This window comes from Serratia sp. TSA_105.2, assembly GCF_052692115.1.
The window spans coordinates 1-55734 of the sequence record NZ_JBQZFT010000004.1; the positions used below are offsets into that span (position 1 = coordinate 1).

A 55734-nucleotide genomic window follows, 5' to 3' on the forward strand; every position below is an offset into this window, starting at 1 on the left:
CTGAGCCTGCTTCCGGCAGTTGCCCCTGGGAAAGTCCCGAAGATAATGAATGATATCCTGGCAATGGCGGGGAGCTTCGTACTTCCTTCTCGACGGCAAAGGCATTACCCGCGAGCAGTAAAAAAGAAGCCGCAACGTTATACGTTGCGGCTTCCTCAAAAGCTTAACTGACAAGCATTACCGGCATTTGCCGGCCCTTTTTTTATCGCGAGAACCGCTTACAGGCCCCCGGCGTCGCGCTTGGTGTTCGGCGCCGGCGTAGACGGCGGCGTACGGCCGTTGTTGGTCAGCCGCGACAGCGTCTCGGTGCGCACCTGGAACGGCGGGTACGGCAGCGTGATGCCGTGCTCGCGGTAGCCCGCCAGGATCAGCTGGTGGATCTCGTGGCGCAGCGGCATGCGGTGGCCCATCTCGGCGGCGTAAATACGCATCTCGAAGATCTGGATACCTTGCTGCAGATCGACCAGGTAAACCTCCGGCGCCGGGTTATCCAGCACCAGCGAGCAGCGTTCGGCGGCGTTCATCAGGATCTTGGTCACCTCTTCGCTGTTGGCTTCGCCCGGTGCCGGCACGGTCAGCACCACACGGGTCAGGTTATCCGACAGCGACCAGTTGACGAACTGTTCGGTGATGAAGGCTTTGTTCGGCACGATGATCTCTTTGCGGTCCCAATCCGAAATGGTGGTGGCGCGGGTGTTGATCTTGGTGACGGTGCCGGTCAGGTTGCGGATCGTCACGGTATCGCCGATGCGGATCGGTTTCTCGAACAGGATGATCAGGCCGGAGATGAAGTTGGAGAAGATCTCCTGCATGCCGAAGCCCAACCCCAGGCTGAGTGCGGTAACCACCCACTGCAGTTTCGACCACTCGATGCCGATCCAGGCGAAGCTGAGCACCGCGCCGAACACCAGCAGCAGGTACTTGGTGATGGTGGTGATGGCGTAGCCGGTGCCCGGCGTCAGATCCAGGTGCTGCAGCACCGCCAGCTCCAGCAGTGCCGGCAGGTTGCGCACCAGCTGCATGGTGATGATCAACACCAGAATGGCAATCAGGACCGCGCCGAGGGTGATCGGATGGGCGGTCTCCACGCCGTTCACCGTCGAGGTCACATCCCACAGCGAGATGTTTTCCAGGAAAGCGAACGCGGAGTGGATCTCCGACCACAGCACGATCACCGACACCAGCGCGATCAGCGTCAGGATCGAACGCACCAGCCGCAGCGACTGGGCGCTGATGGTGTCCAGATCGAAGTCCGAATCGTCCGGATCGATGGATCCTTCGGTGCTGTTCGGGGTGTGCGAAGTTTCGTCTTCGCCGCGGGCGCGCTGGGCCAGGATGTCGGCACGGCGCTGTTTGGCGCGATCGAAGGCGATGCGTCGCCGCTGGATCAGCATCCAACGGCGGATGATGTGGTAGACAACCAGCAGCAGGAACCAGATCGCCACCGAGGTTTCCAGGCGCGCCAACAGCGCCTGCGCGGTGGTGAGGTAACCGACGGTCGAGGCCAGCGCCGCCAGCAGCGGCGCCGACAGCAGCAGCCCCCAGAAGGCGCTGTTGAGCATGTTGTCGCCGGAGCCGTTTTTATCCAGATACAGCGGGATGCCGGCGCGCTTCAGGCTGTGGGTGACCAGCGCCAGCGCCAGACACAGCAGGATGAAGCACAGCCGCCCCAGGGTGTTGGCGAATTCGCGCTCTTTCAGGCTATCGAAGGTGATCAGCGCCATGATCAGCGGCACGATCAGCCAGATCGACATCTTATAGTAACGCATGGCGCGCGAAACCTGCTTCGCCGGCCAGCGGAAGTGCACGATGAACAACCCCTGCGGATGGGCGAAAGCGGCGCAGATCATGCAGATCCACAGGATCGGCAGCGTGGCGGTCACCCCTTTGCCGATCGCTTCCGCCACCGGGTAGTTCCAGGCGCTCTGCAGGCCGTAGCCGAGCGCGGCCCACAGCACCGGCAGCGGCATCGCCACCAGAATCGACCAGAACACGGTGCGCACCGTCAGGAAGAATTCGTCCTGCGTCACCTTGCCGACGCGGCTGCTGGCGCGCTCGAGGAAGGCGTGATAGTGCTTGCGCGAACTGATGCTGAAAATCACCAGCAGCAGGGCGCCGAAGATCGGGATCAGCGTTTCGCGGCTGGTCACCATCATCATGAAAGCGCCGCCGAGCTGTGACAGCGTGTCCAGCGACAGGACGCGCGTCAGATCGTGCGCCACGTTGAGCGGATAAGAGAAGTTGATCGGATTGACGTCCGGCACCCAGAACAGATAGCGGTGGGTGGCGTCGCGAATTTCGTTCAACGCTTCGATCAGTTGGGTGTTGGCCACCTTCAGCTTGGTCAGCTCGAGGATTTGGGTGTCGCAACCGGACAGCAGCGAGTTCAGCAGCTCGCGCTGGGTGCGCAGCTGGGCATCGACGATGCGCTGCTCCTGGTTGGTCAGCGCGCTGCCGTCGTCGCGTTTGAATTCGCGTTGCGACAGTTTTTCCAGCTGGTTTTCAAACTGCAGGCGCTGCACGCGCAGCTGGGCCATGTCGCCGTCCAGCTGTTGCGGCTTGGGCATCTCCGGCAGCGTCGCCACCTGGGCGCGCAGGGTTTCCCCCAGCGCCGACGACGAGCCGAGCCACTGGGCCTGTTCGATGATAGTACTCAGCGCCTGGCGCACCTGCAGCGTCTGCGCCGCCGCCTGCCGCTGCTGCGACGAAATCAGATCCATGCGCTGCGCCTGGCTGTTCAGCGCGGCGGACAGTTCGCGGTTGATCTGCAGCTGTTGGCTGATGCTTTTTGGCAAGTCGCCGTTCTGCTCGGCCAGCTGCTCGGTTTTTTCCAGCGCCAGTTCCGCTTCGCGTTGGCGCTGGGCGTTGAGGTTGTTGCGCAGCGCCTGCAGCTGAACGTCTATTTTCTCGTGGCGCTTTTTATAGACCTCGGCGCGCATGCGCGCCAGCTCCTGACGGTTGTTGGCCGACAGCTGCGCCAGCTCCAGCTCGTCCACTTTGGCTTTGCGCGCCGCGGCTTCGGTCTGCAGCAGGGCCAGGGCGGCCTGCGCGTACGGGGTGGTCGGGTTGGCGGGCTGCGCCTGCAGACGGCGCTGCACTTCGGTCAGCGCGCGGCGGGCGTCGGTCTGCTGCTGCGGCAGCTGGCCGAGGGAATCGCTGATTTCCCGCGTGCGATCCTGCTCTTGTTGCAGCAGGCGCGCCTGTTCCAGCAGCAGGCTGCTGGTTTGCAGGATCTGCTGTTCCAGCTCGGCGGCCGGCAGATCGTCGCCGTTCGGCAGGATCTTGTTGCTTTCCAGCACCAGCTGACGGCGCAGTTCCTGCGTCATCTTCGGGAAATCGTCGATCACCTTCTGATACTGTTCAGAGCGAGTCTGCGACTCTTTACGCTCCGTCAGCCAGTTGAGGGCGCTTTGCAGCGCCTCGGTGGTCTCCGCCTGATTTGGCGCGTTTTTGCTGTTTTCCGCCTGCTTCAGCTCCTGTTTGAGCTGGTTCTCGGTCGGCACGGGGGCGGCCAGCGCCGGTTGCCACAGCAGGCAACCGAGCAAAAGCGTGATGATCAGGCGCACGGCGTCGATTCCTTTAGAGCGGGGTCTGTGGTGTTTCAGCGGCGGCCGGGATTTCGGCGAAGGCCTCACCCATGCGGGTGACGGTGCCGTTATGCAGCTGCGGCGCGAACTGCACGCTGCCTGCGGTAAACAGGTTGATCACCGTGGAGCCGAGTTTGAAGCGGCCCATCTCGGCGCCTTTTTCCAGCGCGATGGCGCCTTCTTCACCGGCGGCCGGGTAGGTCCAGCGTTTGATGATGCCTTCGCGCGGCGGCGTGACGGTGCCGGCCCAGACGGTCTCGATGCTGCCGACGATGGTGGCGCCGACCAGGATTTGCACCATTGGCCCGATGTCGGTGTCGAACACGCAGATCACGCGCTCGTTGCGCGCGAACAGGTTAGGCACGTTGGCGGCGGTGAGCGGGTTGACCGAGAACAGATCGCCCGGCACATAGATCATCTCGCGCAGCACGCCGGCGCACGGCATGTGCACGCGGTGGTAGTCGCGCGGCGCCAGATAGGTGGTGGCGAACAGGCCGTTGCGGAACGGCTCGGCCAGCAGGTAGTTGCCGGCCAGCAGCGCTTCCAGGCTGTAGTGGTGGCCTTTGGCCTGGAAGATTTGATCGTCGCGGATCGGGCCGAGCTGGCTGATGGCGCCATCGGCAGGCAGCGCCAGCCAGTTGGCGTCGGCGACGATCGGGCGCGCGCCGTCGCGCAGCGGGCGCACGAAGAAGTCGTTGAAGGTGGCGTAAGACGCCAGGTCCGGATTTTGCGCTTCCTGCATGTCTACGCGGTAGAAGCGGGCGAAGGCCTTGACCACCAGTTGGGTCAGCCAGCCGGCCCGTTTGTCGGCGCCCCAGCCTGCCAGGCGGGTCAGCGCCAGCTTCGGCAACCAATATTGCAATTTAATCTTGATGCTATCCAGCACGTTAACCTCGTGAATCAGGGTAAAGGGCGCGCATTGTAACGAGGGCTCCGCCGTCGTCAATGCCCGCCCGTCAGTGTCAGTCTGCGGCGTCCGTGAAGTTCTTGCGAACCTTCACCTGCGCCATGCTTTCCAGAATGCGGTGATAGTTGTCGAAACGCTCTTCCGCGATATCGCCTTTCTCCATCGCCGCGCGGATGGCGCAGCCGGGATCGGTATCGTGGCGGCAGTCGCGGAATTTGCAACCGCCTAAATAATCACGGAATTCGACAAATCCGCGGGTGATTTGTTCCGGCTCCAGATGCCACAGGCCAAACTCGCGCACCCCCGGGGAGTCGATCACGTCGCCGCCGTGCTGGAAATGGTACAGCCGCGCGGCGGTGGTGGTATGTTGCCCGAGGCCCGAAACGTCGGAAACCTGATTTACCAGAATTTGCTCTTCGGACGGCGGCAGCAGCGCATTCAGCAGGCTGGACTTGCCGACCCCCGACTGGCCGGCGAAGATGCTGATGCGCCCCGCCAGCGCCTGTTCGAATTCCGCCATGCCTTCCCGCGTCTGGCTGGAAACTTCCAACACCCGGTAGCCAATCTTGCGATAGATATCCATCATGCCGTCGACCAGCTTGCGCGCTTCGGCGTCCAGCAGGTCAATTTTGTTGAGCACGATCAGCGGCTCGACTTCGAGCGTTTCGCAGGCCACCAGATAACGGTCGATGATGTTCAGCGACAGCTCGGGCAGGATCGCCGACACGATGACGATCTGATTGATATTGGCGGCGATCGGCTTCACGCCGTCGTAGAAATCCGGGCGCGTCAGCACCGAGGTGCGCTCGTGCACCGCTTCCACGATGCCTTTTACCCCTTCATGGGTGCCCAGGCCGGGGCGCCACACCACGCGATCGCCGGTGACCAGCGAACGCAGCGTGCGGCGGATGTTGCAGCGGTGCTGAGTGCCATCCGGCGCCTCAACGTCGGCGTGCATGCCGAAACGGCTGATAACGACGCCTTCCTGCGGCTCGCCCAGCTGGGAATCATCCGGTTCCGGTTTGTTATCAGCGCGCTTCAGACGGCGCTGATGGTTCGCCTGCACGCGGCGTTGCTGGCCTTTGGACAGTTTGTTCTTACTCACTGCGCCTCACTTGAATCGGTTTTATACCTTTACGTATACGCACAGCTGCGGCGGGGGACTTGCCCCGAGCGCAGCCTTGAACCCGTCAGGGTATATGTCGCCCAGGGCGACCAAAAAGACTATGATACACGCTATTTTATATTAAATAACCGTTGTTAGCCGCCGGCTGCGGCGCGTCGCCAGCGGCGGCGCCCGTCGTCTCGTCCGCACAGCGTTTTTCTCTCGGCTTTTAGGCAGGAAACATCATGACAGGAAACGAAAATAACCTGATTTGGATCGATTTGGAGATGACCGGGCTGGATCCCGAGCGTGACCGCATTATCGAGATCGCCACGCTGGTCACCGACGCCAACCTGAACATCCTGGCGGAAGGGCCGGTGATCGCCGTGCACCAATCCGACGAGCAGTTGGCCTTGATGGACGAGTGGAACGTGCGCACCCATACCGGCAGCGGGCTGGTGGAACGGGTGAAAGCCAGCCGCCAGGACGATCGCGCCGCCGAGCTGGAAACGATAGCCTTCCTGCAGCAGTGGGTGCCGGCCGGCAAATCGCCAATCTGCGGCAACAGCGTGGGCCAGGACCGCCGTTTCCTGTTCCGCTACATGCCGGAGCTGGAGGCTTACTTCCATTACCGCTACCTGGACGTCAGCACGCTGAAGGAGTTGGCGCGCCGCTGGAAGCCGGAAATTCTCGCCGGTTTTAAGAAGCAGGGCACCCATCAGGCGCTGGACGACATCCGCGAATCGGTGGCCGAACTGGCTTATTACCGCGAACATTTCATTCAGCTTTAAGGCGATGGCGGCCCCTCTGGGGAAAAAACGCCGGTTTTAGCCGCTTAATTCGCCAATCTGGCGCTTTAATCGGCAATCAAACAAAAATCGCGTTTTTTTGCTTTCAGGGGCTTGCGGCAAAAAGGATTTCTCGTATAATGCGCACCCCGTACCGATGAAGAATTTCGTAACGTTCCACCATCGATACGCCGGGCGGGAATAGCTCAGTTGGTAGAGCACGACCTTGCCAAGGTCGGGGTCGCGAGTTCGAGTCTCGTTTCCCGCTCCAAATTCAACAATGTCGCGATGCGGCATGATGAATAAATAAAGCAGTATCAAGCAGTACCTATGCGACGCGGGAATAGCTCAGTTGGTAGAGCGCAACCTTGCCAAGGTTGAGGTCGCGAGTTCGAGCCTCGTTTCCCGCTCCAAAAATTCAAAGGTCACGTCAGTGTTTGGTGACCGGATGCCAAAAGCATCTCAATGCGGGAATAGCTCAGTTGGTAGAGCACGACCTTGCCAAGGTCGGGGTCGCGAGTTCGAGTCTCGTTTCCCGCTCCAATTTTCTCTTCGTTTCAAACTCAAATCCAACGCCTTATCCGGCGCGGGTTTTTGTCCCTTTTACACGCCTCGTAAAAATGTTGTGAACAGAGTTATCCACAGCCTCTGCACATAAACTCGCCTGCCTGAAAAATCAACGTCATACAAATTAAATATTTATCTATCTGATTTATAAGTTTATTTATTTATCCCAAAACGTTATGCCGATCACTTGCTCTTTTTGTTGCAGTTGAAAGACAACGTGTTTTTATTTTTATGCACAAATCCACAGAGTGAGACATCCGGTGAGATGGCCGCGCGGCGCACGCCGTCAGGCGTCCCTCGGCAAACCTTTTTCCACAGCCCGTATCAGCCGTTTTTTCTGCGCCGTCTGCACCTCGACGCCCTGCGCTTCGCGGCGGTCGAGCTGTTGCGCCAGCGCCCAGTGGATATGTTCGTCCAGCATGGCGTCCTGGCCCAGGCGCGTGCGCAGTGCGAGCACGACGCTGTCCTCGTAGGGCGCATTGCCCAGCGCCACGGCGATATTGCGCAGCCAGCGCAGGTGGCCGATGCGGCGTATCGCCGAGCCTTCGGTGATGCGCAGGAACTTTTCTTCCGTCCAGTTGAACAGATCGATCAGCTGCGGCGCATGCAGCGTGGCGCGCGGGCTGAAATCGTCTTCGTCGGTGAGCTGTGAAAAGCGGTTCCACGGGCAAATCAGCTGGCAGTCGTCGCAGCCATAGATGCGGTTGCCGAGCAGCGGGCGGAACTCCTCCGGGATCGCGCCTTCCAGCTCGATGGTCAGGTAGGAGATACAGCGCCGGGCGTCGACGGTATAGGGGGCGACGATGGCGCCGGTCGGGCAGGTGGTGATACAGGCGACGCAGCGGCCACACTGTTCTTCCTGCGGCTGATCGACCGGCAGCGGCAGGTCGATCAGCAGTTCGCCGAGGAAAAACCACGACCCGGCTTCACGGTTGAGAATTAGTGAGTGTTTACCAACCCAACCGATGCCCGCTTTGGCGGCCAGCGCGCGTTCCATCACCGGCGCAGAATCGACAAAGGGGCGAAAATTTAACTCGCCGCAATAGGCCTGGATCTGATCGCCCAGCTTTTTCAGACGCTGGCGCAACAGTTTGTGATAGTCGCGCCCCAGCGCATAGCGGCTGACGTAGCCCAGTTGCGGGTTCTGCAAAGTGCTGGCAAACGCCGCCTTGGCCGGCAGGTAGTTCATGCGTACGCTGATCACTCGCAGCGTGCCCGGCAACAGTTCGTGAGGGCGTGCGCGCAGCATGCCGTGGCGCGCCATCCATGCCATTTCGCCGTGGTACTGTTTGTCGAGCCAGGCCTGCAGCTTCGGCTCTTCAAGGCTCAGATCGGTATCGCAGATGCCAACCTGTTGGAATCCTAGCGATTGCCCCCATTGCTTGATATGTTGGGCGAGTTGATGGAGATCGAGGGGGTGCGTCATGACGGGCCACAGTGAAAAAGCATACGCTGACAGTTTACCACACTCTGTCTGGCCTGCGGATTGGATCCGTCGCTCGGAACCCGCCGCGGCGGCCTCGCTCGGTATTTCTCTTTACGATTTGATGCAGCGCGCCGGTCAGGCGGCCTACGTATTGGCGCGCAACGCGTACCCCTCCCGCGACCACTGGCTGGTGCTGTGCGGCCACGGCAACAACGGCGGCGACGGCTATGTGGTGGCGCGCCTGGCGAAGGCGGCGGGCGTACAGGTGACGCTGATCGCCTGCGAAGGCGTACGGCCTTTGCCGCCGGAAGCCGCGGCGGCCCGTCAGGCCTGGTTGGCCGCCGGCGGTGATATTCTGCCGGCAAACAGCCGCTGGCCGGCGTCCGTCTCTCTCATCATTGACGGCCTGTTAGGCACTGGCCTGGGCAGCGCGCCGCGTGCGCCTTACGACGCGCTGATCGAGGCCGCCAACCGCCATGCGGCGCCGGTGGTGGCGCTCGATATCCCGTCCGGCCTGCTGGCGGAAAGTGGCGCAGCGCCGGGCGCGGTCGTGCGTGCCGCGCACACCGTCACGTTCATCGGCCTCAAACCGGGGTTGCTGACCGGCCAGGCGCGCGACTGGGTCGGGCAACTTCATCAGAATGCGCTAGGCTTATCGGGTTGGTTGGCGAAGCAACCGGAGCAGATTCAGCGGCTTACCGCCGAGATATTGCCGCGCTGGCTGCATCCGCGCCGTCCCTGCGCCCATAAGGGCGAGCATGGCCGCCTGCTGTTGGTGGGCGGCGACCACGGGTTCGGCGGCGCCATTCGCATGGCGGCGGAGGCGGCGCTACGCAGCGGGGCGGGATTGGTGCGAGTGCTTACTCACATGGATCACGTCGCACCGCTGCTGGCGGCCCGGCCGGAGCTGATGGCGCAGGCGCTGGACGAGGCGACGCTGCGGCAGGCGATGCAATGGGCGGATGTGCTGGTGATTGGCCCGGGACTGGGCCAGGCTGAATGGGGCAAAAATGCCTTGAACGTGCTGCAAACCAGCGATAAACCGGCCTTGTGGGACGCCGATGCGCTGAACTTGCTGGCATTAAATCCCGAGAAACGGCAGAATCGCGTGATGACTCCGCATCCTGGAGAGGCGGCGCGGCTGTTGAGCTGCAGCACTGCCGACATCGAGAGTGATCGCTTACTTGCCGTGCGCAAGCTGACGGCGCGCTACGGCGGCGTGGTGGTGCTGAAAGGCGCCGGTACGCTGATCGCCGATGAGCAGGGGCAGATGGCGATTGCCGACGTCGGCAACGCCGGCATGGCCTCCGGCGGCATGGGCGATGTGCTGTCGGGCATCATCGGCGGTTTGCTGGCGCAAAAGCTCTCGCTGTATGATGCCGCCTGTGCGGGCTGCGTCGTACATGGCGCGGCCGGCGATCGCGTAGCGGAAAGACAAGGAACAAGAGGCATGTTGGCGACCGATTTACTGCCGGACATCCTTCATTTCGTTAACCCTGAGTGGGCAAAATAGACTTTATCGAATGAAAGAACTCGTTTTACCTCTACCAGACGAGGCAGCGACTGTCGCTTTGGGCACCACTTTGGCCAAGGCCTGCGATCGCGCCAGCGTCATCTATCTCTACGGCGACCTGGGCGCCGGTAAAACCACCTTCAGCCGTGGTTTCCTGCAGGCGTTAGGGCATCAGGGCAACGTCAAAAGCCCGACCTATACGCTGGTGGAGCCCTATGCCTTGCAGCCGCTGGCGGTGTATCACTTCGATCTGTATCGCCTGGCCGATCCGGAAGAGCTTGAATTCATGGGCATTCGCGATTACTTCGCGCAAGACGCCATCTGCCTGGTCGAATGGCCGCAGCAGGGCACCGGCGTGCTGCCGGAGCCGGATCTGGCGCTGCATCTTTGCTATCAGGGCGAGGGGCGAGAGGCGAAGATCGAGGCGATTTCTGCTTACGGCAGCCAACTGCTAGACCGTATTCATGGATCACAGGGATGATGCTGCAATGACGCACGTGTTGAAAAAATTTGCGGTCATCATGCTGATCGCCGTGCTGGGGCCGCTCGGTGCGCTGAACGCGCTGGCGGCTTCCTCGCTGTCCGATATCAAAGTGTCCAACGCCCAACGCGAAGCGACGGTGTCGGTGAGCTTCAATGGCCCGCCGGACTACGCGTTTTTCCCGTTGCACGGCCCGGAACGCGTGGTGCTGGACGTTAACCAGAAGGGCAAGGTCGGCGGCCTGCCGCTCAATTTCAGCGGGCAAAACCTGGTGAAAAGCATTCGCTCCAGCGCGCCGAAAGACGCTCAGAGCGTGCGCCTGGTGTTTGATCTGACCCAGCGCGCCAAAACCCGCGTCGCCACCCGCCAGAACGGCGGGGTGCATACCGTGGTGTTCACCATTACGGCCGAAGGCAGTGCCAATACGGTGGTGCGCAAGGCGCCGGTGCAAACGCCTGCGCCGGTAGCGGTCAACCCACCGCCGCGTCAGGCGCCGGTCGTGGTGCGTGAAGCGCCGGAGCCGCCGCTGCGCAAAACGCCGACGGGATCGAATCCCTTTACCCATAAACAGACCGTGGTCGCAGGCACCGCCACAGAGGTCACGCCGCGCAGCAGCCGCGTTTCCGCCGGTTCCGGCGATCGGGTGGTGGTGGCGATCGACGCCGGCCACGGCGGCCAGGATCCGGGCGCCATTGGCCCGAGCGGGCTGAAAGAAAAGAATGTCACCATCGCCATCGCGCGTCGCCTGCAGGCGATGTTGGACGCCGATCCGCAGTTCAAACCGGTGCTGACGCGTACCGGTGACTATTTCATCTCGGTGATGGGGCGCTCCGACGTTGCGCGTAAACAGGGTGCCAACGTGCTGGTCTCCATCCATGCCGACGCCGCGCCAAACCGCAGCGCCAGCGGGGCCTCCGTCTGGGTGCTGTCCAATCGCCGTGCCAACAGCGAAATGGCCGGCTGGCTCGAACAGCATGAGAAGCAGTCTGAGCTGCTCGGCGGCGCCGGCGATCTGCTGGCCAACAGCCAGGCCGATCCTTATCTGAGCCAGGCGGTGCTGGATCTGCAGTTCGGCCACTCGCAGCGCGTCGGTTACGATGTGGCGGTGAAAGTGCTGCAGCAGTTGCAGAGCGTCGGATCGTTGCATAAACGCCGGCCGGAACACGCCAGCCTGGGTGTACTGCGTTCGCCGGATATTCCATCGCTGCTGGTGGAAACCGGATTTATCAGTAATAGCACGGAGGAGCGGCTGCTGGGCAGTAGCGCGTATCAGGAGAAGATTGCCAAGGCCATTCACAACGGCCTGCGCAGCTACTTCCTGGCGCATCCGTTGCAAGCCGACCCAAAGGTGGAAAACCGACCGCTGGACGTCGCAGCGGCGGTTAACACCTCAACACCAGACGTGCGCCAGCCTGAGCCTATCGTCAGCTCGGCCGGCGCGAGCCGCAGCGTAAGCGGCAAGACCCAGATCCACGTAGTGAAGCGGGCGGAAACGCTGTCCGGCATCGCCGACAGCTACGGCACGACCATGGCGGCGCTGCGGGATCTGAACAAACTGAAGAAAGACGGCGTGTGGGTCGGGCAACGCCTGAAGGTGCCGGCGGGGAAAACCGCCGCCGTCGCCACCGTCGCCAAGGCGAAAACGCCGGCCAAGAAGCCGTCTAAACATAAAGTGGCCCGCGGGGATACGCTCTCCTCCATCGCTTCTCGCTACGGGGTCAGCGTCGGCGATCTGAAACGGGTCAATAATCTGAAGTCGGACGTCGCGCCGCTGGATCGGACGCTGACCATTCCGCAGGCCTAGCGCCATCGCTACAGGAGCCAGCATGCCTATCCAGGTGTTACCGCCACAGCTTGCCAACCAGATCGCCGCCGGAGAGGTGGTTGAACGCCCTGCGTCGGTCGTCAAGGAACTGGTGGAAAACAGCCTGGACGCCGGGGCGACGCGCATCGATATCGATATTGAACGCGGCGGCGCCAGGCTGATCCGCATTCGCGACAACGGCTGCGGCATCGGCAAGGACGATCTGGCGCTGGCGCTGGCGCGGCACGCTACCAGTAAAATCAGCACGCTCGACGATCTGGAAGCGATCGTCAGCCTCGGTTTTCGCGGCGAAGCGCTGGCCAGTATCAGCTCGGTTTCCCGTTTGACCCTGACGTCGCGCACCGCCGAGCAGAGCGAGGCGTGGCAAGCCTATGCCGAAGGGCGCGAGCAGGCGGTGACGGTCAAACCCGCCGCGCACCCGGTCGGCAGCACGCTGGAAGTGCTGGATCTGTTTTACAACACCCCGGCGCGCCGCAAGTTCATGCGCACCGAGAAAACCGAATTCGGCCATATCGATGAAGTGGTGCGGCGCATCGCGCTGGCGCGTTTCGATGTGGCGATCAACCTCAGCCACAACGGCAAACTGATCCGTCAATACCGGGCAGCGAAAGAAGAGAGCCAGCACGAGCGCCGTTTGGGCAGCATCTGTGGCCCGGCGTTTTTGCAGCATGCGCTGAACATCGACTGGCAACACGGCGATCTGAGCATCCGCGGCTGGGTGGCGGATCCGGCCGGGGCGCGCCAACTGGGTGAAATGCAATACTGCTACGTCAACTGCCGCATGATGCGCGATCGCTTGATCAATCACGCTATTCGTCAGGCCTATCAGGATCAGCTGAAGGACGATCAGCAGCCCGCTTACGTGCTGTATCTAGAGGTCGACCCGCACCAGGTGGACGTCAACGTTCATCCCGCCAAGCACGAGGTGCGTTTCCATCAGGCGCGGCTGGTGCACGATTTTATCTACCAGGCGGTAACCACCGTGCTGCAGCAGGCCGGTCAGACGCCGCCGCTGCCGCTGGCGGAAACGCCTGACGAAGCGCCCGCGCCGGTCTGGCAGCAGGAAAACCGCGTCGCCGCCGGCGGCAACCATTTTTCTCAGCCTGCGCCGCGTCGCGAAACGCCGCCACCGGCCGGCACCGCCCGCGAGCGTGCACCGCAGCCGGGTTGGCAAACGACCGGCGGTTACCAGAAACGCGAAGGCGAGCTGTACGGTAAACTGATGCAGCCCGTCGCCGAGCCGCAGGCCGATGCGGCGTCGGAAGTTTCGAGTAAGCCGCCGCTGTTCCCGCCGGCGAAAGCCGCAGCGGAAACGCCGTTGGCGGGCGGCCCGCACAGTTTTGGCCGGGTGCTGATGATTCATCCGCCGTGCTACGCGTTGATTGAACAGCGCCAGCAGCCGGCGTTGCTCAATCTGACGGTGGCCGAGCGCTGGCTGCGCCAGGCACAGCTCAACCCGCCGACGGAAGGGCTGCGGCCGCAGCCGCTGCTGATCCCAGTCAAGCTGACGTTGGAAAAGAGCGAAGCGGCGGCCATTGCACGGCATCAGGCGCTGCTGACGATGATGGGGCTGGATCTGCAGGCGGATCACGGCCGTGTGACGCTGCGCGCAGTGCCTTTACCATTACGCCAACAAAATTTACAAAAACTGATACCCGAACTGTTAGGCTATCTGGCCGAACATCAGGAGATGTCGCCCGCGGTGCTGGCCACCTGGCTCGCTCGCCGTCTTGGCAGCGAGCATGAACAGTGGAACACCTCGCAAGCGATACAATTGCTGACCGACGTTGAACGACTTTGCCCGCAGCTGGTCAAATCGCCACCGAGCGGACTTTTACAACCCGTTGATTTACAGGTCGCACTGGCGGCCCTCAAGCATGACTAACACTGAAATGACACCACATCCCCCGGCTATTTTCATCATGGGGCCGACCGCCTCGGGCAAGACCGCGCTGGCGATCGCGCTGCGCGAACGCCTGCCGGTGGAACTGATCAGCGTCGATTCCGCGCTGATCTACCGCGGCATGGATATCGGCACCGCCAAGCCGAGCGCCGAAGAATTGGCGCAGGCGCCGCATCGGCTGATCGATATCCGCGATCCCGCCGAAGCTTACTCGGCCGCGGAGTTCCGCGCCGACGCGCTGAAGGAGATGGCCGACATCACCGCCGCCGGGCGCATTCCGCTGCTGGTCGGCGGCACCATGTTGTATTTCAAGGCGTTGCTGGAAGGATTGTCGCCGCTGCCGTCCGCCGATCCCGCGGTGCGCGAGCGCATCGAACGGCAAGCGGCGGAGCAGGGCTGGGAGGCGCTGCACCGTCAGTTACAGGCGATCGATCCGGTCGCGGCAGTGAGAATTCATCCGAATGATCCGCAGAGACTGTCCAGAGCACTGGAAGTTTTTTTTATTTCGGGTAAAACTTTAACGGAACTGACTAAAATTTCGGGTGAATCGTTACCGTATCAAGTTCACCAATTTGCGATAGCGCCGACCAGCCGTGAGTTGATCCATCAACGCATCGAGCTGCGGTACCATCAAATGTTGGCGGCGGGTTTTGAGACGGAAGCGCGTGCACTTTTCGCACGGGGTGATTTGCATACGGACTTGCCCTCCATTCGCTGTGTCGGTTACCGCCAGATGTGGTCATACTTGTCTGGTGAAATTAGTTACGATGAGATGGTTTATCGTGGTATTTGCGCAACACGTCAGTTGGCTAAACGCCAGATGACCTGGTTACGGGGTTGGGAGTCGGTCCATTGGTTGGACAGTGAAAAGCCGGGAGAGGCTTTGGACTCGGTGACACAGGTTGTTAGTGCATAGGTTGGGTGATTGTGTACAATTGCTGAGTATTCAGCGCGCAAATTTTTTACGTCGTTTATTTTAGAGCCGACAGGTTCTTAGTTACAAACAACAAGCAAATAAGGAAAAGATAGAATGGCTAAGGGGCAATCTTTGCAAGATCCGTTCCTGAACGCATTGCGTCGTGAACGTGTTCCGGTTTCTATTTATTTGGTGAATGGTATTAAGCTGCAAGGCCAGATTGAGTCTTTTGACCAGTTTGTCATCCTGTTGAAGAACACGGTGAGCCAGATGGTGTACAAGCACGCTATCTCTACCGTTGTCCCGTCACGTCCGGTTTCGCATCACAGCAACAACCCGAGCGGCGGTTCAAGCAACTATCACCATGGCAACAATCCGTCTGCGCAGCAACAGCCGCAGCAGGAAAGCGATGACGCTGAATAAAGCGCGTTGCAAGTCAACCATGACGGGGAGCATAAGCAGCCGCGGGCTGTTTATGTCCCCCAAACTCACGGTAAGTGTCCGTTTGAGAGGTTGCACGCTTGTTTGACCGTTATGAAGCCGGTGAGCAGGCCGTACTGGTTCATATCTATTTCTCGCAAGACAAAGATACGGAAGACCTCAACGAGTTTGAGTCGTTGGTTTCCTCAGCCGGTGTCGAAGCTTTGCAAGTGGTGACTGGTAGCCGCAAAGCCCCGCATCCGAAGTACTTTGTCGGCGAAGGAAAGGCCGAAGAAATTGCAGATGCGGTGAAAGCCAGCGGCGCGTCTGTTGTCCTGTTTGATCATTCCCTTTCCCCGGCGCAGGAAAGAAACCTCGAGCGCCTGTGCGAATGCCGGGTGATCGATCGCACCGGGCTGATTTTAGACATCTTCGCCCAGCGTGCCCGCACCCATGAAGGTAAGCTGCAGGTGGAGCTGGCGCAGTTGCGTCACATCGCCACGCGTCTGGTACGCGGCTGGACGCACCTGGAGCGGCAAAAAGGGGGGATTGGCCTGCGCGGGCCGGGGGAAACCCAGCTTGAGACCGACCGTCGCCTGTTACGCGATCGCATCAGCTTGATTCTGCGCCGCCTGGAGCGGGTAGAGAAGCAGCGTGAACAAGGCCGACGCGCGCGGACCCGCGCCGATGTGCCGACCGTATCGCTGGTGGGCTACACCAACGCCGGCAAATCCACCCTGTTTAACCGAATAACGTCTGCCGAGGTGTATGCGGCGGACCAGCTATTTGCCACCTTGGATCCTACGTTGCGGCGCATCGACGTGCCGGACGTAGGAGATACCGTGTTGGCGGATACCGTAGGCTTTATCCGGCACCTGCCGCACGATCTGGTGGCCGCCTTCAAGGCAACGCTGCAGGAAACGCGCCAGGCATCTCTGCTGCTGCACGTCATCGATGCCGCAGATCCGCGCGTCGATGAGAACATCGAAGCGGTGAACACCGTGCTGGCGGAGATAGACTCGGATGAAATCCCTACACTGTTAGTGATGAACAAAATAGATATGCTGGACGATTTTGTGCCGCGTATCGACCGCAACGACGAAAACCTGCCGATCCGGGTGTGGCTGTCCGCCGCCAGCGGAGAGGGAATTCCGTTGCTGTATCAGGCGTTGACGGAGCGCTTATCGGGGGAGATCGCGCATTACGAATTGCGCTTACCGCCACGGGCAGGCCGTCTTCGCAGCCGTTTTTACCAGCTTCAGGCGATTGAAAAAGAGTGGAACGAAGAGGACGGCAGCATTGGCGTGGTGGTGCGAATGCCTATCGTCGAATGGCGTCGTCTCTGCAAGCAAGAACAGGACCTGATTGACTTTATCGTATGATCATATCCTGTTACATTTATGCTTCGCGAAAGCCTGAAGTACCCAATCACAGAATATGGAGCTAAAACATGGCGTGGAATCAGCCCGGTAATAACGGACAGGACCGCGACCCGTGGGGGAGCAGCAATAACAATGGCGGCAACTCTGGCGGTAACAACAAAGGCGGTCGTGATCAAGGGCCACCTGATTTGGACGATATCTTCCGCAAACTGAGCAAGAAATTGAGCGGTTTCGGCGGGGGCAAAGGCTCCAACAGCAATAGCGGCGGCACCGGCACCTCTGGTCCGGGCTTCAGCGGCCGCATTATCGGTATCGCGGCGGTGGCCGTGGTGGTGATCTGGGCCGCCAGCGGCTTCTACACCATCAAGGAAGCCGAGCGCGGCGTCGTGACGCGTTTCGGCAAGTTCAGCCACCTGGTGCAGCCGGGCCTGAACTGGAAACCGACCTTCATCGACGACGTGCGTCCGGTGAACGTGGAGTCCGTGCGTGAGCTGGCGGCGTCCGGCGTGATGCTGACCTCCGATGAAAACGTGGTGCGCGTGGAAATGAACGTGCAGTACCGCGTGACCAACCCGGAAGCGTACCTGTTCAGCGTCGTCAATGCCGACGACAGCCTGAGCCAGGCGACCGACAGCGCCCTGCGCGGCGTGATCGGCAAATACTCGATGGACCGCATCCTGACCGAAGGCCGTACCGTGGTGCGTAACGATACGCAGCGCATGCTGGAAGAGACCATCCGTCCTTACAACATGGGCATCACGCTGCTGGACGTCAACTTCCAGGCGGCGCGTCCGCCGGAAGAGGTGAAGGCGTCGTTCGACGATGCGATCGCCGCGCGTGAGAACGAGCAGCAATACATCCGTGAAGCGGAAGCTTACGCCAACGAAGTTCAGCCGCGTGCGAACGGCCAGGCGCAGCGTCTGCTGGAAGACTCCAAGGCTTATAAGGACCGTACCGTCCTGGAAGCTCAGGGTGAGGTGGCGCGCTTTGCCAAGCTGTTGCCGGAATACAAGTCCGCACCGCAGATCACCCGCGAGCGTCTGTATATCGAAACCATGGAAAAAGTGCTGGGCCATACCCGTAAGGTGTTGGTGAGCGACAAGGGCAACAACCTGATGGTGCTGCCGCTGGATCAGATGCTGCGCGGCCAAGGCGCGGCGCCGGAGAGCGGCAACAAGGATACCAGCCTGATTCGCCTCAATCCGAATCCTGCGCCGGCTGCCAACAGCAGCGCCCCGCGCACCAGCGGCGGTTCGATTATGGATCAGCGCCGGGCGAATGCGCAGCGTGACGACACCACTCGCGTAGGGAGAGAGTAATCAATGCGTAAGTCTTTTGTAGTTATTGTCCTCGCGGTGCTGGTGGTGCTGTACGCTTCGCTGTTCGTGGTGCAGGAAGGCCAGCGCGGCATCGTGCTGCGCTTTGGCAAGGTTCTGCGCGACGGCGAAAACAAGCCGCTGGTGTATGAGCCGGGTCTGCACCTCAAGATCCCGTTCATCGAGACCGTGAAGAACCTGGATGCGCGCATCCAGACCATGGACAACCAGGCCGATCGCTTCGTGACCAGCGAGAAGAAAGACCTGATCGTTGACTCCTATCTGAAGTGGCGCATCAGCGACTTCAGCCGTTACTATCTGGCGACCGGCGGCGGCGACGTCTCCCAGGCCGAAGTGCTGCTGAAACGCAAGTTCAGCGACCGTCTGCGTTCCGAAATCGGCCGCCTGGACGTGAAAGACATCGTGACCGACTCGCGCGGCAAGCTGATGTCCGATGTGCGTGACGCGCTGAACACCGGCACCGTGGGTGACGGCGAAGAAGTGGCGACCACCGAAGCCGATGATGCTATCGCCTCTGCGGCGGCGCGCGTTGAACGGGAAACTACCGGCAAACAGCCGCAGGTTAACCCGAACAGCATGGCGGCGCTGGGCATCGAAGTGATCGACGTGCGTATCAAGCAGATCAACCTGCCGGCAGAAGTGTCCGACGCCATCTACCAGCGTATGCGCGCCGAGCGTGAAGCGGTAGCCCGTCGTCTGCGCTCGCAGGGCCAGGAAGAAGCCGAGAAGCTGCGCGCCAGCGCGGACTACGAAGTGACCCGTACCCTGGCGGAAGCCGAGCGTCAGGCGCGTATCACCCGCGGTGAAGGCGATGCCGAAGCGGCCAAGCTGTTCGCCAACGCGTTCAGCCAGGATCCGGACTTCTATGCCTTTATCCGTAGCCTGCGTGCCTATGAAGCCAGCTTCAAGGACAACCAGGACGTGCTGGTACTGAGCCCGGACAGCGATTTCTTCCGCTACATGAAGTCGCCTGATACCCTGCGCAAGTAAGCGCGGCAGGCAATCTGATCGAGGGCCCGTTTACGCGGGCCCTTTCTCGTTTTTGGGGGATGCATGAACTCAACGATTTGGCTGGCGCTCGGGCTGGTTCTGGTGCTGGAAGGATTGGGGCCGATGCTGTTTCCGCAGGCCTGGCGCAAAATGATTGTGGCGATGTCGCAGTTGCCGGACGCGACGCTGCGGCGATTTGGCGGTGGAATAGTGGTTGCGGGTTGCGTGATCTACTACATGTTGAGCGGCCGCACGGGTCTTTAAAGTCTAGCCCAAAATTTACGCAATCGTATGCTAAAAGTGCTGAAAATCGAAAATTACGGTGGTAGAATCCATTTTTAAGCAATCGGTGATTTTGAAAAATGGGTAAGAACGTCGTCGTACTGGGCACCCAATGGGGTGACGAAGGTAAAGGCAAGGTTGTAGACCTGCTGACTGAACGGGCTCAATATGTTGTGCGCTACCAAGGTGGCCATAACGCTGGCCACACTCTGGTAATCAACGGTGAAAAAACCGTCCTTCATTTAATTCCTTCAGGTATTCTGCGTGAAAACGTCACCAGCATCATCGGCAACGGTGTTGTTCTGGCGCCGGACGCATTGATGAAAGAAATGGGTGAACTCGAAGCGCGTGGCATCCCGGTACGCGAACGTCTGTTACTCTCTGAAGCTTGCCCGCTGATCCTGCCTTACCACGTCGCGTTGGACAACGCGCGTGAGAAAGCGCGCGGCGCGAAAGCGATCGGCACCACCGGTCGCGGTATCGGCCCGGCTTACGAAGATAAAGTGGCTCGTCGCGGCCTGCGCGTCAGCGACCTGTTCAACAAAGAAACCTTCGCCGTTAAGCTCAAAGAGATCGTCGATTACCACAACTTCCAGCTGGTCAACTACTACAAAGTTGAAGCCGTCGATTATCAGGCGACGCTGGACTACGTGCTGTCTATCGCCGACATCCTGACCGCCATGGTGGTTGACGTTTCCGAACTGCTGGACGGCGCGCGCAAGCGTGGCGACCTGATCATGTTCGAAGGCGCTCAGGGCACCCTGCTGGATATCGACCACGGTACTTACCCGTACGTCACCTCTTCCAACACCACCGCCGGCGGCGTGGCTACCGGTTCCGGCATCGGCCCGCGTTATGTGGACTACGTGCTGGGCATCGTGAAAGCCTACTCCACTCGCGTGGGTGCAGGCCCGTTCCCAACCGAACTGTTCGATGAAACCGGCGAGTACCTGTGCAAGCAGGGTAACGAGTTCGGCGCCACCACCGGCCGTCGTCGTCGTACCGGCTGGCTGGACGCGGTAGCGGTGCGTCGTGCCGTGCAGATCAACTCCCTGTCCGGCTTCTGCCTGACCAAGCTGGACGTCCTGGACGGCCTGAAAGAAGTGAAGATCTGCGTGGGCTACCGCATGCCGGACGGCCGTGAAGTGGATACCACTCCGCTGGCGGCTGAAGGCTGGGAAGGCATCGAGCCTATCTACGAAACCATGCCAGGCTGGAGTGAAACCACCTTTGGCGTGAAAGAGCACAGCAAGCTGCCTCAGGCTGCGCTGAACTACATCAAGCGCATCGAAGAAGTGACCGGCGTACCGGTAGACATTATCTCTACCGGCCCGGATCGCAGCGAAACCATGATCCTGCGCGACCCGTTCGACGCATAATCAGGCTTTGCGGCATTAAACAAACCGGGCGTGTCCCGGTTTGTTTTTATCCTGACTCCCTCCGATTGCGGTTTCACGTCAAAAAATCCTTTCATAAACCCGCCTTAGGGCGCGGGATTCGCTAAATAATTAGCGACGAACTCTCCGGCTGGTTTATTATCCAATGAGTAATCTTTTGAATAGCGCCGAAACGCGGCGTATCAGACGGGTAAAGTGATACCCAGAGGTAAGATGTGCAGTTAACAAGTTTTACTGATTATGGTCTGCGGGCGTTGATCTACATGGCCTCGTTGCCGCAGGACAAGATGACCAGCATCTCGGAAGTGACCGAGGTTTACGGCGTGTCTCGCAACCATATGGTGAAGATCATCAATCAGTTGAGCCGGGTCGGTTTTGTCACGGCGGTGCGCGGCAAGCATGGCGGCATCCGTTTGGGCAAACCGGCCGAGAGCATTCGCCTCGGCGACGTGGTGCGGGCGCTGGAGCCGCTTGCGCTGGTTAACTGCAGCAGCGAGTTTTGCCACATCACCCCTGCCTGCCGACTGAAGCAGGTGCTCCAACAGGGCGTACAGAATTTCCTTGAAGAGCTGGATAAGCATACGTTGGCCGATATGGTCGAAGACAATCCGCCGCTCTACAAGCTATTGCTTGTCGAATAAAACGACGTTGAGAAGACAAGGCTCAACGTCATCCTGCTGATGACAACGGAGGAACCGCAATGTCACAAGATCCATTCCTGGAACGAGAAGCAGAAAAATACGAATCCCCCATTCCCAGTCGTGAATATATCCTGGCCCATTTGGCGAAACGTGAAACGCCGGCCAGCCGCGAAGAGCTGGGCAACGAACTGGGCCTCAGCGGTGAAGAGCAGCTGGAAGCGCTGCGCCGCCGCCTGCGCGCCATGGAGCGCGATGGCCAGCTGGTGTTTACCCGCCGCCAGTGCTACGCGCTGCCGGAACGTCTGGATCTGCTGCGCGGCACGGTGATCGGCCACCGCGACGGCTATGGCTTCCTGCGCGTGGAAGGCAGCAAAGACGATCTGTACCTGTCTGCCGAACAGATGAAAATGGCGATCCACGGTGACGTGGTGCTGGCGCAGGCCTTGGGCGCGGATCGCAAAGGGCGCCGCGAAGCGCGCATCGTGCGCGTGCTGGTGCCGAAAACCAGCCAGATTGTCGGCCGCTTCTTCATGGATGCCGGCACCGGCTTCGTGGTGCCGGACGACAGCCGTCTGAGCTTCGATATTCTGATCCCGGCTGACAGCGTCAGCGGCGCGCGCATGGGCTTTATGGTGGTGGTGGAGCTGACGCAGCGTCCGACCCGCCGCACCAAGGCGGTCGGCAAAATCGTCGAGATCCTCGGCGACAAGATGGGCACCAGCATGGCGGTGGACATCGCGCTGCGCACCCATGAGATCCCGCATACCTGGCCGCCGCAGGTGGAAAAACAGGTGGCCGATCTCAGTGAGCAGGTGCCGGAAGCGGCCAAGAAGGGCCGCGTCGATCTGCGCAAGCTGCCGTTGGTCACCATCGACGGTGAAGACGCACGCGACTTCGATGACGCCGTGTACTGCGAGAAAAAACGCGGCGGCGGCTGGCGCCTGTGGGTGGCGATCGCCGACGTCAGCTACTACGTGCGCCCGCGCACAGCGCTGGACGATGAAGCGCGCAGCCGCGGCAACTCGGTGTACTTCCCGTCGCAGGTGATCCCGATGCTGCCGGAAGTGTTGTCCAACGGGCTGTGCTCCCTGAACCCACAGGTCGATCGCCTGTGCATGGTGTGCGAGATGACCATCTCCGCCCAGGGGCGCCTGTCCACGGCCAAGTTCTACGAGGCGGTGATGAGCTCGCACGCCCGCCTGACCTATAACAAGGTGTGGCACATTCTGCAGGGCGATCAGGAGCTGCGCGAGCACTACCATCCGCTGGTCAAGCACCTGGAAGAGCTGCACGCGATGTACAAGGTGCTGGATAAGGCGCGCGCCGAGCGCGGCGGCATCGCGTTTGAAACCGAAGAAGCCAAGTTCATCTTCAACGCCGAACGCCGCATCGAGCGCGTGGAGCCGACGGTGCGCAACGACGCCCACAAGCTGATCGAAGAGTGCATGATCATGGCCAACGTGGCGGCCGCGCGCTTCGTCGAGAAACGCAACGAGCCGGCGCTGTACCGCGTGCACGATCGTCCGAGCGACGACCACATCTCCGCGCTGCGCAGCGTGCTGAGCGAGCTGGGGCTGGCGCTGGGCGGCGGCAACAAGCCGCAGCCGAAGGACTATGCGGTGCTGATGGATGAAGTGTCCGAGCGCCCTGACCACGAAATGCTGCAAACCATGTTGCTGCGTTCGATGAAGCAGGCGATTTACGATCCGGAAAACCGCGGCCACTTCGGCCTGGCGCTGGCGTCTTATGGCCACTTCACCTCGCCGATCCGCCGTTATCCGGATCTGGCGCTGCACCGCGCGATCAAATATCAGCTGGCCAAAGAACACGGCGAGCCGAAAGAGCGCTGGACGCCGACCGGCGGCTGGCACAGCGAATTCGAAGAGATGCTGCAGCTGGGCGAACACTGCTCGATGACCGAGCGCCGCGCGGACGAAGCGACGCGCAACGTCGCCGACTGGCTGAAGTGCGACTTCATGCAGGATCACGTCGGTGAAGTGTTCAGCGGCATCATCTCCAGCGTGACCGGCTTCGGCTTCTTCGTGCGCCTGAACGATCTGTTCATCGACGGGCTGGTGCACGTATCAACGCTGGATAATGATTACTATCGCTACGATAATATCGGTCAGCGCCTGATCGGCGAGTCTTCCGGCACGGTCTATCGCCTGGGGGATACGGTGGAGATCCGCGTGGACGCGGTGCATATGGACGAGCGCAAGATCGACTTCGCGCTGGTGTCCAGCACCCGCAAAGCGCGCGGTGAAGGCAAAACCGAGCGCGATCGCGCCAAGAAGGGGGGCCAGCGCACGCTGCGCGACAACGGTAGCGCGGGGCGCGACAACGGTAGCGCGGGGCGCGGCAAGCGCCGCGGCGGCAAACCGCCGGCCAACTTCGAGCCGGACAGCGCCTTCCGCAAGCAGGATGACGCCAAACCCGCGGACAACGTGAAGAAGGCGAAGAAGAAAGCCAAGAAAGCGTCCGACAAAACGCGGAAAATCGCGGCGGCGACCAAAGCCAAACGCGCAGCCAAGAAGAAAGGTGCCGAGCAGGCTTAACCTGCCGCACATCGTTACCATCGGCCGGTTATCGCCGGCCGCACGAATTTAAAAGAGCATCATGAGCGAAATTATTTACGGCATTCACGCCGTCAAAGCCCTGTTAGAGCGCGATCCGCAACGCTTCCTGGAAGTGTTTATCCTGAAAGGCCGCGAAGATCGCCGCCTGCAACCGCTGATCGCCGAGCTGGAAGCGACCGGCATCGTGATCCAGGTGGCGAACCGCCAGTGGCTGGATGACAAGGTTGAAGGCGCGGTGCACCAAGGGATCATCGCCCGGGTGCGCGAAGGGCGCCAGTATCAGGAGAACGACCTGCCGGGCCTGCTGGAAAGCGTGGAGACACCGTTCCTGCTGGTGCTGGACGGCGTGACCGACCCGCATAACCTCGGTGCCTGCCTGCGTAGCGCCGACGCTGCCGGCGTGCACGCGGTGATCGTGCCGCGCGACCGTTCCGCCCAGCTGAACGCCACCGCCAAAAAAGTGGCCTGCGGCGCCGCCGAAAACGTGCCGTTGATCCGCGTGACCAACCTGGCGCGCACGCTGCGTCTGTTGCAGGAAATGAATGTCTGGGTGGTGGGCACCGCCGGCGAAGCCGACCATACGCTGTATCAGAGCAAAATGACCGGCCCGATGGCGCTGGTGATGGGCGCGGAAGGTGAAGGCATGCGCCGTCTGACCCGCGAACACTGCGACGAGCTGATCAGTATCCCGATGGCCGGGACCGTCTCTTCGCTGAACGTGTCGGTCGCTACCGGCATCTGCCTGTTCGAAGCGGTGCGTCAGCGCGGCTGATTCTCCTGACGGGGGCCCTGAGCCCCCGTTAATTCCCCCTCTTGTGATCCCGCCTTCGGCAGAAATCTCTGCGCCGACCATACTTACTCCTGACGCTTTTCTCAGGGAGCACTCTCATGGTCTGGACTACGCACACCGTTTTTAACCAACCCAAGCCGCTGGGCAACAGCAACCTGTTTCTCTCCGATACGCCGCTGCGCGAAGCGTTGCAACGCGAGCAGGGCGGCTGGGACGCCGAGGTATTGGCCTCGCTGGGCCAGCAGCTCGGCACCCAGGAGTCGCTGGAGCTGGGGCGCCTGGCCAACGCCAACCCGCCGGAGCTGCTGCGCTACGACGCCACCGGCCAGCGGCTGGACGACGTTCGCTTTCACCCCGCCTGGCATATCCTGATGCAGGGGCTGATCGCCAACCGGGTGCACAACCTGCCCTGGCAGGAGGATGCGCGCATCGGTTCCTTCGTGGCGCGTGCCGCGCGCTTTATGCTGCATGCGCAGGTCGAGGCCGGTACGCTGTGCCCGGTGACCATGACCTTCGGCGCTACGCCGCTGTTGCTGCAGGCGTTGCCGGCCGAGTTTCGCTCCTGGCTGACGCCGCTGCTGTCGGATCGTTATGACGCTCATCTGCTGCCGGGCGGGCAAAAGCGCGGCCTGCTGATCGGCATGGGTATGACGGAGAAACAGGGCGGCTCCGATGTCTTGAGCAATACCACCACCGCCGCGCCGCTCGGTGCGCGCGGGCCGGGTGAGGCCTACCGGCTGGTGGGGCACAAGTGGTTCTTCTCGGTGCCGCAGAGCGATGCGCACCTGGTGCTGGCGCAGGCCGAAGGCGGGTTGTCCTGTTTCTTCCTGCCGCGTATTTTGCCCGACGGCAGCCGCAACGCCATTCGCCTGGAACGGTTGAAAGACAAGCTGGGCAATCGCTCCAATGCCAGCAGCGAAGTAGAGTTTCAGGACGCCACCGCCTGGCTGTTGGGGGATGAGGGCGACGGCGTGCGGCATATCCTGAAAATGGGCGGCCTGACCCGTTTCGACTGCTCGCTCGGCAGCCACGGCCTGATGCGCCGCGGGCTGTCGGTGGCGCTGTATCATGCGCTGCAGCGGCAGGCATTCGGCAAGCTCTTGATCGAACAACCGCTGATGCGCCAGGTTTTGGCGCGCATGGCGCTGCGATTGGAAGGGCATACCGCGTTGCTGTTCCGGCTGGCCCGCGCCTGGGGAAGCCGCAGCAATGAGGGCGAGCTGATCTACAGCCGCCTGCTGACCCCGGCGGCCAAATACAGCATCTGTCGCCAGGGCATGCCGTTCATCGGCGAGGCGATGGAGGTGCTGGGCGGTATCGGCTACTGCGAAGAGAGCGAGCTGCCGCGCCTGTATCGCGAGATGCCGGTTAACAGCATCTGGGAAGGTTCCGGCAACATCATGTGTCTGGACGTGTTGCGCAGCCTGCACAAGCTGCCGGGCGCGCTCGAGATGCTGCAGTTCGAGCTGCAGCCGGTGCGCGGCCAGAATCGGTTGTTCGATCACGCCTGGCGGCAGTGGCAGCAGCGTGTGCGGCAACCGCGTGAAGAGATGGGGCGGCTGCTGACCCAGCAGCTGTTCGACCTGTGCTGTGCCGCGCAGCTGCTGCAGCATGCCAGCCCGCAGATAGCCGACGCCTGGTGCCACCTGACGCTGGATCACCGCGGCGAGAGCCTGCTGTCGGCCGAGGTGTGCGAACTGCTGCTCAACCGCGCTATCGGCGGTTAGGGAAAAGGGTGGCGCGCGGCGGCGAAAACCTTTTTAATTCAGCCTCACTCTGACAGGAAAATGCACATGGATATTCTCAGCGCGTTGGCGGCGTTCGCCTCTTATTTCTTCAGCGGTTTCGCCATGATTTTGGTGTTTCTGTTCGTCTATACCCGCATCACTCCGCACGACGAATGGGCGCTGATCAAGGCCGATAATCAATCCGCCGCCTTTGCTTTCATCGGCGCTTGCCTGGGGTATGTGATCCCGTTGGCCAGCGCGGCGATCAACTCGATCAGCCTGCTGGATTACCTGCTGTGGGGCGTAGTGGCGCTGGTGGTGCAACTGCTGCTGTTCGCGGCCGTGAAGATCTACATGCCACGCATCAGCGACAAGATCGAAGCGAACCACCTGGCCGCCGGGATTTTCCTGGGGGGCGTCTCCGTGAGCGGCGGCGTGTTGAATGCGGCTTGCATGAGCTACTAAAGGTATAAGATGGCCGAGGCGCGCCAGCCAAGCGGGTGCGCCTGTTCTTCCATCCGCAGGATGCGGTAATAGCTGGCGCCGTGTTGGCCGGCGGTGCGAGCGATGGCCTGCTCCGCCTCCTGCGGTGAACCGGGCAGATCGTTAAAGGTGATCTCGGCGATTTCACTGAGCGGCGTCACGCGATCGGCGGGCGCCAGCTCGGCGGACTGTGCGCCGGTGCTGAGCAGCCCTACTGAAAGCAGGAGGGAGGTGAGTGCGGTGGAGCGTTTCATGGCGTTCCCCTTCGTCAGATCCTGAATCGCACCCGCAACATGCGGCATGCTGTCCGACAGTGTGCAATACCCTACTTCAGCCTGTGCAAAGCCAGTGTAAATCTGCTTAAAAAATCCCCGCCTTACCGATACAGGATCGCCTGGGAATACCATTGGCCCGGCACGATGGTTTCGCTGTTCATGATGATCACGTAATACCGGGCGCCGGCGCCGGTGGCCTTGCGCTGGATCTCCGCTTCCACGTCCATCGGGCTGCCGCGCACCACGGCGGTGACGGTACCTATCTTCACCAGCTCGGCGGTCTGTGCGCGGACGATCTCCTGCGCCTGTGCGGTGGGCGGTGGCGGCGGTTTCGGCGTGGTGGTCATGATGCCGCAGGCGGAAAGCTGTGCGGCCAGCGTCAAGGCAATGAGTGTGCGGACAAGCGTCATGGTGACCTCGAAAGAGCCGGTACGATGGCTTCAGTGTAACGCAATATAAGCTGGAACAGATTGAGCTAACGCTGGCTGGCGCAAGTTTGTCATGATGAATGCCAACAGGTGAGTTGAGGATGAACGGATGATCGAAATTCATGACGAGCGGGCGGGCGATATTGCGGTGATCCATGCCGTCCCCGCAGGGCACTATCAGCGGCCCTTGCCGACGGTGTTCTTCTGTCATGGCTATACCTCGTCGAAAGAGGTGTACGCCTACTTCGCCTATGCGCTGGCGCGCGCCGGTTTTCGGGTGATATTGCCGGATGCCGATCGGCACGGCGAGCGGTTCGACGGCGATGAGGCGCGGCGTCTGGCTACGTTTTGGGAGATCCTGCGCAGCAATATCGACGAACTGCCGCAGATCAAGGCGCATTTCGAGCGGCTCGGCCTGATTGCCGACGGGCGTATCGGTGTCGCCGGCGCCTCTATGGGCGGCATGACCGCGCTTGGCGCCTTCGCGCGCTTCCCGTGGATCCGGGCGGCCGCCAGCCTGATGGGTTCCGGCTATTACCGTGCGCTGGCGCAAACGCTGTATCCGCCGTTGGGCGAAGAGGGCGAGGCGCTCTCGCCGCCAGCGTTTGCGGCGCGCACGGCCGTGCTGGCGGAGTATGAGCTGGAAGGGCGTTTGGCGGCGATCGCCGGGCGGCCGCTGCTGCTGTGGCACGGCGAGACGGACGACGTGGTGCCGGCGGCGGACAGCCTGCGTTTGGCGGCTGAACTGAGGCAGCAAGGCGCGGACGGCCGTTTGACGTCGCTCATCGAACCGGGGGTGAAGCACCGCATCACGCCGCTGGCGCTGTCCGCCACGGCCGACTTTTTCCTCCGTGAACTGTGATGCACCGCCGGGCGCGATGCCTGGAATTGCACCGATCTGTGCGGGCTGTTTCGGCCATCGTTTGGCCGAATGAAGGGGAGAATGTCAGCGTGAATTCTTTCAGGGCAGCAAGGAGCAGAGGGCATGATAAAAAACATCGGCAGTACGGCCGGTTTCATGGGAACGATGAAAGCGCGCACCGAGCTTAACTCAGCGGCCTTCAGCGAGATGTTGGGGGCCGCCGACGGCAAGGCGCGGCAAAACAAGGCGAATCCGCTGTCGCGCATCACCGCGCAGACAGTGCAAAACATGACGGCGCTGTTCGCCTCCGCGCCGAAAGCGGCGCCTATTCACTCCGCGGCTGCCGGTACGCTCTCGTTCGAGCAGCGGGCGACCCTGACGGAAAGCGCAGAGCTGCTGCAAACGCGAACGAACTATCTGCGGACGGCGCTGCAATTGCACAATCCGGGCAAGGCGTTCAGCATGCCGGCGCTGCTCAAATTCTGATGAGGGAAGCGGAGCGCCCAACGGGCGGCGCTCCGGTGCGGACTGAACGGGCTTTCTGATGAAGCCCTGGGGATTTCCCTGGCGTGGCGTGTGTTTTTAGCGGTACAGCTCGGCGCTGACGTGCATCGTGCTGTTGTCGCCCGGTTCGTGCAGGGCGATGATGCGATAAGAGCTTGCGCCGCGTTGATCGGCGATTTTGCTGACCTGGCTGCTGGCGTCATCTGGTGAAACCACGTTCTGGTTCAGGGTGACGAAGCCGACGCTCTGGCGTTGATCGGCCTGGTGCGAGGTAATCTCCGTCGCGGCCATCACGTTGGCGGAGAACAGGGCGGCCAGCGCCGTCGCGAGAATGATGCGTTTCATAGTGCCTCTCTTACTTTTTGCCGTTACGGCCTGACAGCGAGTGTCGCTGCGGCAAAAAGTCATTTATCTGCATTGAATAACCTGGAATCTTTTTCGTCGCGCTGTCTGCGGCGGATATGGTTAATTTTAGTCCGTTGCGGCGGATTAAAAAGCGGGGTCTTTTGATGGCCTCTTTCAAAAAAAGTGAAATAGATTTGTGACTCAGCGCTGATTTCATTGAAAGATTTTTGAAACCGATGGATCGGCGTACATAGGTTCTCCCACGAGCAAATCGTGCTATTTCCCATAGCGCCTTGCATTAACGCGAATAAAACCCACGCAGTCCTTGAGTTTCCCGCCCTGCGTCAGTATGATTACGCGTCATTTTTCAGCCGCACACTAAACACGTTCCTTGCTTCCATGGGCCGCGGTTGACCCTGACAGGAGGCTGAATAATCCGTAAGGAGCAATTCGATGCGTCATTACGAAATCGTTTTTATGGTCCATCCTGACCAAAGCGAACAGGTTCCGGGCATGATCGAGCGTTACAGTGCTACCATCACTAACGCGCAAGGTCAGATTCACCGTCTGGAAGACTGGGGCCGCCGTCAGCTGGCTTATCCGATCAACAAACTGCACAAAGCTCACTACGTTCTGCTGAACGTTGAAGCGCCGCAGGAAGCGATCGATGAGCTGGAAACTAACTTCCGCTTCAACGACGCCGTTATCCGCAGCATGGTTATGCGCGTTAAGCACGCGGTAACTGAAGCATCTCCGATGGTTAAAGCGAAAGACGAACGTCGTGGCGATCGCCGCGAAGACTTCGCTAACGAAACCGCAGATGATGCAGATGCTGGGGATTCTGAAGAGTAATTGCCGCCGTGACGGCTAATCGTCTGGTTTTGTCGGGCACTGTGTGCAAGGCGCCGGTTCGAAAAGTGAGTCCTTCCGGGATACCGCACTGCCAATTTGTGCTAGAGCACCGTTCGCAGCAGACGGAAGCCGGATTCAGCAGACAAGCATGGTGCCGAATGCCCGTGGTTGTCAGCGGACAACAGTCACAAGCACTAACTCAAAGATTAACGGTCGGCAGTCAGATTACCGTGCAAGGCTTTGTAAGCTGCCATCAAGGGCGCAACGGGCTGAGCAAATTGGTTCTGCATGCCGAGCAGATTGAATTGATAGATTCTGGAGACTAGCCAAATGGCACGTTATTTCCGTCGTCGCAAGTTCTGCCGTTTCACCGCGGAAGGCGTTCAAGAGATTGACTATAAAGACATCGCTACGCTGAAAAACTACATCACCGAAAGTGGTAAAATTGTACCGAGCCGTATCACCGGTACTCGTGCAAAATATCAGCGCCAGCTGGCCCGTGCTATCAAGCGCGCGCGCTACCTGTCTTTGTTGCCGTACACTGATCGTCATCAGTAATCGGCCACTGTCCATTAACGACTTTGAGAGGATAAGGTAATGCAAGTTATTCTGCTTGATAAAGTAGCAAACCTGGGCAGCCTGGGTGATCAAGTTAACGTTAAAGCGGGCTACGCTCGTAACTTCCTGGTACCACAGGGCAAAGCTGTTCCTGCTACCAAGAAAAACGTTGAGTTCTTCGAAGCACGCCGTGCTGAACTGGAAGCCAAACTGGCTGACGTTCTGGCTGCTGCTGAAGCTCGCGCAACCAAGATCAACGAACTGGGTTCAGTGACCATCGCTTCCAAATCTGGCGACGAAGGTAAACTGTTCGGCTCTATCGGCACCCGCGACATCGCTGACGCAGTGACTGCGGCAGGCGTTGAAGTTGCCAAGAGCGAAGTTCGTCTGCCGAACGGCGTTCTGCGTACTACTGGCGAGCACGAAGTGCACTTCCAGGTACACAGCGACGTGTTCGCACAGCTGAATGTAGTTGTGGTTGCAGAAGCGTAATTTACGCTGCTGTTAACCCGGTTAAAACGCCAGCCTCGCGCTGGCGTTTTGCTTTTCTGCGCCCGGCAAAACGCGCTACGCTTGAAGACGGGATAAAAAGGAGAGCGTGCGATGGCAAAGATTACGCTACAGCGGGTTTACGATTTCAGCGCGCCGGCGCCGGAACACTGTTATCTGATAGACAGGCTATGGCCGCGCGGCATCAGCAAGGCGCGGCTGACGGGCGTGCAGTGGCTGAAACAGGTGGCGCCGGATGATGAGCTGCGCAAGTGGTTCCATCAGCATACCGACCAGTGGGCGGTCTTCGAGGCGCGTTATCGCCAACAGCTGGCGGCCAACGACGCCTGGCAGCCGCTGGTGGCGTTGTTACGGCAGGGGCAAGCGCTGACGCTGCTGTATGGCAGCAAAGATACCGAGCACAACCAGGGCGTGGTGCTGCGCGAGTTTTTGCTGGCGCAGCTGTAGGGATTAGCGTTCCCGGCGGTAGCTGCCGTCGGCCTGGCGGCGGAACAGCGCCTGGCTGTTGTCCACCGTGGTGACCGACAGCGCGTTAATCACGCCGTTGGCGTCGCGTTCGATGCGCACTTCCTGGCCGGCTTTCATGTTGCTCAGCGGCTTGTCGCCGCCTTCCACCTGCGCCATGGCGAACACTTCATTCACCGGCAGATTGTTGTCGCGAAACAGCTGGGCCAGGGTCTGGCCGGGCTGGATCTGATAACGCTGCCAGTTGCCCGCCGGCGTTGGTTCGTTGGCAGACGTGGTGCCGCCGTTTTGCAGATCGGCCTGCAACGGCACGCTGGTTTCCTGCTGGGAAACCGGGAACGGCTGTCTTTCGGGCGAGTACGGCCACAGCAGGGCCAGCAGCAGGATGATGCCGAAGATCAGCACCCAGCGGCGGTGGAAGTAGGGCAGCGGCTCCATCCAATGGAAACCGTCCGGCAGATGCCAGACTTTGGCCAGCAGCGCTTTGACCTGCTGCATTTTGTCGTTGGCCGGCGGTGGCTCCGATGGCGGTTCCGCGCCTTCAGACGTGGGTGCGGCGCCCGGTTTCAGGCGCTGGCTGACATTCAGCCAGGTGCGCAGCAGCGGCTGGTAGATGCGGGTGGTTTTCCTTCTCCTGGGCGCGATTCTGCCCATGGTGACCTCTCTTCGACGGCGTAGTAATTAGCGCGGCGCGGCAAGCGCCTCGCCTGCCCGATATCCTGCTTTCAGTATAGTCCGCTAACTGATTGAAGCGAAAGGCAGCTGAGCGGCAGAACCGCGGTTTGCGGCTGCGGGCGTTAACAGAAGGTTATTGTTTCTTTTTCTACGACAAAAGTCATCATTCTCCACACAAGATTTTACCCGGCATTGACGCGCTGTTATGCTGCGCTTTCGACTTTTTACAGACTTAAGGAAAACCCCATGACAACCCCTTCTTTTGACAGCGTTGAAGCGCAAGCAAGTTACGGGATTGGTTTACAGGTCGGCCAGCAGCTGCAAGAGTCCGGGCTGGAAGGTTTGCAACCGGAAGCTTTGCTGGCGGGCCTGCGTGACGCGCTGGAAGGGAATGCCCCGGCGGTTCCGGTAGACGTGGTGCACCGTGCGCTGCGTGAAATCCACGAGCGTGCGGACGCGGTGCGCCGTGAGCGCCAGCAGGCGATGGCCGTTGAAGGCCAGAAATTCCTGGACGACAACGCCAAGCGCGACGACGTGACGTTGACCGAGTCCGGCCTGCAGTTCTCCGTGCTGGAGCAGGGCAACGGCCCAATCCCGTCCCGTCAGGATCGCGTGCGTGTGCACTACACCGGTCGTCTGATCAACGGTGATGTGTTCGACAGCTCGGTCGAGCGCGGTCAGCCGGCAGAATTCCCGGTCAGCGGCGTGATCCCAGGCTGGATCGAAGCGCTGACCCTGATGCCGGTCGGCTCCAAATGGCAGCTGTATATCCCGCACAACCTGGCCTACGGCGAGCGTGGCGCAGGCGCGTCCATCCCGCCGTTCAGCGCGCTGGTGTTCGACGTCGAACTGCTGGAAATCCTGTAATCCCACCGAGGATTGCTCCGGGCGCCTTCGTGGCGCCCTTATTTTATGCGCCGCGCAGCGCGCGCGGGAACAGCAGATTGTTTTCCAGGCTGATGTGCTCCATCAGATCGCCGATGAACTCGTCGATGCCGGTGTACAGCGCTCGCCAGGTGGTGCAGGCGCCCTCCGGCGGCGTGACGTTATCGGTGAGGAACTTCACCACTTCCAGCTGCTCACCCGCCTCGTCATGTTCATGCTCCATCACCGAGATCGGTCCGGCGGCCTGCGGCCCCATGCCCTGTTTGATCAGCGGGAACAGGATCTGCTCCTCTTTCATCATGTGATTCTCCAGATCCAGGCGGATCAGGTTCAACTGCTTCACCAACCCGCGCGGGCAGCTGGGCTTGTCGCCGTGGACGCGTTCGACCTTTTCCGCCATCAGCACCAGTTCGGCCAATTGCTCGCGGTGCCGTTGATGAAAGCGCGGCAGAATGTAATCGATCAACTCACCGAGCGGCGCCGTGCGCCAGTCCCGGCTTGGCTCCGGCGTGGCGGCGAGTGCGGCCAGCGCGTTCTCCAACTGGTCGATGTCCAGCCCTTTGCGCTCGGCGGCGCGTGCCAGCGATTGCCGGCCGCCGCAGCAGAAATCCAGCTGATGCTGGCGAAACAGACGGGATGCCCGAGGAATGGCGATAGCGAGTGCGCCAAGGGATTGATTGCGGTAATCCATGGTAGTGCCTCTTTAAACGAAGGAATTTTATAACATGCATTTTAAATGCAATTTAAAGGGCGCGCCAGTGGGAAAATCGAAGAGAAGGTGGCCGGGGAATTGCCCCGGCCGGGTGATTATTTCGCGCTGAGATCGATGCGATAGACCGCGAAGCCGATGCGGTCATTGCCCTCGGCGGTCATCGGATATTGAGCGTGCTCCTTGATAAACGCCGTCGCTTTGTCCGACGGCGAGGTCTCGAAGCGGATATCCAGCGGCTGCTGGCTGCTGAAGGTCGCCAAACGCCAGTTGTTGTCCGCCTGCGGGTGCACTGCGCCGTGCCGCTGGGTTTCGGCGCTGATGTAGGCCGCCAGTACCGAACGGTTCTCATCCGGCGAAGCGAAGGCGATATGTTTGTCGCCGGTGCCGGCGAATTTGCCGCCGTAGGCGCGGTAGTTGTTGGTGGCAACCAGGAAGGTGGCGTTTGGATCGATCGGCTTGCCGTTGAAGGTCAGCTGCTTGATGCGCTCCGCCTTATCATTGATCAGCTGGCATTCACCGTCGTAGCGCGCCGGCTGGCTGACGTCGATCTGGTAGTTGACGCCGTCGATCACGTCGAAGTTATAGGTGCGGAAACCGTCCCAGTTGATCAAGCCCTGCGGCTTGGCGCTGTTGACGTCGATCTGGTTGAACTGGCCGGCGGAGCACTCCAGCCACTCTTTCACCTCTTTGCCGCTGGCCTTCACCACCACCAGGGTATTGGGGTAGAGATAGAGATCGGCGGCGTTGCGGAAGGTGAGCTGGCCTTTTTCCACTTCGACGAAGCTGGCCGGATCGTTCTTGCGGCCGCCGACCTTGAACGGCGCCGCCGCCGACAGCACCGGCAGATCGGCCAGATCCGGATCGCCCTGAATGTAATGTTCAACGTAGGCCTTCTGCGCATTGTTGACGATCTGCACCGTCGGATCGTCCTGCACCAGCGCCAGGTAGCTGTACATGTTGCCGTCGGATTTGCCGATCGGCTGGCTGACGAACTCGCGCGTGCCCTTGTGATCGTCCGCCAACACTTTCACCAGCGCGGCGTCTTCCGCCGCCAGCGATTTCTTGTTCTCTTTGTCGTAGATCGGCCGTGCTTCCGCTTTGGCGGCGGTCACTTTCCAGCTACCGCTATCGTTGTTGAGCTGCAGGTCGACCACGCCGAGATGATCGCCCCATTGGCCCGGCATCACCGCCGGTACGCCGTTCAGCAGGCCCTTATCGATATCCGCGCCTTTGATGTTGGCGAAGTCCTTGCTCGGGAACACCGCATGGGCGTGGCCGAACATGATGGCGTCGATGCCCGGTACCTGGCTGAGGTAGTAGACCGAGTTTTCCGCCATTGCCTTGTAAGGCTCGCTGGATAGCCCGGAATGCGGGATCGCCACCACCAGGTCGGCGCCCTGTTTACGCATTTCCGGTACGTAGCGTTTGGCGGTGGCGGTGATGTCGTCCACCGTTACCTTGCCCTGCAGGTTGGCCTTGTCCCACACCAGGATCTGCGGCGGCACGAAGCCGATGTAGCCGATGCGCAGCGTATGCGCCTTGCCGTCGCGGTCTTTCACCGGCGTATCGACGATGATGTACGGCGTGAACAGCGGTTTTTGCGTTTTGGCGTCGATGACGTTGGCGTTGATGTACGGGAATTTGGCGCCGGCAATGGCGTTCTTCAGGTAGTCCAGCCCGTAGTTGAACTCATGGTTGCCGATGTTGCCGACCACGTAGTTCAGCGTGTTCATCGCCTTATAGACCGGGTGCACGTCGCCCGGTTTCAGCCCCTTGGCCGCCATGTAGTCGCCGAGCGGGCTGCCCTGAATGATGTCGCCGTTGTCCACCAACACTGCGTTGGTAGCCTGTTGGCGCGCCTGCTGGATCAGGCTGGCGGTGCGCACCAGGCCGAATTTATCGGTCGGCGTGTCCTTGTAGTAATCGAAGTCCATCATGTTGCTGTGCAGGTCGGTGGTTTCCAGCACGCGCAGGTCGACGGTGGCCGCCTGCGCCGAGGCGCACACCAGCAGCGCAAGCGCGGACAGCGTCAGGGGATGCTTCTTCATTTTGGGCTCTCTCCATTCCATTATTCGAGTGTTATCGCAGAGGGAAATGTAATTAACACTGCTTGCCACAGCAAACTGTGAAGTGTGGCAGAAAACGGCGGCAGGTAACGCGGGGAAGTTCACAGTTGTGCCCAACAAGATCTGAGGAATTCCTTGGGCTTAGCCGGTTGAGATGGATATTCGGCGTAAAAAAAACTAGTCTGCTAGCAGAGACAGAGGGAAATTTCCCACGGAGATGCAGAGTTGAGGTGCATGATGTTAGAGCGAATTTGCCAACTGTCCCGCGAGGCGGGGGCGGCGATCATGGCGGTGTACGACGGTGAACAACCGCTTGATGTCGCACAGAAAAAAGATGACTCACCGGTGACGGCGGCCGATCTGGCGGCGCATCATATCATCAAGCGCGGCCTGGCGGCGCTGACGCCGGAGGTGCCGCTGTTGTCTGAAGAAGATCCGCCGGCGTGGGAAGAGCGCCGCAACTGGACGCGTTACTGGCTGGTCGATCCGTTGGACGGCACTAAAGAGTTCTTGCACCGCAACGGTGAGTTCACGGTCAATATTGCCCTGATTGAAGACGGGCAAGCGGTGATGGGGGTGGTGTACGCCCCGGCGATCGACGTGTTGTATCTGGCGGAGCGCGGCAAGGCCTGGAAAGAAGAGAAGGGCGTGCGGCAGGCGATCGGCGTCAGCAACGCGCATCCGCCGCTGGTGGTGGTGAGCCGCTCGCATAGTGACGACGAACTGAAAGACTATTTGCAGCAGTTGGGTGAGCACCAGACCATGTCCGTCGGCTCCTCGCTGAAGTTCTGCCTGGTGGCGGAAGGCAAGGCGCAGCTTTATCCGCGCTTCGGGCCGACCAACATTTGGGATACCGCCGCAGGGCATGCGGTGGCGGTGGCTGCCGGGGCGCAAATTCACGATTGGCAGGGCAAGCCGTTGCTCTATACCCCGCGTGAATCTTTCCTCAACCCCGGCTTCCGGGTGTCGCTGTTCTGAGTTAGTTCGCCAACAGCTGGTGCAGTTTGGACATGACCTGCTGCACCTCTTCCGGCGTCAGCGCGCCGTCTTTAGCAAACTGAATGCGCCCTTGCTTATCCAACACCACGATAGCAGAGCCTTTCGACTGCAGATCCCAGGCCTTGCGCACGTTACCGTCGCTATCGACGATAAACTGCGACCACGGGAACTCCTTCTTGCTATCTTCAATGCTGCTGCGCACGAACATCGCGGTGCCCATCAGGGCATCGTCGGTGTTGACGATTGTCGTCGTTTGGTAACGATCGTGTGGTAGCTTCGCCTTCTTGATCGCTTCAATCAGTGGGTCGTTCATGTCTTTGGCGGAACTGCGGCCGGCAATATGTTGTATCACTCGCACTTTTCCACTGAGCTGCGCGCTGTTCCAGTTCTGGTAGCTAAAATTACCGTCAGCGTAATTGAGCTCTCCTTTGTCGCTGACGCCAACCGGCGCCACGCGTTGCTGGAGCTGGAAGTTGTGCGCGGAAGCGAAAAGCGGGGCGATCAGCAGGGATACCATCAGCATGCGACTTGTTTTCATGCTTTCTCCTTGTAATGGGGGGAATTTGTGCGACAGCACTTCGACAGCCTAAAGCATAGGATGTGATAAGAGGTCTGTCCTGTTAACCGGATCGCAGATTTTCCCTTGGTTCGCTAATCATCAGATTTTGAAGGGATATACTGAAAACGTTATAAATTATCATATACAATTCTGTCAAAAAGTGTAAATCCAGCGTAGATATCCGGGCAGAAGTGAACGTTCTGGTCTTTACTGGGTCTACTACATGCAATCAAGTTGCGTTCTGAATTTCGAGGCTGCCACCTTTGGCGGCTCGCTGAGCGCATGGATCAACGGGAGGAGCGTAAAAGAATGAGAATCTTCCAGCGTTATAACCCTTTGAAAGTGGCAAAGTACGTTAAGACCCTGTTTCGCGGAAGGCTGTATATCAAGGACGTAGGCGCATTTGAATTCGACGAGGGGAAAATCCTGCCGCCGAAGATTCGCGATAAGCGCCATTTCAGCGTGATGTCTGAAGTGAACCGTCAGGTGCTGCTGTTGCAGACCGAGATGGGGTAACACCTCGCTGACAGCGGTAAAAAAATGCGGCCCCAATGGGGCCGCTGATGTTTTTGCCGGCTGCCGTCAAGCCGCTGGAGTATCTTCCGGCGCCTTCGGCAGTACCGCCGTCGGTTTGTCGCTCAGCCGGGTGACCAGCAACTGGTCTATCTTGTAGCTGTCGATATCCACCACTTCGAACTTGTAGCCGGCGTATTTGACGAAGTCGGTGCGTTTCGGGATCTTGCGCAGCATATACATCATAAAGCCGCCGATGGTCTCGTAGTTGCCCGCCTGCGGGAACTCGTCGATATCCAGCACGCGCATCACGTCATCGATCGGCGTGCCGCCTTCAATCAGCCATGAGCTTTCGTCGCGCGCCACGATCTGCTCTTCCTGGCCCTGGCCGACCAAATCCCCCATCAGCGTGGTCATCACGTCGTTAAGGGTGATGATGCCCACCACCAATGCATATTCATTGAGGATCACCGCGAAGTCTTCGCCGGCGGTCTTGAAGCTTTCCAACGCTTCGGACAGCGTCAGCGTATCCGGCACGATCAGCGCCGAGCGGATCTGCACGCCGCTGCTCAGCACCAGACTCTGGTTGCCCAGCACGCGGTTCAGCAGGTCTTTGGAATCGACGTAACCGACCACCTGATCGATATGGCCGTCGCACACCAGGAACTTGGAGTGCGGATGGGTCGAGACCTTCTCCTTGATGCTCTCTTCGCTTTCGCGCAAATCGAAGTACACCACGCTTTCGCGCGAGGTCATCGAGGACGGCACGGTGCGCGATTCCAGTTCGAACACGTTTTCAATCAGCTCGTGCTCCTGCTTGCGCAGCACGCCCGCCAGGGCGCCGGCTTCCACCACCGCGTAGATATCGTCGGAGGTGATGTCGTCTTTACGCACCATCGGCAGCTTGAACATGCGGAAGATCAGGTTGGCCATGCCGTTGAAGAACCACACCAGCGGGCGGAAGATCATGATGGAGAAACGCATCGGGTTGATGATCCGGACGGCGACCGTCTCTGGTGCAATCATACCGATGCGCTTCGGGGTCAAATCGGCGAACAGGATAAACAGGCTGGTCACCAGCACGAAGGAGCAGATGAAGCTGACCTGTTCCGCCAGTTCGGGCGACAGGAAACGATCGAACAACACCTTGAAAGTGGGAGAAAAAGCCGCGTCGCCGACGATACCGCCGAGGATGGCCACGGCGTTCAGGCCGATCTGCACCACGGTGAAGAAGATGCCTGGGGTTTCTTGCAGTTTAAGCACTCTGGCGGCGTTGATGTTGCCTTCGTCCGCCATCAGCTTCAGTTTGATCTTGCGCGAGGCGGCCAGAGAGATTTCCGACAGTGAGAAAAACGCACTCACCGCGATCAGAAAAAGAATCAGTAAAATACTGTTTAACATAATCTATCCATACGTGCCGACGGGATGCCGGCGCTCTTGAGGAAGGGTAGTACATAGTAAAAAAAGCAGCGATAACAACCAGAAGGGAAGCTATCGGGCCGCAGAAGCGGCCCGCATAGTATAGCAGTTGCCCCACAGGGGCCGCCAGCGGTTAAAAAAGTGCCGCCGGCCGGCATCGGATCAGCCCTGCGGCGGTAGGCAAACGCCGATGCCGCCCAGGCCGCAGTAGCCTTCCGGGTTTTTGAACAGGTACTGCTGATGATCGTCTTCCGCGTAATAGAACGGCAGCGCCGGCGCGATCTCGGTGGTAATGACGCGCTTGTCGCCCGCCGCGTCCATCGCCTGCTGAAAGCGCTGCAGGCTACTCTCCGCCTCGGCCTGCTGCTCCGGGCTCAGCGTGTAAATCGCCGAGCGGTACTGGGTGCCGACGTCGCCGCCCTGGCGCATGCCCTGCGCCGGATCGTGATTTTCCCAGAACACCTGCAGCAGCTGTTTGTAGCTGACGACCTGCGGATCGAACACCACGCGCACCACTTCGGCATGGCCGGTCTGGCCGCTGCACACTTCGCGGTAGGTCGGGTTCGGCGTGTAGCCGCCGCTGTAGCCGGCGGCGGTGCTGTAGACGCCCGGCTGCTGCCAGAACAGGCGCTCGACGCCCCAGAAACAGCCCATGGCGAAGATCGCCACCTCCATGCCTGCCGGCACCTGGGTCATCGAGTGTTCGGTGACCACGTTGAGCGTTGCGACAGGCATTGGCGTGGTGCGGCCAGGCAGCGCGCTTGCCTTATCGACGGTTTGTGATTTATCAAAAAATGGCACCACGGTTGACTCCTGTTGTCACAGTAAGAATTGACCCTACATGGGGCGGTTCGGTTGTATCTCACCGCGTCTTTGCCCACAATAAGTGGCAACTTGGGTTTATGTATAAGCTTAACGCAGTATTTTGAGCGCCAAAAGTGAAGAATTCGCCTGTTGCGCGGCGGTGGCAAAGCGCGGCGGGCGGCGTCCGGAACAAAGCTGAAAAGGGCTGCCGTCATGATAGCGCGGAGTCTGCCCTGGCCCCGGAGCGAACACCATAACAGGAAAGTAAAATCAATAAGGAGAACACGTGCCAAAGTACCCGGTCATGTGCTTGATATCTGTGTTGCTTGCGGCACCTGCGGCCTATGCGGCGAACGTGCGGTTGCAGGTGGAGGGGTTAAGCGGAGAGTTGGAAAAAAACGTCCGGGTGCGCCTGTCGTCGATCACGCCTGAAGAGGTCGGCACCGACGGCCGCTTCCGCGCGCGGGTGGATGAGGCGGTGCGCCAGGGGCTGCGCGCGCTCGGCTATTACCAGCCGACCATCGAGTTTACGCTGGACGACCGGCCGGGGATGTCGCGCCCGGTGCTGCATGCCAAGGTCAATCCGGGCGAACCGGTGCGTATCGCCGGCGCCAACATCGTGCTGGAAGGCGGCGCGAAAACCGATGAGGATTACCTGACGTTGGTAAAGAAGGGCCGGCCGACCATTGGCGAGATCCTCAACCACGGCAAGTATGACAGTTTCAAAGGCTCGCTCACCGGCCTGGCGCTGCGCAAAGGCTATTTCGATGCCGATATGACCAAAAGCCAGCTCGGCGTGGCCGAAGATTTGCACAAGGCGTTTTGGGATATCGATTTCAACAGCGGCGAACGTTACCGCTTCGGCAAGGTGAAATTCACCGGTTCGCAAATCCGCGAAGACTATCTGCAAAATCTGGTGCCCTTTCATCAGGGGGATTACTACAGTTCGGAGGATTTGGCCGAGCTGAACCGCCGTTTGTCCGCCACCAACTGGTTCAACTCGGTGGTGGTGTCCCCTGATTTCAACGATGCCAAAGAGAACAAGATTTTGCCGTTGGACGCGCTGGTGACGCCGCGCACGCGCAACACCGTCGAAACCGGTATCGGTTACTCCACCGACGTCGGCCCGCGGGTGAAAGGCACCTGGAAAAAGCCCTGGCTCAACGATCGCGGGCATAGCCTGGAAACCAGCGCCAGCGTGTCGGCGCCGGAGCAACAGCTGGATCTGACCTACAAGATCCCGCTGCTCAAGAACCCGCTGGAGCAGTATTACCTGCTGCAGGGTGGCCTCAAGAACGTCGATCTTAACGACACCAAGTCCGTTACCTCCAAAGTGGTGGCCTCGCGCAACTGGGATCTCTCCAGCGGCTGGCAGCGGGCGATCAACCTGACTTGGCGCTGGGATAACTTTACCCAGGGTAACGTCAGCAACACCACCATGCTGCTGTATCCCGGCGTCAGCTTCAGCCGCACCCGCTCGCGCGGCGGCCTGATGCCGACCTGGGGCGACAGCCAGCGCTACTCTATCGACGTGTCCGACACCTCTTGGGGCTCCGGCGTGGACTTTGCGCTGATGCAGGCGCAGAACGTTTGGATCCGCACCCTGGCCGACAAGCATCGTTTTGTGGCGCGTGGGCAGGTGGGCTGGATAGAAACCAACGACTTCGACAAGGTGCCGCCGGATCTGCGCTTCTTCGCCGGCGGTGACCGCAGCATTCGCGGCTACAAGTACAAAGACATCTCGCCGCGCGGTGACGACGGCAAGCTGACCGGCGCCTCCAAGATGCTGACCGGCTCGCTGGAGTACCAGTACAACGTGACCGGCAAATGGTGGGGGGCGATGTTCGTCGACTCCGGTGAAGCGGTGAACGATATCAAGAAAAGCAACTTCAAGACCGGCGCCGGCGTAGGCGTGCGCTGGCAGTCGCCGGTGGGGCCGGTGAAGCTGGATATCGCCGCGCCTGTGGGAGACAAGGACACCCACGGGATGCAGTTCTACATCGGTTTGGGGCCTGAACTATGAGCCTGGTTAAAAAGATTTGTCTCGGATTTCTGGTCGTTCTGCTGTTGCTGATCGGCGGTCTGGCCTTCCTGGTGGGTACCACCACCGGTTTGCATATGGTCATCAACGGCGCGGCGCGCTGGGTGCCGGGGCTGGAGATCGCCGGCGTCAGCGGCGGCTGGCGCGATTTGACGCTGAAGGGCGTGAAGTATCAGATGCCGGGCGTGACGGTCAACGCCGGGCAGTTCCATCTGTCCCTTGATCTGTCCTGCTTTAAGCGCAGCTCGCTGTGCGTCAACGCCTTGACCGCCCAGGATGTGGACGTGGCGGTGAACACCAAAGAGATGGCGCCCTCCGCGCCGGTGGAGGAGAGCAGTGAGCCGACCACCAATCTCAGCACCCCTTATCCGATCACCCTGCGCCTGTTGGCGCTGAACAACGTCAAGGTCACCGTTGACGACACCGCCATCTCGCTGGCCGAGTTCCGCACCGGCGCGCAGTGGCAAGAGCGCGCGCTGACGCTGATGCCGACCAAGATCGGCTCGCTGCTGATCGCCTTGCCGAAAACGCCGCCAAACCCGTTGCCGGAAACGATGCAGCCGGCGGCCGAGGTGGCGAAAAAGGTCGGCGAACAGGTTACCGACGCGGCGAAGCCGGCACCGCAGCCGGAAGAGAAGCCGCTCGGCGAAACGCTGAAGGAGCTGTTCGCCAAACCGCTGTTGCCGGATCTGCCGGACATTCGCCTGCCGCTGGATATCACCGTCAAAGAGATCCGCGGCGAGCAGTTGCGCTTGACCGGCGATACCGACGTGCTGATCACGAGCCTGTTGCTGCAGGCCAGCACGCAGGATCAACATATCCAACTGGACAACTTCGACGTGAAGTCGCCGCAGGGCACGCTGTCGGTGCAGGGGCAGGCGACCCTGACCGGCGACTGGCCGGTGGCTCTGACCGCCAATAGCGCGCTGAACATTGAGCCGCTGAAGGGCGAAAAGGTAAAGCTGAACATCGGCGGCGGGCTGCGCGACGAGCTGAAGGTGGCGCTGAACCTGTCCGGCCCGGTCGGCGCCCAGCTTGATGTGCAAACCCGGCTGGCCGAAGCCGGCCTGCCGCTGGCGCTGACGCTGCAGAGCAAACAGCTGAAATGGCCGCTGAGCGGTGAGGCGCAGTACCAGGTCAACGATTTCCGCCTGCGCTTTAACGGCAAGGCGACCGACTATGCGCTGTCGACGCGCGCCAATCTGAAAGGCCAGGATCTGCCGCCGGCGGTGCTGACGCTGGACGGCAAAGGCAACGTCGAGCAGTTCAAGCTGGAGCGCCTGCGGCTGGCGGCGCTGCAGGGCAATACCGATCTCACCGCGCTGGTGGACTGGAGCAAGGCCATCAGCTGGACCTCGCAATTGACGCTGAGCGGCATCAATACCGCCAAGCAGTGGCCGGAATGGCCGGCGAAACTCGACGGCAAGATCACCACGCGCGGCAGTTTGCACGGCGGCAGCTGGCAGCTGCAGGTGCCGGTGCTGCAACTGGACGGCAACGTGAAGCAGAACAAGGTCACGGCGCGCGGTACGCTGAGCGGCAACGCCGCCGGGCAGTGGAAAATCCCCGGCATCGATCTGGCGCTGGGGCGTAACCAATTGAACGTCAAAGGACAGTTGGACGAGAAGAGCTGGAACCTGGACGCCAACATCGACGCGCCGCGTCTGGACGGCGCGCTGCCGGGCCTGGGCGGCACCGCCAAAGGGCTGCTGAAGTTGCGCGGCAATCTGCAGGCGCCGCAGCTGCTGGCGGATTTAACCGCTTCCGGCTTGCAGTGGCAGGCGTTGCGCATCAACCGCGTGAAGATTGACGGCGACGTGCGCTCCACGGATCAGATCCAGGGGCAGCTGGCGGTACGCGTCGAACAGCTGAAGCAGGACGCGCTGGAGGTCAGCTTGCTGACCCTCGACGCCAAAGGCAGCGAGAAGCAGCACCAGCTGCAGCTGAAGATTGACGGCAAGCCGGTCTCCGGCCAGCTGGCGCTGCAGGGCAGTTTCGATCGTCAGCAGCAGCGCTGGCGCGGCAATCTGAACAACACCCGCTTCGATACGCCGGTCGGGGAATGGCGCCTGACGCGCGCCATCGCGCTGGACTACCTGAACACCGAGCAGAAAATCAGCGTCGGGCCGCACTGTTGGCAGAACCCGAACGCCGAGCTGTGTGTGCCCAAGACCATCGAAGCCGGCCAGAGCGGCCAGGCCAGCGTGGTGCTCAACCGGTTCGACCTGGCGATGATCAAGCCGTTCCTTGGCCCGGAAACCGCCCTGAGCGGCGTGTTCACCGGCCGGGCCGACGTCAGCTGGAAGCCGGGCGGCGCGCTGCCGGAGGCGAAAGTCACGCTGGCCGGCAACGGCGTCAAGGTGGTGCAGCAGGTGCAGGGCAACGCGCTGCCGATCGCCTTCGATACGCTGACCCTCAACGCCGGCCTGAACAACGGCCGCGCGCAGGCCGACTGGCGGATCAAGCTGACCAACAACGGCCAGTTCGACGGCAATATCCAGGTGGCGGATCCGCAGGTGCGGCGCACCATTAGCGGCAACGTCAATATCACCAATATCTCGCTGGCGCTGATCAACCCGGCGCTGATGAAGGGCGAAAGCGCGGCGGGCATGCTGAACGCCAACCTGCGCCTGGGCGGCAGCGCGCAGAAGCCGCTGGTGTTCGGACGCCTGGCGTTGGATCGGGCGAAGGTGCAGGGGCACTGGATGCCGTTCGACATGACCGACGCGCGGCTGGCGGTGAATTTCAACGGCATGACCTCGACGCTGGAAGGGTTGCTCAGCACCACGCGCGGCCAGCTGAATCTGGCGGGCGACGCCGACTGGCGCGATATCAACGCCTGGCGTGCGCGCATTGCCGCCAAGGGCGACAAGCTGCGGGTGACGGTGCCGCCGATGATCCGCATCGACGTGTCGCCGGATCTGGTGTTTGAAGCCACGCCGCAGCTGTTCTCGCTCAACGGCAAGGTCGACATTCCCTGGGCGCGCATCACGGTGCAGGAGCTGCCGGAAAGCGCGGTGGGCGTCTCTTCCGACGAGGTGATGCTGGACGACCAGCTGAAGCCGATTCAACCGAAGACCGCCTCGATCCCGATCAACAGCAACCTGATGATCCACGTCGGCAACGACGTGCGGCTGGACGCCTTCGGCCTGAAAGCCCGGCTGAAGGGCGATTTGAAAGTGGTGCAGGACAAGAAAGGGCTGGGCCTCAACGGCCAGATTGACATCCCTTCCGGTCGCTTCCATGCTTATGGTCAGGATTTGATCGTGCGTAAAGGGCAACTGATGTTCTCTGGCCCGCCGGATCAGCCGCTGCTCAATATCGAAGCGATCCGCAACCCGGAATCCACCGAGGACGATGTGACCGCCGGCGTGCGCGTGACCGGCCTGGCGGATGCACCGAAGCTGGAAGTGTTCTCCGATCCGGCCAAATCGCAGCAGGAAGCCTTGTCTTATCTGCTGCGCGGCCAGGGCTTGAGCAGCTCCGGCGCCGACGGCAACGCCATGACCTCGATGTTAATCGGCATGGGGGTTGCACAAAGTGGTCAACTTGTGGGTAAAATCGGCGAGGCATTCGGCGTGAGTAATTTGGCTCTGGACACCCAAGGGGTTGGCGACAATTCCCAGGTTGTCGTGAGCGGCTATGTCCTCCCAGGCTTACAAGTAAAATATGGGGTGGGCATTTTCGACTCGCTGGCCACGCTGACGTTGCGTTATCGCCTGATGCCTAAGTTGTATCTTGAAGCGGTGTCTGGTCTCGACCAGGCATTAGATTTGCTCTATCAGTTTGAGTTTTAGCGATGCGAATAATTGTCTACGGCAGTTTACGGCGCAAACAGGGAAACAGCCATTGGATGACCAACGCCCAATGGCTCGGCGAGCACGAGCTCGAAGGCTATCAGATTTATAATCTGGGCCATTACCCGGCGGCGATCCCTGGAGAGGGCACGATACATTGCGAGGTGTATCGTATTAACTCATCGATTCTGGCAGAGCTGGACGAACTGAAAAGCAACACCAAGGACTATAAGCGCGAGCTGATTCAGACGCCTTATGGGAGTGCGTGGATCTACCTGTATAAACACAGCGTGGACGGTTACCCGCGGATTATCAGCGGTGACTGGCTGAAACGCCTCGAAGAACAGTAAGAAAAAAAACACCGCTCATTGAGCGGTGTTTTTTCATCGGACGGCGGCGAAATTACTTCTTGGCGGCGCGTTCGAAGGAGGCGATGATTTCCGCTTTAGCCGCGGCAGCATCTGCCCAGCCTTCCACTTTCACCCATTTGCCTTTTTCCAGATCTTTGTAGTGCTCGAAGAAGTGAGCGATCTGGGCTTTCAGCAGTTCCGGCAGGTCGTTCACGTCTTTCACGTGATCGTACTCTTTGGTCAGCTTGCTGTGCGGTACCGCAACCAGCTTGGCGTCTTCACCGGCTTCGTCGGTCATCTTCAGAACGCCAACCGGACGGCAGCGGATCACGGAGCCCGGCTGCAGCGGGTATGGGGTTGGAACCAGCACGTCAACCGGGTCGCCGTCCAGAGACAGGGTGTGGTTGATGTAGCCGTAGTTGCACGGGTAGAACATCGCGGTGGACATGAAACGGTCAACGAACAGCGCGCCGGTTTCTTTGTCGATTTCGTATTTGATTGGATCGGCGTTGGCCGGGATTTCGATTACTACGTAGATGTCTTCCGGCAGGTCTTTGCCAGCAGGGACCAGATTCAAGCTCATGTCGGTTTCCTTTAATCATCAAACCAGAAATGGAGTGGCGGCTATTATAGCGGACTCTTTTGCGATTTCCTGCCCTTTTCATCGTCGAAAACCCAGCGTGCCGGCGCGCGGAGAATTTCCAGATTAATCCCGCCGCGGCATGAAGTTTTGCCTCCGCCTGCCGATAACTTCAACAAACAATAATGAGCCAGCAAAGCTGGCTCCGCGTTTTGCCACCCCTACTACGTCTGATCTCACTATTCTGAAGCCGGGAAGAACTCATGCTAAAAAAGATTACGGTGAAGGCTGGGCTGATCGCCCTGCTGAGCCTGATGACCATGCTGCTGATCATGGTCAGCGTTATTGGCGTCAACGCGATTAACGAAGGATCGCGTTCGATCCATACCTTAAACCAGATCCTCGGCGAAGAGCTGGGCTCGCTGGCCAATAGCTCCAACCTGACGCTGCGCGCCCGAACCGCCGCTTCGCTGGCGGTGCGCCAACGGGAGATCGGCCAGACTGATGTCTCCGACGCCACCGTGGGCCGCATCTACGGTTACCTCGAGCAGTCGAACAAGGAAATGGCGCGCTTTGTCGGCGTCGGCACCGTGACCGATCGCGGCCGCGAACTCTCCAACCGCCTGCAAAACAGCTACCGCGCCTATCTGGAGCAGGGTGTGAAGCCGATGGCCGCCGCCATCAAGGCCGGCAAGATTGATGAGTATTATCACATTCAGGAGACGCGAATCTCCGCGTTGAGCATCGCTTTTGAAAAGGATCTCAGCGATTTCCGCAGCTTCGCCATGAAGCTCGGCGCGCAGCAGGTGTATGACGCGGAAAGCAATGCCAGTACCAAGATCACGCTGATTGTGGTGGCGGGCCTGCTCAGCGTGCTGCTGGCGGTGCTGGCCTGGTTCGCGCTGCGGGTGATCATTCTGCGTCCGCTGGACGAGTCCATCGCGCAGCTGGAACACATCGCCGGCGGCGATCTGACCCATGAGATCCGCGGCGAGGGCGATACCGAGATGGGCCGCCTGGTGCGGGCGATGCAGCGCATGCAGCAGGCGTTGGCCAGTTCGGTCAGCAAAGTGCGCGACGCCAGCAGCCAGATCGACACCGGTTCACGCGAACTGGCGGCCGGCAACCTGCATCTGGCGCAGCGCACCGAAGAATCGGCCGCTTCGCTGGAAGAAACTGCCGCCAGCATGGAACAGCTGACTTCGACGGTGAAAATGAACGCCGAGAACTGCGAACAGGCCAATCAACTGGCGCTGAGCGTATCCGATATCGCCAACCAGGGCAGCGACGTGGTCAGCCAGGTGATGAGCAAGATGCAGGCGATCACCGACAGTTCGCGCCGCATCGCCGACATCATCAGCGTGATGGACGGCATCGCCTTCCAGACCAATATCCTGGCGCTGAACGCGGCGGTGGAAGCGGCGCGCGCCGGCGAACAGGGCCGCGGTTTCGCGGTGGTGGCCGGTGAAGTGCGCAATCTGGCGCAGCGCAGCGCCCAGTCGGCGAAAGAGATCAAAGGATTGATCGAAGCGTCGCAGAACCGGGTGCAGGAAGGCGAGCAGATGGTGGAGTCGGCGGCGCAGACCATGAGCGGCATTACCGGCGAAGTGGGCCGGGTGACGGCGTTGATGCGTGAGATCTCGGCGGCGACGCGCGAACAAAGCAGCGGTATCGAACAGGTGAACCTGGCGGTGGCGCAGATGGATCAGGTGGCGCAGCAGAATGCGGCGCTGGTGGAAGAGTCGGCGGCGGCAACGCGCTCGCTGGAAGATCAGGCTCAGCTGTTGGCGCAGAGCATGGCGGCGTTCAAGCTGTAAGGTGATAAGGGTTCGGCGCGGCGCCGAACCCTTGCAAAGAACGCGTTACTCGTCCGGGTTTTCGGCGATGAAGCGTTCCGCGTCTTCTACCATCGACTTGGTGCCGACGAAGAATGGCGCACGCTGGTGCAGTTTCACCGGCGTGATGTCCAGAATGCGGTTTTTGCCGTCGCTGGCCTTACCGCCGGCCTGTTCGGCCAGGAACGCCATCGGGTTGCATTCGTACAGCAGGCGCAGCTTGCCTTGCGGATGGCTGGCGGTGCTTGGGTAGATGTAGATGCCGCCTTTCAGCAGGTTGCGGTGGAAGTCCGCCACCAGAGAACCGATGTAGCGCGAGGTGTAAGGGCGCTGCGTCGCTTCATCCTGCTCCTGGCAGTACTTGATGTATTTCTTCACGCCGAGAGGGAACTTGATGTAGTTGCCTTCGTTGATGGAATACATGTTGCCGCTCGCCGGGAAACGCACTTTCTCGTGGGAGAGGCAGAACACGCCCAGAGACGGATCGTAAGTGAAGGCGTGGACGCCGTAACCGGTGGTGTACACCAGCATGGTGGACGAACCGTAAACCACATAACCCGCTGCGACCTGGGCGCTGCCAGGCTGCAGGAAGTCTTCTTCGGTCACCGGCGTGCCGACCGGCGTGATGCGACGGTAGATAGAGAAAATCGTACCGACCGAGACGTTGACATCGATGTTGGACGAACCGTCCAACGGGTCCATCAAAACGACATATTTGGCATTTTCAGCTCGCTCGCCGTCGAATATCACGATTTCATCTTCTTCTTCGGAAGCGATACCCGCAACTTCACCACGTGCTTTCAACGCCGCTTTCAGTTTTTCGTTCGCGTACAGGTCCAGTTTCATCTGAACTTCGCCCTGTACGTTGGACACCCCGCTGGTTCCCAGAATATCAACCAGGCCGGCCTTATTGATGTCGCGGTGGATGATTTTGGCGCCCAGTTTAATTGCAGAAAGTAACGCGGTCAGCTCGCCGGTGGCGTGAGAGAAGTCGTGCTGTTTCTCGACGATAAATTCGCCTAACGTTTTCATGACACAATCCCTGAATCTACGGATGGATAGCGGCCTGTTAACAAACCGCCAACGTTTTCGCGTGCAGTGTAGCCCAAAGATGCGCGCTATTCATAGGCAAATCCATTTCTTCTGGACGATTCTGAGCGGTAGAATATGCCGACATTCGATGCACTCACATGAGAAACCTATGCGCATTCACATTCTTGGGATCTGTGGCACCTTTATGGGCGGGCTGGCGATGCTGGCGCGCTCACTGGGGCATGACGTCACCGGTTCGGACGCCAACGTCTATCCGCCGATGAGCACGCTGCTGGAGAACCAGGGGATCGATCTTATTCAGGGTTATGATCCAGCCCAGCTGGATCCGGCGCCGGATCTGGTGATCATCGGCAACGCCATGACGCGCGGCAACCCGTGCGTGGAGGCGGTACTGGAACGTGGCATCCCTTACGTTTCCGGCCCACAGTGGCTGCACGACGCCGTGTTGCGCGATCGCTGGGTACTGGCGGTCGCCGGCACCCACGGCAAAACCACCACCGCCGGCATGGCGACCTGGATCCTCGAGGCCTGCGGTTACCAGCCCGGCTTCGTCATCGGCGGCGTGCCGGGCAACTTCGACGTTTCGGCCCGCCTCGGCGGCAGCCCGTTCTTCGTGATCGAGGCCGACGAATATGACTGCGCGTTCTTCGACAAGCGCTCCAAATTCGTGCATTACAGCCCGCGCACGCTGATCATGAATAACCTGGAGTTCGACCACGCCGATATCTTCGACGATCTGAAAGCCATCCAGAAACAGTTCCACCACCTGGTGCGTCTGGTGCCGGGCAAAGGCAAAATCATCCTGCCGGACAACGACAGCCACCTGAAGCAGGTGATGGCGATGGGCTGCTGGAGCGAGCAGGAGCTGGTGGGGGAAGAGGGTACCTGGCGCGCGCAGAAGCTGACGCCGGACGCCAGCCATTACGCGGTGTTCCTCGACGGCGAACAGGTCGGTGAAGTGAACTGGGCGCTGGTGGGCGAGCACAATATGCATAACGGCCTGATGGCCATCGCCGCCACCCGTCATGTTGGCGTGCAGCCGGCGGATGCCTGCCGCGCGTTGGGCGATTTCATCAACGCCCGCCGCCGCCTGGAACTGCGTGGCGAAGCCAACGGCGTCACGGTTTACGACGACTTCGCACACCACCCGACGGCGATCCTCGCCACTCTGGCCGCGTTGCGTGGCAAGGTAGGCGGCACGGCGCGCATTCTGGCGGTGCTGGAACCGCGCTCCAACACCATGAAAATGGGCATCAGCAAAAACGATCTGGCACCTTCGCTCGGCCGCGCCGACGAAGTGTTCCTGTTCCAGCCGCACCACATTCCGTGGCAGGTGGCGGAGGTGGCGGATGCCTGCGTGCAGCCGGCGCACTGGAGCGCGGATCTCGACACGCTGGTGGACATGGTGGTGAAAACCGCACAGCCGGGCGATCACATTCTGGTGATGAGCAACGGCGGTTTCGGCGGTATTCACGATCGTCTGCTGGACGCGCTGGCGAAAAAGCAGGAACCGAAAGTCACCTACTGATCGCGCAACCACATCAAGGGCCGCGTTCGCGGCCTTTTTTACGCCCATAAAAAAGCCATCGCGAGCGAGGGCAACGGGGTTCGTCGGATAGGACGACGAGAGGGTCTCTGGGAAATCGGCGTTTGCGTCAGAACTCGGCAGTGGCAGTGACGAGGGTAATCAGCTCTGCAAAGCCGTTCCCAGAGTTGTTATTTGTAAATCTCGGCGGTGGCGTGGTAGTTGCCTTCATTACGCGCTTCGATCACGCGGTAGGCGGTCGCGCCTTTAGCGTCGGCTTTCTCCGACAGCGCCTGGCGAATGTCGGTCGGCGCGCCGTCGATGCCGCTGACGGTAATGGTGCCGATAGATTGCAGGTTGGCGGTCTGATCGTTAGTCACCAACTGGGCGGCAGACGCGCCGAAGGAGATGACAGACAGCAGACCGAGTGCAGCAAGAGTAGTTTTCATGTTCATGATAGCGATCCTTGGTCATAACAGCCTGGAAGGGCTTGGCAGCGATTTTTATTCTTGAAGGCCGTTACGACAGCATTTGATTCCAGAGATGTATTGCCCGTTGCCGGGTAATGCCGGTACTTATTTGTAGATTTCAGCGGTTGCGTGGAAGTTGCCTTCATTGCGGGCTTCGATCACGCGGTAAGCGGTCGCCCCTTTGGCGTCAGCTTTGTCGGACAGCGCCTGGCGAATGTCGGAAGGCGCAGCGGCGACGCCGCTCACGGTGATCACACCGGCCGGCTGCAGTTTTGCGGCCTGATTCGCGTCAACAGATTGTGCTGCGAATGCACCAAATGAAAGCATGGACAGAACGCTCAGGGTTGCAACGGTAGTTTTAATTTTCATCATCTCACCTCATCGTATTCTTTTATCAGTTCCAACGAACTGTGATTCAGTTCACGAAAATGAGTATACAGCTAGTAACGCGAAAAATTAATAGTTCGCTAACAGTTGCTAGTGAAACTTTAACCTCATGATCCTTATTTTTTATAACCATAAGGAATAAAAAACGCTCATAAAACGATCTTTTTATGTTAAATTTATGTAATTTCAATGAGGTAAGTGCTTTTGACCAAAAGTGCGGAAGATCACAGTGGGTACTGCTGGTTACATGGAGATGTCATGGAAATGTGTTGCTGAGGGATAAAAAAGCAGTGTTAAACGCGGTTGAAGGCAGGGAAGGTAACGCGGGGGTTAAAGAAGCGCTAACAAAGTGCGGGCTACAGCCGCACTTTGTTAGCGCCAGGTTTCACAGCTCTTGCTCGAACACGCCCAGAATAGCTTCATGCAGTTTCTGAGCGGTAAAGCCGTTGGAGGGGGTGACGAAAATCGTATCGTCGCCGGCAATTGTGCCGAGGATGCCCTGGGATTTACCCAATGAGTCGAGCAGGCGAGCGATCAGCTGCGCGGCGCCCGGGCTGGTGTGGATCACCACGACGGCGTCGTTATGGTCGACGTCCAGCACCAGATTCTTCAATGGGCTGGTGGTGGTCGGCACGCCGAGTTCGGCAGGAAGGCAATACACCATTTCCATTTTGGCATTGCGCGTACGTACCGCGCCGAACTTGGTCAGCATGCGCGATACTTTGGATTGGTTAATGTTTTCGAAGCCTTCTTCTTGCAGCGCCAAAACGATCTCGCCTTGAGAACTGAATTTTTCTTCTTTCAATAACGCTTTGAACGTCTTGATCAGATCTTCCTGTTTTGCGGGATTACGCATTTTGCACCGTGGAATGTTGATAGTGGAAGTCATGATTATGCATATAGATGAATTTTTATGCAACAAAGGCCGACCCAAAGAAAATAAACATGACCGGGCGGCGAGGAAAGGGCGGCATTTTAACAAAATCCGGCCGCGATGAATATGCCCTTTTGGCGACGGAAAATCGGCCTGCGGTGGTAAATAAAATGTTATTAAAATGATGTTGTTCTGATGTTGCGTAAGGGTGTAATGTAACGGCCGGTTAACTTGCTCGTGAATAACCTCGCACTATTTTTGATTAGTGTGCGCTATGCCCTTCATGCGTAAGCGATTTAATCTAAAATGGGCGCGACAGCGGCCGTTTTATTACACCTGCAGGCAAGAATTGGCTAATTTATTGTTTTTAAAGGTGTAATAACTTAAGGTCCGTAACCAACACATTCACGGCGCTTTATATATTTAAGATAATAAAGGAGTATAGGATGAAAGTTGCAGTTCTCGGTGCTGCTGGCGGTATCGGCCAGGCCCTCGCCCTTCTACTCAAAACCCAGCTTCCTTCAGGTTCTGAACTCTCTCTCTACGACATTGCCCCTGTTACCCCAGGCGTTGCCGTCGACTTAAGCCACATCCCAACCGCAGTTAAAATCAAAGGCTTCAGCGGCGAAGACGCGACCCCGGCTCTGCACGGTGCGGACGTGGTGCTGATTTCCGCCGGCGTGGCCCGTAAGCCGGGCATGGATCGCTCTGATCTGTTCAACGTTAACGCCGGCATCGTGCGTAACCTGATTGAACAAGTGGCGAAAACCTGCCCGAAAGCCTGCATCGGCATCATCACCAACCCAGTTAACACCACGGTCGCCATCGCGGCGGAAGTGCTGAAAAAAGCCGGCGTTTACGACAAGAACAAACTGTTCGGCGTGACTTCGCTGGATATCATCCGTTCCAACACCTTCGTGGCCGAGCTGAAAGGCAAACAGCCGGAAGAGCTGAACGTGCCGGTCATCGGCGGCCACTCAGGCGTGACCATCCTGCCTCTGCTGTCGCAGATCCCTGGCGTGAGCTTCACCGATCAGGAAGTGGCGGATCTGACCAAACGCATTCAGAACGCCGGCACCGAAGTGGTGGAAGCCAAAGCCGGCGGCGGGTCTGCAACGCTGTCCATGGGCCAGGCGGCTGCCCGTTTCGGTCTGTCTCTGGTGCGTGCGCTGCAGGGCGAGAAAGGCGTGGTGGAATGCGCTTACGTTGAAGGCGACGGCAAATACGCTCGCTTCTTCGCGCAGCCGCTGGTGCTTGGCAAGAACGGCGTTGAAGAGCGCAAAGATATCGGCACCCTGAGCGCCTTCGAGCAGAAAGCGCTTAACGAGATGCTGGACGTGCTGCACAAAGATATCGAGCTGGGTGAGAAGTTCATCAATAACTGATCGTTGCCGATAGTCAGCCGATAAACGCCGCCGGACGCTGTTCCGGCGGTTTTTTTTGCTCCGCGTTCACGATTTGATGCGTGCCTTGCGATCCAGCAGGCAATCGCTGTGCGGATCGTAATAGCGGCTTGGCCAGATTTCCGAAGGGTGGATGCCTATCGCTTCGGCGATCAGCCATTCCCCCTTCGGCCACGGGCGCGATAGCGCGTTGGCCAGCGTCGATGAGCTCAATCCGGCCTTGCGCGACACTGCCGCCAGCGTGGTGCCCTGCTTGCGTAGTGCAGCGATAATATCTGCCGGGTGCCAATCTGGGTTCCTTGAATTCATGTTTACATTCCTTTTCTGATTAGCCAAAGTTGCGTTAGTGGTATAACTAACGGGTCGAGGTTAAGTGCTTGAACAACGTGAAACGCTTATTCGGAAACCAGAATACCATTAAATTTCCTAAAAAATACCCGAGTAATTTCCAAAAAATGACGTTGCCCACTATTGCCCAGAGATGATGGCTATGAAAAACGAGTGGTTTGCCGCCAAGGAACTGACAGGCATCGCAGGATTACCCTCCTCACCACAGGGAATCAATCTGATGGCCCGGCGCGAAGGCTGGGTCAGCCGCAGGCGTAAAGGCGTGCAGGGAAAAGCGTTGGAGTACCATATCGACAGCCTGCCTTCAGGTGTGCGTAACCTGCTGGTGCTGAAGGAGGATGGGGCGGCATATGACGTAGAACGCCAGGAACCGTTGGCGGTCTGGATCGAGTATTACTACCATTTGACGGAGAGCGAGCGCGAGAAAATGGTGGCTTTCCTGATGCGGGAAGGGATCGGCGGCCTGTTGGCGCGTATCGACGAAGAGAGCAATAGCTAGGCAGGCCCGCGTACGCGGGCCTGATGGTTTTTAAGAAATATTTATTTCTTAAAAGTCGCGTTGCACCGCCAGATGGGCCAGGCCTTCCAGCGCCGTAC

Annotated in this window: 55 protein-coding genes and 3 tRNA genes (1 of these 58 only partly in view); 37 read left to right on the top strand and 21 right to left on the bottom strand. The window is 59.9% G+C overall.

Features of this window, described 5'->3' with window-relative positions; all coding sequences use genetic code 11:
* Positions 1 to 218: 218 nt before the first annotated feature.
* The 3 genes from mscM to rsgA all read right to left on the bottom strand — a co-directional run bounded on the left by mscM (position 219) and on the right by rsgA (position 5599).
* Positions 219 to 3566, bottom strand: a complete 3348-nt coding sequence (gene mscM, locus ACUTSC_RS14175; protein ID WP_445653406.1) for a miniconductance mechanosensitive channel MscM — start codon at positions 3564 to 3566, stop codon at positions 219 to 221.
* Positions 3567 to 3579: 13 nt separating this feature from the next.
* Entirely contained in the window at positions 3580 to 4473 is an 894-nt protein-coding gene (gene asd / locus ACUTSC_RS14180; protein WP_060440899.1) for an archaetidylserine decarboxylase, read from the bottom strand.
* Positions 4474 to 4549: 76 nt separating this feature from the next.
* The gene (gene rsgA, locus ACUTSC_RS14185; RefSeq protein ID WP_004929686.1) at positions 4550 to 5599 is read right to left on the bottom strand and encodes a small ribosomal subunit biogenesis GTPase RsgA; all 1050 of its coding nucleotides are present in this window, start codon (positions 5597 to 5599) and stop codon (positions 4550 to 4552) included.
* A 245-nt stretch (positions 5600 to 5844) separates the two neighbouring features.
* On the opposite strand from rsgA, the gene orn reads away from it, so the two are divergent.
* The 4 genes from orn to ACUTSC_RS14205 all read left to right on the top strand — a co-directional run bounded on the left by orn (position 5845) and on the right by ACUTSC_RS14205 (position 6930).
* Complete coding sequence (orn, locus tag ACUTSC_RS14190) at positions 5845 to 6390, top strand: oligoribonuclease (RefSeq protein WP_033636776.1); 546 nt, start codon at positions 5845 to 5847, stop codon at positions 6388 to 6390.
* A gap of 192 nt (positions 6391 to 6582) precedes the next feature.
* Positions 6583 to 6658: transfer RNA gene (locus ACUTSC_RS14195), tRNA-Gly, on the top strand.
* 66 nt (positions 6659 to 6724) lie between these two features.
* Positions 6725 to 6800: transfer RNA gene (locus ACUTSC_RS14200), tRNA-Gly, on the top strand.
* A gap of 54 nt (positions 6801 to 6854) precedes the next feature.
* Positions 6855 to 6930: transfer RNA gene (locus ACUTSC_RS14205), tRNA-Gly, on the top strand.
* Between the two features lie 310 nt (positions 6931 to 7240).
* On the opposite strand, the gene queG is transcribed toward ACUTSC_RS14205, so the two are convergent.
* Entirely contained in the window at positions 7241 to 8380 is a 1140-nt protein-coding gene (gene queG, locus ACUTSC_RS14210; protein WP_197767117.1) for a tRNA epoxyqueuosine(34) reductase QueG, read from the bottom strand.
* Between queG and nnr the strand changes: the two genes are divergently transcribed.
* From nnr to ACUTSC_RS14290, 16 genes are all read left to right on the top strand, one after another.
* Complete coding sequence (gene nnr / locus ACUTSC_RS14215; RefSeq protein ID WP_445653407.1) at positions 8379 to 9893, top strand: bifunctional ADP-dependent NAD(P)H-hydrate dehydratase/NAD(P)H-hydrate epimerase; 1515 nt, start codon at positions 8379 to 8381, stop codon at positions 9891 to 9893. The genes queG and nnr overlap by 2 nt on opposite strands.
* A gap of 10 nt (positions 9894 to 9903) precedes the next feature.
* Positions 9904 to 10374, top strand: coding sequence for a tRNA (adenosine(37)-N6)-threonylcarbamoyltransferase complex ATPase subunit type 1 TsaE (gene tsaE / locus ACUTSC_RS14220; RefSeq protein WP_130017351.1), 471 nt, complete (start codon positions 9904 to 9906; stop codon positions 10372 to 10374).
* Positions 10375 to 10381: 7 nt separating this feature from the next.
* Entirely contained in the window at positions 10382 to 12178 is a 1797-nt protein-coding gene (gene amiB / locus ACUTSC_RS14225; protein WP_445653408.1) for an N-acetylmuramoyl-L-alanine amidase AmiB, read from the top strand.
* Positions 12179 to 12200: 22 nt separating this feature from the next.
* Positions 12201 to 14084 (top strand): DNA mismatch repair endonuclease MutL, encoded by a 1884-nt coding sequence (gene mutL / locus ACUTSC_RS14230; protein ID WP_445653409.1) that lies wholly within the window; start codon positions 12201 to 12203, stop codon positions 14082 to 14084.
* Positions 14077 to 15018: a tRNA (adenosine(37)-N6)-dimethylallyltransferase MiaA gene (miaA, locus tag ACUTSC_RS14235; RefSeq protein ID WP_197767113.1), complete on the top strand. Its 942-nt coding sequence runs from the start codon at positions 14077 to 14079 to the stop codon at positions 15016 to 15018. The genes mutL and miaA overlap by 8 nt, the downstream gene beginning before the upstream one ends.
* A 114-nt stretch (positions 15019 to 15132) precedes the next feature.
* Positions 15133 to 15441: an RNA chaperone Hfq gene (gene hfq, locus ACUTSC_RS14240; protein ID WP_004933678.1), complete on the top strand. Its 309-nt coding sequence runs from the start codon at positions 15133 to 15135 to the stop codon at positions 15439 to 15441.
* A gap of 98 nt (positions 15442 to 15539) precedes the next feature.
* Entirely contained in the window at positions 15540 to 16820 is a 1281-nt protein-coding gene (gene hflX, locus ACUTSC_RS14245; RefSeq protein WP_004933675.1) for a ribosome rescue GTPase HflX, read from the top strand.
* Between the two features lie 68 nt (positions 16821 to 16888).
* Positions 16889 to 18139 (top strand): FtsH protease activity modulator HflK, encoded by a 1251-nt coding sequence (gene hflK / locus ACUTSC_RS14250; protein WP_033636782.1) that lies wholly within the window; start codon positions 16889 to 16891, stop codon positions 18137 to 18139.
* A gap of 3 nt (positions 18140 to 18142) precedes the next feature.
* The gene (gene hflC, locus ACUTSC_RS14255) at positions 18143 to 19147 is read left to right on the top strand and encodes a protease modulator HflC (protein ID WP_197767112.1); all 1005 of its coding nucleotides are present in this window, start codon (positions 18143 to 18145) and stop codon (positions 19145 to 19147) included.
* Positions 19148 to 19210: 63 nt separating this feature from the next.
* On the top strand, positions 19211 to 19411 hold the full coding sequence (locus tag ACUTSC_RS14260; protein WP_004933666.1) for a DUF2065 domain-containing protein: 201 nt from the start codon (positions 19211 to 19213) through the stop codon (positions 19409 to 19411).
* 98 nt (positions 19412 to 19509) lie between these two features.
* Positions 19510 to 20808 (top strand): adenylosuccinate synthase, encoded by a 1299-nt coding sequence (locus tag ACUTSC_RS14265; protein WP_033648701.1) that lies wholly within the window; start codon positions 19510 to 19512, stop codon positions 20806 to 20808.
* 233 nt (positions 20809 to 21041) lie between these two features.
* Positions 21042 to 21467 carry a nitric oxide-sensing transcriptional repressor NsrR gene (gene nsrR / locus ACUTSC_RS14270; RefSeq protein WP_015376391.1) on the top strand — a complete coding sequence of 142 codons (426 nt, stop codon included), beginning with the start codon at positions 21042 to 21044 and terminating at the stop codon, positions 21465 to 21467.
* Between the two features lie 59 nt (positions 21468 to 21526).
* Positions 21527 to 24022 (top strand): ribonuclease R, encoded by a 2496-nt coding sequence (gene rnr, locus ACUTSC_RS14275; RefSeq protein ID WP_445653410.1) that lies wholly within the window; start codon positions 21527 to 21529, stop codon positions 24020 to 24022.
* A 61-nt stretch (positions 24023 to 24083) separates the two neighbouring features.
* The gene (gene rlmB, locus ACUTSC_RS14280) at positions 24084 to 24815 is read left to right on the top strand and encodes a 23S rRNA (guanosine(2251)-2'-O)-methyltransferase RlmB (protein WP_004933653.1); all 732 of its coding nucleotides are present in this window, start codon (positions 24084 to 24086) and stop codon (positions 24813 to 24815) included.
* A 116-nt stretch (positions 24816 to 24931) separates the two neighbouring features.
* Positions 24932 to 26560, top strand: a complete 1629-nt coding sequence (locus ACUTSC_RS14285) for an isovaleryl-CoA dehydrogenase (RefSeq protein ID WP_197767110.1) — start codon at positions 24932 to 24934, stop codon at positions 26558 to 26560.
* Between the two features lie 66 nt (positions 26561 to 26626).
* Positions 26627 to 27025, top strand: coding sequence for a DUF350 domain-containing protein (locus ACUTSC_RS14290; protein ID WP_015376394.1), 399 nt, complete (start codon positions 26627 to 26629; stop codon positions 27023 to 27025).
* On the opposite strand, the gene ACUTSC_RS14295 is transcribed toward ACUTSC_RS14290, so the two are convergent.
* Together ACUTSC_RS14295 and bsmA are read right to left on the bottom strand one after the other, a co-directional pair.
* A complete protein-coding gene (locus ACUTSC_RS14295; RefSeq protein WP_033638652.1) occupies positions 27022 to 27297 on the bottom strand; it encodes a YdgH/BhsA/McbA family protein in 276 nt (91 codons plus the stop codon). The genes ACUTSC_RS14290 and ACUTSC_RS14295 overlap by 4 nt on opposite strands.
* Positions 27298 to 27419: 122 nt before the next feature.
* On the bottom strand, positions 27420 to 27728 hold the full coding sequence (bsmA, locus tag ACUTSC_RS14300) for a biofilm peroxide resistance protein BsmA (RefSeq protein ID WP_197767109.1): 309 nt from the start codon (positions 27726 to 27728) through the stop codon (positions 27420 to 27422).
* 127 nt (positions 27729 to 27855) lie between these two features.
* On the opposite strand from bsmA, the gene yjfP reads away from it, so the two are divergent.
* Both yjfP and ACUTSC_RS14310 read left to right on the top strand, forming a co-directional pair.
* On the top strand, positions 27856 to 28608 hold the full coding sequence (gene yjfP / locus ACUTSC_RS14305) for an esterase (protein WP_197767108.1): 753 nt from the start codon (positions 27856 to 27858) through the stop codon (positions 28606 to 28608).
* 123 nt (positions 28609 to 28731) lie between these two features.
* On the top strand, positions 28732 to 29094 hold the full coding sequence (locus ACUTSC_RS14310; RefSeq protein WP_197767107.1) for a hypothetical protein: 363 nt from the start codon (positions 28732 to 28734) through the stop codon (positions 29092 to 29094).
* Between the two features lie 96 nt (positions 29095 to 29190).
* On the opposite strand, the gene ACUTSC_RS14315 is transcribed toward ACUTSC_RS14310, so the two are convergent.
* Together ACUTSC_RS14315 and ACUTSC_RS14320 are read right to left on the bottom strand one after the other, a co-directional pair.
* Positions 29191 to 29457 (bottom strand): YdgH/BhsA/McbA family protein, encoded by a 267-nt coding sequence (locus ACUTSC_RS14315; protein ID WP_004933636.1) that lies wholly within the window; start codon positions 29455 to 29457, stop codon positions 29191 to 29193.
* A gap of 10 nt (positions 29458 to 29467) precedes the next feature.
* Complete coding sequence (locus ACUTSC_RS14320) at positions 29468 to 29674, bottom strand: hypothetical protein (protein WP_125863085.1); 207 nt, start codon at positions 29672 to 29674, stop codon at positions 29468 to 29470.
* Between the two features lie 236 nt (positions 29675 to 29910).
* On the opposite strand from ACUTSC_RS14320, the gene rpsF reads away from it, so the two are divergent.
* The 5 genes from rpsF to ACUTSC_RS14345 all read left to right on the top strand — a co-directional run bounded on the left by rpsF (position 29911) and on the right by ACUTSC_RS14345 (position 31824).
* Positions 29911 to 30309, top strand: a complete 399-nt coding sequence (rpsF, locus tag ACUTSC_RS14325) for a 30S ribosomal protein S6 (RefSeq protein ID WP_004933634.1) — start codon at positions 29911 to 29913, stop codon at positions 30307 to 30309.
* Positions 30310 to 30317: 8 nt separating this feature from the next.
* A complete protein-coding gene (gene priB, locus ACUTSC_RS14330; RefSeq protein WP_004933632.1) occupies positions 30318 to 30635 on the top strand; it encodes a primosomal replication protein N in 318 nt (105 codons plus the stop codon).
* A 4-nt stretch (positions 30636 to 30639) separates the two neighbouring features.
* On the top strand, positions 30640 to 30867 hold the full coding sequence (gene rpsR / locus ACUTSC_RS14335) for a 30S ribosomal protein S18 (protein WP_000135199.1): 228 nt from the start codon (positions 30640 to 30642) through the stop codon (positions 30865 to 30867).
* A 39-nt stretch (positions 30868 to 30906) separates the two neighbouring features.
* On the top strand, positions 30907 to 31359 hold the full coding sequence (gene rplI / locus ACUTSC_RS14340; protein ID WP_004933629.1) for a 50S ribosomal protein L9: 453 nt from the start codon (positions 30907 to 30909) through the stop codon (positions 31357 to 31359).
* A gap of 111 nt (positions 31360 to 31470) precedes the next feature.
* On the top strand, positions 31471 to 31824 hold the full coding sequence (locus ACUTSC_RS14345) for a DUF488 domain-containing protein (RefSeq protein WP_033636795.1): 354 nt from the start codon (positions 31471 to 31473) through the stop codon (positions 31822 to 31824).
* A gap of 3 nt (positions 31825 to 31827) precedes the next feature.
* Here the strand turns inward: ACUTSC_RS14345 and ACUTSC_RS14350 are convergent, their stop codons facing one another.
* Positions 31828 to 32496: an OapA family protein gene (locus ACUTSC_RS14350; protein WP_047729278.1), complete on the bottom strand. Its 669-nt coding sequence runs from the start codon at positions 32494 to 32496 to the stop codon at positions 31828 to 31830.
* 267 nt (positions 32497 to 32763) lie between these two features.
* On the opposite strand from ACUTSC_RS14350, the gene fklB reads away from it, so the two are divergent.
* The gene (fklB, locus tag ACUTSC_RS14355; RefSeq protein ID WP_004933618.1) at positions 32764 to 33384 is read left to right on the top strand and encodes an FKBP-type peptidyl-prolyl cis-trans isomerase; all 621 of its coding nucleotides are present in this window, start codon (positions 32764 to 32766) and stop codon (positions 33382 to 33384) included.
* Positions 33385 to 33427: 43 nt separating this feature from the next.
* Here fklB and ytfE read toward each other — a convergent pair whose 3' ends face one another.
* A complete protein-coding gene (gene ytfE, locus ACUTSC_RS14360) occupies positions 33428 to 34093 on the bottom strand; it encodes an iron-sulfur cluster repair protein YtfE (RefSeq protein WP_197767106.1) in 666 nt (221 codons plus the stop codon).
* A 116-nt stretch (positions 34094 to 34209) separates the two neighbouring features.
* The gene (locus tag ACUTSC_RS14365) at positions 34210 to 36162 is read right to left on the bottom strand and encodes a bifunctional 2',3'-cyclic-nucleotide 2'-phosphodiesterase/3'-nucleotidase (RefSeq protein ID WP_445653411.1); all 1953 of its coding nucleotides are present in this window, start codon (positions 36160 to 36162) and stop codon (positions 34210 to 34212) included.
* A gap of 255 nt (positions 36163 to 36417) precedes the next feature.
* On the opposite strand from ACUTSC_RS14365, the gene cysQ reads away from it, so the two are divergent.
* Positions 36418 to 37158, top strand: a complete 741-nt coding sequence (gene cysQ, locus ACUTSC_RS14370) for a 3'(2'),5'-bisphosphate nucleotidase CysQ (RefSeq protein ID WP_197767165.1) — start codon at positions 36418 to 36420, stop codon at positions 37156 to 37158.
* A gap of 1 nt (position 37159) precedes the next feature.
* On the opposite strand, the gene ACUTSC_RS14375 is transcribed toward cysQ, so the two are convergent.
* The gene (locus ACUTSC_RS14375; protein WP_197767104.1) at positions 37160 to 37717 is read right to left on the bottom strand and encodes a YtfJ family protein; all 558 of its coding nucleotides are present in this window, start codon (positions 37715 to 37717) and stop codon (positions 37160 to 37162) included.
* 330 nt (positions 37718 to 38047) lie between these two features.
* Between ACUTSC_RS14375 and ACUTSC_RS14380 the strand changes: the two genes are divergently transcribed.
* Complete coding sequence (locus ACUTSC_RS14380; RefSeq protein WP_004933604.1) at positions 38048 to 38254, top strand: DUF1107 domain-containing protein; 207 nt, start codon at positions 38048 to 38050, stop codon at positions 38252 to 38254.
* 66 nt (positions 38255 to 38320) lie between these two features.
* On the opposite strand, the gene ACUTSC_RS14385 is transcribed toward ACUTSC_RS14380, so the two are convergent.
* Entirely contained in the window at positions 38321 to 39652 is a 1332-nt protein-coding gene (locus ACUTSC_RS14385; RefSeq protein WP_197767103.1) for a CNNM domain-containing protein, read from the bottom strand.
* A gap of 180 nt (positions 39653 to 39832) precedes the next feature.
* Positions 39833 to 40474, bottom strand: a complete 642-nt coding sequence (gene msrA / locus ACUTSC_RS14390; RefSeq protein WP_043139288.1) for a peptide-methionine (S)-S-oxide reductase MsrA — start codon at positions 40472 to 40474, stop codon at positions 39833 to 39835.
* 304 nt (positions 40475 to 40778) lie between these two features.
* Here msrA and tamA point away from each other — a divergent pair, with 304 nt between their 5' ends.
* From tamA to ACUTSC_RS14405, 3 genes are read left to right on the top strand one after another with little or no spacing between them, the layout of a single operon-like run.
* A complete protein-coding gene (gene tamA / locus ACUTSC_RS14395) occupies positions 40779 to 42497 on the top strand; it encodes an autotransporter assembly complex protein TamA (RefSeq protein WP_197767164.1) in 1719 nt (572 codons plus the stop codon).
* Entirely contained in the window at positions 42494 to 46312 is a 3819-nt protein-coding gene (gene tamB / locus ACUTSC_RS14400; protein ID WP_443003548.1) for an autotransporter assembly complex protein TamB, read from the top strand. Before tamA ends, tamB begins: the two co-directional genes overlap by 4 nt.
* Before the next feature lie 2 nt (positions 46313 to 46314).
* The gene (locus ACUTSC_RS14405; RefSeq protein ID WP_052210577.1) at positions 46315 to 46662 is read left to right on the top strand and encodes a gamma-glutamylcyclotransferase family protein; all 348 of its coding nucleotides are present in this window, start codon (positions 46315 to 46317) and stop codon (positions 46660 to 46662) included.
* Positions 46663 to 46714: 52 nt separating this feature from the next.
* Here the strand turns inward: ACUTSC_RS14405 and ppa are convergent, their stop codons facing one another.
* Positions 46715 to 47245 carry an inorganic diphosphatase gene (ppa, locus tag ACUTSC_RS14410; protein WP_004933594.1) on the bottom strand — a complete coding sequence of 177 codons (531 nt, stop codon included), beginning with the start codon at positions 47243 to 47245 and terminating at the stop codon, positions 46715 to 46717.
* Positions 47246 to 47505: 260 nt separating this feature from the next.
* On the opposite strand from ppa, the gene ACUTSC_RS14415 reads away from it, so the two are divergent.
* Positions 47506 to 49059, top strand: coding sequence for a methyl-accepting chemotaxis protein (locus ACUTSC_RS14415; protein WP_197767101.1), 1554 nt, complete (start codon positions 47506 to 47508; stop codon positions 49057 to 49059).
* Positions 49060 to 49104: 45 nt separating this feature from the next.
* Here the strand turns inward: ACUTSC_RS14415 and fbp are convergent, their stop codons facing one another.
* The gene (gene fbp / locus ACUTSC_RS14420) at positions 49105 to 50109 is read right to left on the bottom strand and encodes a class 1 fructose-bisphosphatase (protein WP_004933587.1); all 1005 of its coding nucleotides are present in this window, start codon (positions 50107 to 50109) and stop codon (positions 49105 to 49107) included.
* A gap of 169 nt (positions 50110 to 50278) precedes the next feature.
* Here fbp and mpl point away from each other — a divergent pair, with 169 nt between their 5' ends.
* Positions 50279 to 51658 carry a UDP-N-acetylmuramate:L-alanyl-gamma-D-glutamyl-meso-diaminopimelate ligase gene (mpl, locus tag ACUTSC_RS14425; protein ID WP_033636810.1) on the top strand — a complete coding sequence of 460 codons (1380 nt, stop codon included), beginning with the start codon at positions 50279 to 50281 and terminating at the stop codon, positions 51656 to 51658.
* Positions 51659 to 51846: 188 nt separating this feature from the next.
* Here the strand turns inward: mpl and yhcN (ACUTSC_RS14430) are convergent, their stop codons facing one another.
* The 3 genes from yhcN (ACUTSC_RS14430) to argR all read right to left on the bottom strand — a co-directional run bounded on the left by yhcN (ACUTSC_RS14430) (position 51847) and on the right by argR (position 53368).
* Positions 51847 to 52110 (bottom strand): peroxide/acid stress response protein YhcN, encoded by a 264-nt coding sequence (gene yhcN / locus ACUTSC_RS14430; protein ID WP_025305042.1) that lies wholly within the window; start codon positions 52108 to 52110, stop codon positions 51847 to 51849.
* A 120-nt stretch (positions 52111 to 52230) separates the two neighbouring features.
* Complete coding sequence (yhcN, locus tag ACUTSC_RS14435) at positions 52231 to 52494, bottom strand: peroxide/acid stress response protein YhcN (RefSeq protein WP_197767163.1); 264 nt, start codon at positions 52492 to 52494, stop codon at positions 52231 to 52233.
* A gap of 403 nt (positions 52495 to 52897) precedes the next feature.
* Positions 52898 to 53368 (bottom strand): transcriptional regulator ArgR, encoded by a 471-nt coding sequence (argR, locus tag ACUTSC_RS14440; protein ID WP_004933572.1) that lies wholly within the window; start codon positions 53366 to 53368, stop codon positions 52898 to 52900.
* 464 nt (positions 53369 to 53832) lie between these two features.
* On the opposite strand from argR, the gene mdh reads away from it, so the two are divergent.
* Positions 53833 to 54771, top strand: a complete 939-nt coding sequence (mdh, locus tag ACUTSC_RS14445) for a malate dehydrogenase (RefSeq protein ID WP_004933569.1) — start codon at positions 53833 to 53835, stop codon at positions 54769 to 54771.
* 66 nt (positions 54772 to 54837) lie between these two features.
* Here the strand turns inward: mdh and ACUTSC_RS14450 are convergent, their stop codons facing one another.
* Positions 54838 to 55098, bottom strand: coding sequence for a helix-turn-helix domain-containing protein (locus ACUTSC_RS14450; RefSeq protein WP_004933567.1), 261 nt, complete (start codon positions 55096 to 55098; stop codon positions 54838 to 54840).
* 181 nt (positions 55099 to 55279) lie between these two features.
* On the opposite strand from ACUTSC_RS14450, the gene ACUTSC_RS14455 reads away from it, so the two are divergent.
* Positions 55280 to 55636 carry a DNA-binding protein gene (locus tag ACUTSC_RS14455; protein WP_063991611.1) on the top strand — a complete coding sequence of 119 codons (357 nt, stop codon included), beginning with the start codon at positions 55280 to 55282 and terminating at the stop codon, positions 55634 to 55636.
* Between the two features lie 48 nt (positions 55637 to 55684).
* On the opposite strand, the gene ispB is transcribed toward ACUTSC_RS14455, so the two are convergent.
* Positions 55685 to 55734, bottom strand: partial view of an octaprenyl diphosphate synthase gene (ispB, locus tag ACUTSC_RS14460; RefSeq protein ID WP_063991610.1) — the final stretch only. Its footprint extends 922 nt past the window's final position; 50 of the gene's 972 nt are visible here — the last part of the coding sequence; the start codon falls outside the window, past its right edge; the stop codon is at positions 55685 to 55687.

Coding starts and splice junctions, on each gene's coding strand:
- orn (WP_033636776.1), top strand. CDS start 5,845: ATGACAGGAAACGAAAATAACCTGATTTGGATCGATTTGGAGATGACC.
- nnr (WP_445653407.1), top strand. CDS start 8,379: ATGACGGGCCACAGTGAAAAAGCATACGCTGACAGTTTACCACACTCT.
- queG (WP_197767117.1), bottom strand. CDS start 8,380: ATGACGCACCCCCTCGATCTCCATCAACTCGCCCAACATATCAAGCAA.
- tsaE (WP_130017351.1), top strand. CDS start 9,904: ATGAAAGAACTCGTTTTACCTCTACCAGACGAGGCAGCGACTGTCGCT.
- amiB (WP_445653408.1), top strand. CDS start 10,382: ATGACGCACGTGTTGAAAAAATTTGCGGTCATCATGCTGATCGCCGTG.
- mutL (WP_445653409.1), top strand. CDS start 12,201: ATGCCTATCCAGGTGTTACCGCCACAGCTTGCCAACCAGATCGCCGCC.
- miaA (WP_197767113.1), top strand. CDS start 14,077: ATGACTAACACTGAAATGACACCACATCCCCCGGCTATTTTCATCATG.
- hfq (WP_004933678.1), top strand. CDS start 15,133: ATGGCTAAGGGGCAATCTTTGCAAGATCCGTTCCTGAACGCATTGCGT.
- hflK (WP_033636782.1), top strand. CDS start 16,889: ATGGCGTGGAATCAGCCCGGTAATAACGGACAGGACCGCGACCCGTGG.
- hflC (WP_197767112.1), top strand. CDS start 18,143: ATGCGTAAGTCTTTTGTAGTTATTGTCCTCGCGGTGCTGGTGGTGCTG.
- ACUTSC_RS14260 (WP_004933666.1), top strand. CDS start 19,211: ATGAACTCAACGATTTGGCTGGCGCTCGGGCTGGTTCTGGTGCTGGAA.
- ACUTSC_RS14265 (WP_033648701.1), top strand. CDS start 19,510: ATGGGTAAGAACGTCGTCGTACTGGGCACCCAATGGGGTGACGAAGGT.
- rnr (WP_445653410.1), top strand. CDS start 21,527: ATGTCACAAGATCCATTCCTGGAACGAGAAGCAGAAAAATACGAATCC.
- rlmB (WP_004933653.1), top strand. CDS start 24,084: ATGAGCGAAATTATTTACGGCATTCACGCCGTCAAAGCCCTGTTAGAG.
- ACUTSC_RS14285 (WP_197767110.1), top strand. CDS start 24,932: ATGGTCTGGACTACGCACACCGTTTTTAACCAACCCAAGCCGCTGGGC.
- ACUTSC_RS14290 (WP_015376394.1), top strand. CDS start 26,627: ATGGATATTCTCAGCGCGTTGGCGGCGTTCGCCTCTTATTTCTTCAGC.
- ACUTSC_RS14295 (WP_033638652.1), bottom strand. CDS start 27,297: ATGAAACGCTCCACCGCACTCACCTCCCTCCTGCTTTCAGTAGGGCTG.
- bsmA (WP_197767109.1), bottom strand. CDS start 27,728: ATGACGCTTGTCCGCACACTCATTGCCTTGACGCTGGCCGCACAGCTT.
- yjfP (WP_197767108.1), top strand. CDS start 27,856: ATGATCGAAATTCATGACGAGCGGGCGGGCGATATTGCGGTGATCCAT.
- ACUTSC_RS14310 (WP_197767107.1), top strand. CDS start 28,732: ATGATAAAAAACATCGGCAGTACGGCCGGTTTCATGGGAACGATGAAA.
- ACUTSC_RS14315 (WP_004933636.1), bottom strand. CDS start 29,457: ATGAAACGCATCATTCTCGCGACGGCGCTGGCCGCCCTGTTCTCCGCC.
- ACUTSC_RS14320 (WP_125863085.1), bottom strand. CDS start 29,674: ATGAAATCAGCGCTGAGTCACAAATCTATTTCACTTTTTTTGAAAGAG.
- rpsF (WP_004933634.1), top strand. CDS start 29,911: ATGCGTCATTACGAAATCGTTTTTATGGTCCATCCTGACCAAAGCGAA.
- rpsR (WP_000135199.1), top strand. CDS start 30,640: ATGGCACGTTATTTCCGTCGTCGCAAGTTCTGCCGTTTCACCGCGGAA.
- rplI (WP_004933629.1), top strand. CDS start 30,907: ATGCAAGTTATTCTGCTTGATAAAGTAGCAAACCTGGGCAGCCTGGGT.
- ACUTSC_RS14345 (WP_033636795.1), top strand. CDS start 31,471: ATGGCAAAGATTACGCTACAGCGGGTTTACGATTTCAGCGCGCCGGCG.
- ACUTSC_RS14350 (WP_047729278.1), bottom strand. CDS start 32,496: ATGGGCAGAATCGCGCCCAGGAGAAGGAAAACCACCCGCATCTACCAG.
- fklB (WP_004933618.1), top strand. CDS start 32,764: ATGACAACCCCTTCTTTTGACAGCGTTGAAGCGCAAGCAAGTTACGGG.
- ytfE (WP_197767106.1), bottom strand. CDS start 34,093: ATGGATTACCGCAATCAATCCCTTGGCGCACTCGCTATCGCCATTCCT.
- ACUTSC_RS14365 (WP_445653411.1), bottom strand. CDS start 36,162: ATGAAGAAGCATCCCCTGACGCTGTCCGCGCTTGCGCTGCTGGTGTGC.
- cysQ (WP_197767165.1), top strand. CDS start 36,418: ATGTTAGAGCGAATTTGCCAACTGTCCCGCGAGGCGGGGGCGGCGATC.
- ACUTSC_RS14375 (WP_197767104.1), bottom strand. CDS start 37,717: ATGAAAACAAGTCGCATGCTGATGGTATCCCTGCTGATCGCCCCGCTT.
- ACUTSC_RS14380 (WP_004933604.1), top strand. CDS start 38,048: ATGAGAATCTTCCAGCGTTATAACCCTTTGAAAGTGGCAAAGTACGTT.
- ACUTSC_RS14385 (WP_197767103.1), bottom strand. CDS start 39,652: ATGTTAAACAGTATTTTACTGATTCTTTTTCTGATCGCGGTGAGTGCG.
- tamA (WP_197767164.1), top strand. CDS start 40,779: ATGTGCTTGATATCTGTGTTGCTTGCGGCACCTGCGGCCTATGCGGCG.
- tamB (WP_443003548.1), top strand. CDS start 42,494: ATGAGCCTGGTTAAAAAGATTTGTCTCGGATTTCTGGTCGTTCTGCTG.
- ACUTSC_RS14405 (WP_052210577.1), top strand. CDS start 46,315: ATGCGAATAATTGTCTACGGCAGTTTACGGCGCAAACAGGGAAACAGC.
- ppa (WP_004933594.1), bottom strand. CDS start 47,245: ATGAGCTTGAATCTGGTCCCTGCTGGCAAAGACCTGCCGGAAGACATC.
- ACUTSC_RS14415 (WP_197767101.1), top strand. CDS start 47,506: ATGCTAAAAAAGATTACGGTGAAGGCTGGGCTGATCGCCCTGCTGAGC.
- fbp (WP_004933587.1), bottom strand. CDS start 50,109: ATGAAAACGTTAGGCGAATTTATCGTCGAGAAACAGCACGACTTCTCT.
- mpl (WP_033636810.1), top strand. CDS start 50,279: ATGCGCATTCACATTCTTGGGATCTGTGGCACCTTTATGGGCGGGCTG.
- yhcN (WP_025305042.1), bottom strand. CDS start 52,110: ATGAACATGAAAACTACTCTTGCTGCACTCGGTCTGCTGTCTGTCATC.
- yhcN (WP_197767163.1), bottom strand. CDS start 52,494: ATGAAAATTAAAACTACCGTTGCAACCCTGAGCGTTCTGTCCATGCTT.
- argR (WP_004933572.1), bottom strand. CDS start 53,368: ATGCGTAATCCCGCAAAACAGGAAGATCTGATCAAGACGTTCAAAGCG.
- mdh (WP_004933569.1), top strand. CDS start 53,833: ATGAAAGTTGCAGTTCTCGGTGCTGCTGGCGGTATCGGCCAGGCCCTC.
- ACUTSC_RS14450 (WP_004933567.1), bottom strand. CDS start 55,098: ATGAATTCAAGGAACCCAGATTGGCACCCGGCAGATATTATCGCTGCA.
- ACUTSC_RS14455 (WP_063991611.1), top strand. CDS start 55,280: ATGAAAAACGAGTGGTTTGCCGCCAAGGAACTGACAGGCATCGCAGGA.